Consider the following 55,043-nt stretch of genomic DNA (forward strand, 5'->3'; position numbering starts at 1 on the left):
CTGGGCCGGTTGACTCCGATCGAATTCGAAACCATCATGTCCCCAGCAGCCCGACAGGCTGCCTAACCACTGTCACCCAAACGTGCAGCAGCCCCCTTCGAGTCGGTGGTTGAGGCGTGGGTCGCGGACGAGGTCCCATTGCGAGCAGATCGCGCCGTGATAGGGATCCCAGGATCCGATGACGAGGCGTTGGATTCGGGCCAGGACGAGTGCGCCTGCGGCCATGACGCCGGGTTCGAGGGTGGTGACGACGGTGCAGCCGTCGAGTCGCCAGCCGCCGAGGGTCTGGCTGGCTTGGCGGAGTGCGGTGAGTTCGGCGAAGGCGGTGGGGTCGCCTGTGGCGGGTCGGTCGTGGTAGCCCTCGCCGAGGAGGTGTCCGTCGATGTCGTAGACGAGGGCGCCGACGGGTGGGTCGTCGCTGGGAGGGGTGTGGGTGCGGGAGAGTTCGATGGCTCGCCGCATCCAGGGCTCGTAGTGGTGGTTCGGCGCTCGTCGCTGCACCGGCCTTATTGTTCGGGGCTCGGGTGGGAGCGTCAAAATCCGGTGGCGCGAAGTGGTTGCGTACGCTTATACAGGTCGTGTGGGCAGGTAAGCGGGTGGAGAGGGTTCGACAGTGACGGAAGTGCGGGGTTCGGTGCGTCCTTTGGCGGGCGTGGTGGCCGGTGCGGTATCGCGGGCGATGGATGCCGCGTTGCCTGCCGAGGTTGCGGGAGCCGATCCGCTGGTGCGTCGTTCCGAGCATGCCGATTTCCAGTCGAATGTTGCTCTGTCGCTTGCCAAACGGCTCAAGAGGGCACCGCGTGAGGTCGCGGGTGTGATCACCGAGCAGTTGCGCGACGAGGTGATCGCCGCGACCGAACTGTCGGGGCCGGGGTTCGTGAATATCACGGTGACCGATTCGTCGATCTGGTCGCAGTTGGCGGTGCGGACTACCGCGGACCGGTTGGGGGTGGGGACGCCGCTTGCGGGTGAGCGGGTGGTGATCGACTATTCGTCGCCGAACATCGCCAAGCAGATGCACGTCGGGCATTTGCGGACCACGATCATCGGGGATGCGCTGGCGCGGGTGTTGTCGTTCCTCGGGGCGCAGGTGATCCGTCAAAATCATCTGGGGGACTGGGGAACTCAGTTCGGGATGCTGATCCAGTACATCGATGAGCATCCGGACGCGAAGTGGCATCACGGCGATCTCGCTGGCGGCGCGGACGCTCCGATCGTCGCGTTGGATCGGTTGTATCGGCAGGCGCGGGAGAAGTTCGATTCCGATGCCGGGTTCGCCGACCGGGCGCGGTCGCGGGTGGTCGCGTTGCAGGCGGGCGACCCGGACACGTTGCAGGTGTGGACGGATCTGGTCGCGGAATCACAGCTTTCGTTCCAAGCCTTGTACGACCGGTTGGGGGTGCTGCTCACCCCGGAGGATTCGGCGGGGGAGTCCACCTACAACGAGTACCTCGACGAGGTGACCGACGAGCTGGTCCGCGCGGGGATCGCGGTGGAGAGCAACGGCGCGTTGTGTGTGTTCTTCGAGGAATTCACCGGCCCGGACGGTCAGCCGGTGCCGTTGATCGTGCGCAAGAGCGACGGCGGATACGGTTACGCCGCAACCGATTTGGCGACCCTGCGGTATCGGGTCCGCAAGCTGGGCGCGACGAAGATCCTGTACGTGGTCGACGCGCGCCAGGCGCAGCATTTCCAGATGGTGTTCGCCACCGCGCGGCGCGCGGGCTGGCTGACCGATGACGTGCAGGCCGTGCATGTCCCGTTCGGTACGGTGCTGGGCCCGGACGGCAAGCCGTTCAAAACCCGCTCGGGGTCGACGATCCCGCTGTCGGAGCTGCTGGATTCCGCGGTGAACCGGGCGCAGGAGATCGTGGCGGAGAAGGCACCCGACCTGGATCAGGAGACCCTGGATCAGGTGGTCGAGGCCGCGGGGATCGGATCGGTGAAATACGCGGACCTGTCGGGATCGCGGATCAAGGACTACGTCTTCGACGTCGACCGGATGGTGAACTTCACCGGCAACACCGGGGTGTACCTGCAATACGCCCACGCCCGGATCCGGTCGATCCTGCGCAACGTCCCGCCCGCCGAGGCATCCCCCGTGGTGGACACCACGCTGGTGTTGGAGCCCGCGGAGCGGGCGTTGGTGTTGCAGCTCGACGAGTTCGGCAAGGCCGTCACCGATGTCGCCGACAGCCTCGAGCCGCACCGCCTCGCCGGATACCTGTACACCCTCGCCCACACCTTCACCTCCTTCTACGAGGCATGCCCCGTGCTGAAAGCCGACGATCCGAGGGTGCGCGGCAACCGAATCGCGGTGTGCGCCTTGACCGGTGACACGTTGGCGAAGGGCCTGGAACTGCTGGGTATCGCTGCACCCGAGCGCATTTGATCCCGGAGGTTATTCGCCTGCGCCGATAGCATTGTCCTGCTACGGTTTTCGAGCATGGGCACTCCGATCCCGTTATCGGACGGCGCGTCCGCTCAGCTGGCTCGGCTCGCGGTTGCGGTCGAGGCTCATCGCGGCGAGCTGGCGGCGGCGCTGTGGGAGGTGGAAACCCAGGCCACCACCCGCACGGAGCTGGAATGGCTGACGGCGGGGTTGAATCCCGGCCGTCGAGCCGCTTGGCTGGCGCAGCGGCGTGGGATCGGGACCGTGTTCGCCGCGACACCGGCCACGCTGCCGCTGTATTCGACGCTGCTGTTCGCGCTCGCTCCGACGTTGGCGGGCAATCGCGTTGTCGTCCGGCCCGCCACCGCCTCTCGACGCTGTGTCGCGTTGCTGATCGAGCTGGCGGCCGAGGCCGGGCTGGCGGTGGAACTGGCCGACGAGCCGTGGCATCGGTTCGCCGCGACCGCTGCCGACAACGCTGACGGCATGGTCTACTGCGGCAGTACCGACCACGCCGCCGAGCTGGATCACATTCTGCCGGAACGGGTTCGGTTGATCTGCCAAGGGCCCGGTGTGTGTGCCGCCGTCGTCCCCGACACCGCCGATCTCGCCGTCGCCGCGGAGTCGGTGATCGAGACCAGGATCTTCAACAACGGCCAGGACTGTTTGGCCACCGAACGCGTCTATGTGCACCGCGCTGTGCGCGACGAGTTCGCTGCCACTCTGATCACCGCCGCCGACCGGATCCGGATCGGCGCGAACACCGATCCGGCAACTCGGATCGGGCCACCGCTCGTCCCCGGCTTCGTCGAAAAGTGGGCTTCCGACCTGTCCAGCCACGGCGCCGTGCTGCGGGTACCGGAGCGGGAGGGCTCAGTGTACGGGGTGGCGATCGTTGAGGCCGCCGCGGATGCGCCGATCGTGGTGCAGGAGAAGTACTGTCCGGTCCTGCCGTTGGTCACCTATCGCGACGAGAATGAGCTGGGACAGATGCTCGCCCTGGGTGAGTATGCGTTGGGGCTGACCGTGTTCGGGGCCCGGTTGCCGGTGTTCGGGACGCTGGATTTCTGTCATGTCGCGGTTGGGGGCAGCTTGTACGAGCATGAAGACGCCTGGTCGGCGTTCGGCGGGCATCGCCGCACGACCCTCGTTCGCGGGCCCGGGGTGCGGCGCACCGGGCCGGTCCTGGTTCCCTACGCACTGAGCGACCCGCTATGAGACCGCGGCGCGTGCACACCCTCGTCCGCGACCATCCGAGCCTGAACCCGTACCTGCGCCAGCTACCGCTGCGGGCAGATCTGCCGGTCTACTGGCACGCGGGCGAGACGCTGGTGCAATACACAGGAAGCGGTGTGGCGCAACGGGTTCACGTCCCGACCACAGCGTTGCTGGAATGGGCGACGCGACACGAGCCACAGGAGTTGTGGGAACCGTGGCGCACGCACCTGCGTGGTCAGCGGGTGCTCATCGAGCACACCAGCGTGAATCCTGTCCATCCGCTGCATCTGGGTTCTTTGCGGGGCACGGTGATCGGGTCCACGCTGGCCGAGTTGTTTCGCAGTGGCGGTGCCGACGTGCAGACCCGCTACCTCGTCAACGACCTCGGCCGCCAGCTGCACATCCTCCAACGCGCTGCGGCCGTTGCCCGGTGGGACCGCGTCCCGGCCGGGCGTCGATACGACGACGTCATCGGCGTGCTGTACGCCTTCGCCAACATGGCGCTCGCCGACCGCGCCCACGACCTGGATCGCCTGTGTGCCGCGCATCCCTGGCTGTCCGACATGGTCGACCTGCACCGGCCGCTCCCTCCTGCGGCACCCGCTCCGCAACTGGTGGAGGCGATGGTCGCCGCCGCTGTCGCCGACATGGGCTTGCTCGGCGCGAAAGTCGACCGCTTCGAACGCGAATCGGAGCTCGCCGTCGAACCCGAAGCCCTCATCGCTCACCTCAGTGAGCGGTGCGACGTGGTTCGTATCAACGGCACCACCTGCGTGCGCCTGCCCGGCGGGCTGGTGCCCGCCCAGCGCGCCGACGGCAGCCTGCTGTACTTCGCCCGCGACATCGCCAACACCCGACATCGCCACCCACGCGTCTGGTCGGCGATGCTTCACGTCATCGGCGCCGAGCAAACGCTGCTGCAAACCGCTTTGCGGCAGGCCCTGCCCGATGCCCCTCTCGAACACGTCGCATTCGGGCACGTCAGCGTCGACGGGCGACGGTTCTCCGCCCGCCAGAACCGCCTCATCGCCCTCAGCGATCTCGTCCGCGAGGGTGGGCGCCACCGCGTTCACGAACTTGCCCTCGCCCTGGCCTTGCACCGCCGCACCCGCCCCCTCGACATCGCACACCTGGACACCGTGCGCCCGCTCCGGACCGTCCACACCGCCCTCCGCGCTGAGCCGAGCTCTGGCCGCCCGGATCGTAAGGCGTTGCGTCGCTTGCTCATCGCCGTGCTGGGCACACCTGCCGTCCTCGTCCGCGACGTCGAGCGTCGTACCATCCATGGCACCGCCCGGCATCTCACACTGCTGTCCCAGCACCACCTCGCGGCCACCCGTGCGGGAGCGCTGCCCGACGTAGCGCACGAATGGTCCCACCGAACCCGGACCCGACTCGCCGCCCTGCTCGGCATCTCGCCCTCACCCACCGACGATCTGTCGAACCGGCCGTTCCGAAGGAAAGACGAACAGTCATGAATGAGCCGTTCAACATCGGCTACGCCGACGCCCATGTCTACGAAGACATGCTGCCCCCGCACTACTACCAGGGCCGCGAAGACGTCGACCTCATCCGAGACCACCTCCGCGACATCTATCGAGAACCTCACCAGCACAAGCGGCTTCGCGTCCTCGACCTGGGATGCGGCCCTGGCCGCGTCACCACGGCCCTCGCGCCCTACGCCCGCACCCTCCTGGGCACCGACAAGAGCGCGGGCATGATCGCCCAGTTCCGCGTCCACTTCCCCGACGCGCATGCCGAGCACGCCGACACCGAAACCGTCGTGCACCAACTCGCCGACCAACGCCGACGGTTCGATCTCATCGGCTCGTTCTGGTCGATGAGCTACCCCCTGCTCGAATGCTTCGAAACCACCACTGCCGACGGCGTGACAACCACCCACACCCTCGACACCGGCACCCGCCGCGCACACACCCTCCTCACCCGGCTCCTCGACCTGCTCGCCCCTGACGGCCGACTCGTCATGCTGTTCTTCGACGCCACCACCGCCGAACAACGCCTCGTCACCCGACTCTGGGAACGCGTCCACCCCTTCCCCGGCACCGGCCGCGACTTCACCTGGAACCTCCTGCTGCACCACCTCCAACACGCGGAAGCAGAGGGCCGAGGCCAACTCACCACCCGCCGCCTCCCCGGAGTCGCCGTCGCCGCGAACCGCGAAGCGGCACTCCAATGGTTCCGCATCGGGCACCTCAACAGCTACCCCGCCCTTGTCGACGAGCCTGACATCATCGATGAGATCACCAAATTCGTCCGGTCCCACCAACATCGCGACGGCCGCGTCCTGATCCCCAGCGGCGTCCACCTCATCGACTTCCACACCTCCACCGACCGCTCCGATCATCTGCCCGACGAACTGCGATGAACTCCTCCACCCAGAACCCGGTGCTGCTAGCCGCCGCGACCGCCGCAGTCGAGGACGCATTCGCCGCCCTCCCCGTCTTCTCGTGCCTCACTGGCAGCACCGCCGCTGGCACCGACACCCCTGACAGCGATATCGACCTGCTGGTCGTACTCCCCGACGACCTCCCCCTCGACGAGGCCGTCCGACGACGAGAAGCCTTCACCCGTAACTACATTCACTTCCACGCCATCTTCGGCCGCCCTCCGGACTTGCACTGGCCAGCAGAGGTCTGCTACGCCAGCGACCTCGACGCCGCCATCAACGGTGCCGCGTTCGACCTGACGTCCGAACCCCTACTCCACCTCTGTCCGCCCGAGGATCCGTACCGCTACTGGGTCAGCATGTGCGCCACCGGCATTGGCCTCACCGGGCGGAACGAATACCTCGAATACCGCGCACGGTGTGTCGCGACAGTTCACAGCCACATTGGATTCAACCGACTCGCCGCCGCCGCAACCGGGCCACTCCCCGTGTGCACAGCCGAGGCTCCGGAGCGGAGCGAATGGAATATCGCCGCAGCCCAGATAGATCGAAGCGTTCTTCCTCCAGGCGTACACCAAGATTGGGACTATCGTGCCTGGCGTCAGCGGCTAAGACCGCCACGACAGCCACCTCCGCTCGATCAGTGGGTGGAGCGCTGGCGCGCCGCTGCGAGACAAGCGGAAGCAGCCGTCGGCACTCGTGGTGAAGGTCGCCTCGCTGAGGTTGCGTGGGTGACCGGACGCTCCGATACGACCGGAGGGGTGATGGGGCCGTCGTCAGCCCAGCTGAAGCCGCATCGACGGATCACGAGTGGGCACGAAACCCAATGCCGCATAAAGAGGTTCCCCGAACCGAGAAGCATGCAAATCCACAACCCGAATCTCCCGCCGCCGAAACCACTCCAACAGCGCCACCATGCAGGCCCGTGAATACCCCCGCCGCCGCCACGCCGCATCGGTCGCCACATTGAACACATAACCCTTTGTGCCGCTGGGATTATGCGGCGAAGGCAGCAGCTCCTCCACGACCCCGATCGCACACGCCGCCAGCCCACCCGGCCGATCGACCACGAACGCCACCATGCTCCCCGCGGGATCGGCCAACTCCTTGCGCAACCGCTCGGCCGCGGCCGAGCGCCAGTCGACCGGCCCGTCGGTCGGATCATGCAGCGCCGCGAGCATCACCGCCCGCAACCGCACCAGTTCGGCCACATCCGCGACCACCGCCTGCCGAGCCATCACCATGGCCGGGACCTTAGTGACTCGGATTCGGTTCGGGCGAGGGGTTTTCGGCACGGATGGGAAGCAGAGCCGCCAGACCAGCGGCCAAGACCACCAAGATCCCCACGATCCCCGCACGATCGGCGTCGAACACCCACACAAAAAACCCGAACAACGCGGGCGAGAGGAACGACACCGCCCGCCCCGTGGTCGTGTATAGCCCGAACAGCTGCCCCTCCCGCCCCGGCGGGGCCAACCGAGTCAGAAACGACCGAGCAGCCGACTGCGCAGGCCCCACGAACACCGTCAGCATCAGCCCGAAGACCCAGAACATAACCGGCCCGGACACGAACAACAGCGCCACACCACAAACCAACATCGCAACGAGCGAGAACACGATCACCCGCTTCGGCCCACCACTGTCATCGAACCGACCAGCCACGATCGCCCCAAGCGCCGCAACAACATTCGCCGCCACCCCGAACAACAGCACATCCGAATCCGCGATGCCATACACCCGCACGGCCAGCACCGCCCCGAACGTGAACACCCCAGCCAACCCATCCCGAAACACCGCACTGGCGACCACGAACCCCACCGTCCGCCGATCGGTCCCCCACAACTCCCGCAAATCCCGCCACAACACCCGATACGACCCGAACAACCCAGCGGACGCCGCCCCGGGATCGGCATCGGTGCGCGGCAGCTCAGGCACCGCGAGCAGCACCGGAACAGCGAACATCGCGAACCACACCGCGGTGAACAAAGCGACCAGCCGGATATTCAACCCGCCCTCGGTCGAGACCGACAGCAGCCCGCGATGATCCCCGTCCCCGACGATGAACCCGAAGTAGCAGACCAGCAGCAGAATGATCCCCCCGAAATAGCCCATGGCCCAACCGAATCCGGACACTCGGCCGACCGTCGCGGGCGTGGATACCTGCCGCAGCATCGCGTTGTAGGGCACATTCGCCAACTCGAACGTCGTGGACGCGAAGGCCAGCAGCACCAACCCCACCCACAGATAGCGATAATCGTCCCGCACGAAGAACATCAACAACATGGCCAGCACCGTCAGCCCGGTCAGAACACCAAGGGACCGTTTGCGTTTCGCGCTGGCGTCGAACCGCTGTCCGCTGACCGGCGCGGTCAGCGCGACCAGCAGCCCGGCGATCCCCAACGCCCACCCCAGCCACGCGCTCGCCGAAATCCCGCCGGGCACATCGTCACCCACCTTCTCGGTGAGATACACCGAGAACACGAACGTGAGGATCACCGCGTTGAACGCCGAGGAACCCCAGTCCCACAGCGACCACGCCAGCACCTGCCCGCGCCCGGTCGCCTGTCCCACCACGGCGGAAGCGTGCGTTTCGGTCATGTCGCAGCCTAACCCGCCCTACCACGACCCGGTCAGCATCGCGAGCAACAGCGCCGCCACCAACGCCAGCCCGCACCCGGCCGCCACACTCCGACCGACCGCACGCCCCCCACGCTGCCGCGTGACCACCACCCCCGCCACGGCTCCGAGCACCGCGAGCACCGGCCCCACCCCGACAACCAGGTAGAACACCGCCGCCAGCCCGGCGTTCACGGCCTCACCCCCGCCGCGCGCATAGCCCCCGAACGGGATCGGGAACCGAAACACGCTCGCCACCAACGCCGCCGCGAAGGGCGTCACCAGCACCGCCGCCAGCGCGCCCCACACCGCCGCCGCCCACAACGCGACCGCCCCGGCCCCCGTATTCCGTTCCCACGCCGATCGCCTCACACGATGCACGGTACTGCCGCCCCGGGCGCGACGCCCAGCGCCGGGCGTCGCATTCCATGAGGCCGACCCTGCCGCGCCCGGTTTCGTCGAGCCTCCGTGACGCGAACGATCTGGACCGCGACACTCGGACCGCACGACGCTCAAGGCCGACCGGCATGCACCGCCCACGACGTCCACCGCCCGGCCCCGGCATGCTCGACCCGTACATCGACGAACCCAGCCGCCCGGCACAACTCGGCGTAACTCTCGGCCTGTTCGCGAGTCCACCCATGCCTGGTCGGCCCCTCGGACCCCGCGGGCACATCTCGCTCGACGGTCAGCAATCGCCCACCCGTCACGAGAACCCGCCGAATCTCGGCCAGCCCCCCGGCAACCTCCGGCCAGTGATGAACGGTCGCCACCGCCCACACGACCGTGGCCGAAGCGTCGGGCAGGGGAAGGTCCTCGGCCGTGCCGGGCACCCAACGGACCGAAGGATTCCGAACGAACAGCCGCGCCAACCGGAGCATCAACGGCGCCGGATCCACCCCGACCACATCGGCCGCCCGTCGTGCGGCCAGCCCCGCCGCACCGCCCGACCCACACCCGACGTCCACCACATGATCGTCAGGCCCCACCCCCGCGAGATCGACCACCATCCGATCCCGCCGGCGCCCGGCGACCCGCATGAGCACCCCGAACGCGAGACCCAACGGCCCGCCGAACCCACCCTGTCCCGCATGGTGATTCACCGCAATCGTCATGACCCACACCTTGCCGGTTCAAGCCGGATTGAGGTCAAATGCCGACATGGACCTCATCCCCATCGGGCGCGCCGCCGCCGCGCTCGGCATGGCCCCCTCGGCGCTGCGCTACTACGACGAGCGCGGCCTGGTCACCCCGGCCGCCCGAGCCGGCGGCAAACGCATGTACGACGCCGAACAACTCCGCCGCCTGGCCTTCATCAAACTCGCCCAGAGCCTCGGCCTCCCGCTCGACACCGCGGGCGCGGTCCTCGACGCCCCGGGCCCCGAATGGCGTGAACTCATCCATCGCCAGATCGCCGAGCTCGACGAGGTCATCGCTCAGGCGCGAACGGCCCAGCACTTCCTCTCGCACGCCCTGAAATGCCCCGCCGAACACCCGGCCCGCGAATGCCCCACCATGCTCGCCGGACTCGACCAGCTCATCGCGGGCACCCCGGTGGCCGAACTCCTCTCCGCGCCACGGTGATTCGGGCGATAGAATGACGGCGTGACGTCCGGGCGGAGCCCGGTGCTCGCGCGCCCCACGGCGAAGGGAATCGGGGCGGCGCGGGTGCCGCCGTTCGACTCACCTCGAGGAACGAGAGGGGGTGAGCCACATGGCAGAAGCCCTGATCCGAGCCGGAGACGAGATCGACGCCGTCGTGCAGCTCGTCAAGCCGTTCGGGCTGCTGGTCCGCACCGGCACCGGCGTGCCGGGCCTGGTCCGCGGCGCGAGCGCCGAGACCGGCGCGACGATCCGCGTCCGCGTGCTCGAATTCGACAGCGACGCAGTACGTTTCAGCGCCGCGCTCGCCGGATGATCGGCGGCGGCCCGGTCGGTGTCCGCACCGGCCGGGCCGTTGTCAATGCCGCCGCAGCCCCGCGATCAACAGTTCCACCAGCCGCCGCGCGTCGTAGGGATGATTCGGCCCCGCCCCCGCACACAGACCGCCGATGCCGCGCATGAGTTCGTGCGCGTCCTGCCCGCGGTGAATCTCACCGGAATCGGCAGCGGCCGTGAGCAATTCGGTGCAGACCGGAACCAAGCGGGCCACGAAATAGTCGTGCAGCGGGTCGTAACAGGGATCGTCGGATTGCAGCACCGTCGCCAACCCCTGCTTGGTGGTCACGAAATCGACGAACAGATCGATCCAATTCCGCAGCGCCGCATACGGACTCGGCTCGGCGGCCAGCAGCGCGGGACCGGTCTCCGCCAGCGATTCGACCTGATGCCGATACACCGCCACGATCAGATCCGCCCGCGTCGGGAAGTGCCGATAGATCGTCGCCGTCCCCACCCCCGCCTCGGCCGCGATATCCCGGATCGGCGCCTCCACCCCCGACCGCACGAACACCGCCGCCGCCGCGTCGAGCAGCGCCTCCTGGTTCCGTCGGGCGTCGGCCCGCCGGGGCCGCGTCGCCGCCGTGTCGCTCTCGGCCACCGCACCCTCCCATTGCTAAACGGGACACTGTCCCGTATCTTTCGAAGCGGGACAACGTCCCGTTTCATTCATCATCCCACGAGGGAGCATCATGTCGACATATCTGCTGGTCCACGGCGCGTGGCATACCGGCGAATGCTGGGATCGGGTGGTCGCGCGCCTCACCGCCGCCGGACATCGGGTGCTGGCCCCGACCCTCACCGGCTACGGCGCGACCCGGCATCTGCTCACTCCCGAGGTCGGCCTCGACACCCACACCGACGACATCGCCCGGCTCCTCACCGCCGAGGACCTGACCGAGGTGATCCTCGTGGGCCACAGCTACGCCGGGCTCGTGATCTCCGCGGTCGCCAACCGCCTGCCCGAGCGGATCGCCCACCTCGTCTACCTCGACGCCATGGTCCCCGAGGACGGCGAGACCGCCGCCGACGTCCTGCCCGTGACCAAGGCCATGATCGATCTCGCCCTCGCCTCCGAGAGCGGCTGGCGCGTGCCCCCGCCGCCCGAAATGCCCGCCCCCCACGGCCTTTTCGGCGTCACCGACCCCGACGACATCGCCTGGCTGCGCACCATGATGTCGGACCAGTCCGTGCGCTGCCTGCAACAGCCGGTCCGCCTGGACAACCCGGCCGTGAACCTGTTGCCGCGCACCCATATTCACTGCACGATCACACCCCCAGGTCTCGAGCGCCGCCCGGTGCCGGATCAGCCGCCCGCCCGCGTGCGCGAACTGCCCACCGGCCACGACTGCATGATCACCATGCCCGCCGAACTCACCGAACTCCTGCTCGAGGCCGCCTGACTACCGATTCACCGCGGGCGCCACCCCGCCCGGGAACGCGGCCCGCGCGGCATGCGAATACTCCGCCTGCACCTTGTAATACCGGTCGCTCGGCCCATAGGCGACATACGCCGTGAACCCGTGCGGCCCGTCGCCGGGGAAGGGGGCCTCGGCGACGAAGCGGGCCAGCACCGGATGCAGATCGGTGGGGAAGGTGTCGCGGGTGCGGCGGACCGGGAAGCAGATCCGGCGCATGTGCGGGGAGTCCCAGCCGAAGGTGCGGTACACGTTGTAGGCGCCGCCGAACACGCGGGTCTCCGCCTCGGTCGGGATGACGAAACCCAGTTCGGCCGTGATCGCGGACATGCCCGCGGCGCCGATGGTTCCGGGCTCGAGCACCTGCGAGTACAGATTCACCGTCTCGGCCGCGAAGTCCACCGACAGGATCCCGATCCTGCCGCCGTAGCGGGTGAGATGTCCGACGTGGGCGCGCGCGGAGTCGGGCACGTGCGCGAACGCCAGGGTCCGCTCCACCTCGAGCACCTCGGGAAAGAACAGCCACACCTTCCGCACCCCGCCGCCCAGCGCGACGTCCACGGCCGCGCGCGCCTCGGGCACGGCCGCGATCACCTCGTCGAGCAGCGCCTCGGGCGGCCGACCGGAGAACGACACCAGCCCCGACCGCCGCAGCGTCGCGACCAGTTCGGCGGGCGTGCCCGGATACTGCACGCGCGCATCGACTTCCCGCACGCCGACCGGATGGGTGGTCGTGCGCACCCCGACGATCCCGCTCCACGCGCCCCCGAACGCGTCGAGGGCCGCCTCCACGATCGCCGGTTCGTAGCGGCAGTCCACCGCCTCGGCGTAGCGCCGCAGATCCCGGCGTAGTCGGTCGCGCGTGTCGATCGTCAACGTATCCATGATCTCTTCCCCGATACAGAGTCGCCCGCGGCGCAAGGCCGTGCCCAGGATAGCGGGGGCCCGCTCGGGCTGTTTCGACTTTCGCCCCGGGGTTATGGCACTCCTGTCGACGGGCGGATGCCGTACGGTGACCGTGGCCGGATCCCCGGCCGAACTCTCTGGGGTGATGGGTGATTAGCGATGGAGTGGTCTGATCTGCTGACCCGGATCGTGGCGTGGCTGCGGGCCGGATATCCGCAGGGTGTCCCCGAACAGGACTACCTGCCGCTGCTCGCCGTGCTCGGCCGCCGGTTGAGCGCCGCGGAGATCGAACAGGTCGTGCGCGAACTCGCCGACCAGGGCTCGCTGCCGCCCGACCGGGTCGACGCCGGGGTGGCGATCACCCGGTTCACCGACGAACTGCCGCGCGAGGCCGATCTCGAGCGGGTGCGCGAGCGGTTGCGGGCGGGCGGCTGGCCGGTCGAGGAGGGGTGGCAGACGCCCGTGGCGCCGGACGCCGATCCGGTCCCCGCGCCCGATGGTGTTGAATCGGGTATGCGCATCCAGTACCACGTCGAGTTGCGCCGCCTCGGCGAACTGTTGCGCGAAATGTGCTCGCGGGACAGGGCTTTGGTCGAAACCGCGACCGACGCGCTGGTGAACGCCGACGTCCAGCAGGCCGAGGCCGCCATCGATCTGGGCCGCGAGGTCGACGAGATGCAGGCCGAGGCCGAACGGGAGGCGTTGCGGCTGCTGGCATTACAGGCCCCCGTCGCCACCGAGCTGCGGCTGGTGGTGACCGCCATCCAGCTCACCGGCAATCTGCAACGGATGGCCGCGCTGGCCACCCACATCGCCACCGCCGCCCGTCGTCGTCATCCCGAACACGTTGTGCCCGAATCGATTCGGCCGCTGCTGTCGCGCATGGGCGCGGCCGCGGTCGGCATCGCCGACGCCGCCGCGGACGTGCTCGCGTCCGGCGATCCCGCCGCCGCGGCCGGACTCGACGAACTGGACGACACCATGGACCAGCTGCACCGGGAACTGCTGTCCACCATCCTCGACCCGGCCTGGACCCACGGCGTCACCGCCGCGGTCGACCTGTCGCTGCTCGGCCGCTACTACGAGCGGTTCGCCGACAACGCCGTGGAGGTCGGCCGCCGCACGATCTTCGTCGCCACCGGCGAGACCGCCGACCGGTGGGCCGGCCGCGAACCGGCGGAAAAGGATTGAGACGGCTCGCTCCGTAGTAATGTCCGGACACATGTCCACACCATGTACCGGACCGGTCCTCGCGATGTGGCGGGCATTGTCGCGCCGCGACTGGGACGCCGTGCGGACCCACCTGTCCGAGGACTGCATCTACCTCGACATGCCCGTGGGCCCGACCGCCGCCGCCCGCGGCCCCGACGACATCGTCAAGCGCCTGAAGATCGGCCTGGCCCCGCTGGCCTCCTACGAGAACTTCGACGGCCTGATCCTCGACAACGGCGCCGACGTCATGTACGAGCACCACGAGGAATGGCATTGGGCCACCGGCGAATCCGCCGTCCTGCGCTTCGTGTCGGTGCACCGCGTCGAGGACGGCAAGATCACGCTCTGGAAGGACTACTGGGACATGGGGGCGCTCACCAACCACGCCCCCGCGACCTGGATGGCCGATTTCGCGAACGCCGACATGTCCTGGATCTTCGACGCCACCGGCCTGGTGTGAGGCGTCAGCTCTCCTCGGTCGGTAGCTCGAAGCCCGGCGGGACGAGCGCCGCCCGCCGTGCCGAAAGACGTTCGCGCTCAGCGGGATCCATGGTCGCGAACGCCTCCGCGCGCCGCCGCGCCAGGGCCGCGAACTCCTCCTCGCTCAGCGTGGCGGCGTAGTCGCGGCGGCGGCGCACGAGGCGGACGAACTCCTCCGGGGTCAGGGGCTGGGTCATGGCGAGGGTCTCCTCGGTCAGTCGCAGGAATTCCGAGATCGACGGTTCGACCGCGCGGTCGAGGCCGCCGAGCACGCCGAGCAGGCGGCGGCGCAGGACGAGGGCGCGGGCGATGCGCTCGTCGACCACCTCCAGCTGTTCGCGGATGAGGTCGCGGGGATCGTGGTCGGCGTCGGCGCGCAGGAGGTCCGCGATCTCGCCGAGCCCGAAGCCGAAGTCGCGCAGGGCCACGATGCGATGCAGCCGCCGCACGTCGTCTTCGGTGTAGCAGCGGTGCCCGCCGGGCGTCCGCGACGACGGGGTCAACAGGCCCAGCCGGTCGTAGTGGTGCAGCGCGCGCACCGTCACGCCCGTCTCCCGGGCCAGCTCCCCGATCCGCCACTCTCGTTCGGTCACGGTGCCGTCCTTTCGGTGTGCGGTTCCCACGCTAGGACCTGACGTGGCGTCGGGTTCAAGGGCTGGTTATGTTTTTCGCTGTGCGAAAGATCCTGCGGCCGTTGTGCGTGGCGGTCGGCCTGTGCGCGACCCTTCCCGCGACGGCGCTGGCCGGACCCGTGCCCACCCTGTCGTCGGGCGTGCTCACCTACACCGTCGACGTCAACGAACCCGACGGCAATCCGGACCTGAAGGTGTTCTACTCCGAGGGCCTCAGCGCCGCCGCGGTGCTGCCCAAGGGGTTGGCCGACGCGGCGACCGCACTGCCGGGGCTGCGGGCCGCGAACGTCATCGCGGACAAGGACGGCCACGTGATCTGGCGCTACGAACCGCCCGCGGGTGAGGACGTGAGCAACTTCCGCACCCAGACCTATCAGGGTCGCCGGGTGCTGACGTGGTGGCAGGGCAGCACGGCGGTCGGTCACGGTTCCGGCGCGGACTACATCGCCGACGAGGACCACAACATCATCGCGAAGGTCACCCCGGGCGAGGGCTACACCTCCGACGTGCACGAGTTCCGGCTCACCCCCGACGGCCGCGCGCTGATCACCTCCTACCGCGAGGTGCCCGCCGACCTGACCTCGATCGGCGGCCCGGCCCAGGGCACCGTGCTCGACACCGTCGCCTCCGTCGTCGACGTGGCCACCGGGACCGTGCTGTTCCGCTGGAGCGCCCTCGATCACGTGCCGCTGAGCGACACCCGCGTGCCGAAGCCGCAGTCGGGGTCGGTGCCCGATCCGTATCACATGAACTCGATCGCGCTGGATCCGCAAGGAAACCTGGTGATCTCGCTGCGTGACACCTCCACGGTCTACGACGTCGATATCCACACCGGCGACATCCGCTGGCGGCTCGGCGGCGCGCACTCCACCTTCGACCTCGGGCCCGGGGTCGAATTCGCCTACCAGCACGACGCCGAATTCGACGATCCGACCACGCTGCGGCTGTTCAACAACAACTCCGCGGAGCCGACCAGCTCACTCGGCCCGTCGAGCGTCCGCTGGATCCACCTCGACTTCGACACGCGCCGAGCCACTCTGGTGCGCGACCAGACCCATCCGGCCGGGTTGACCGCCTTCGCCATGGGCAACGCCCAGGAGCTGCCGAACGGGGCCACCTGCGTCGGGTGGGGGATGGCCGCGCACATCTCGGAATTCTCCGCCTCCGGCGACCTGCTCTACGACGCCCGTCTGCCCTCGGGCACCTACCGCGCCTATCTGGACGCCTGGCCCTGACCGAGGTGCTCGCCGAAGAAGGCCAGGATCCGCCGCCAGGCGTCCTCGGCCTCCGGTCGCGAATATTGAAGTCCCGCAACGCGTTCCACCACGCGCAGCGGCGCGGGGGCGCGCCAGTCGTTCATGAAGCTGTGGCCGACGTTCGGGTACTCCTCGACATCGTGGGGCACCTCCCCGAGGGCCGCTTCCAGTCGGTCCGCCGCGCCGCGCAGCCCGCGGTCCTTGCCGCCGTAACTGGCCACCACCGGGCACGAATGGCGCAGCGTCGCAAGGTCTTTCGGCAGGAATCCGTAGTTCGGTGCGGCGGCGTCGAACGTTCCGGTCGGGGCGAGCAGCAGGCAGAACCCGCCGCCCATGCAGAAGCCGACCACGCCGACCTTCCCGGTGCACCGGTCGTCGGCGGCGAGATACGTTCCGGCCGCGCGCAGATCGTCCACGGCCGGGCCCTGATTCGCCGACAGCGTGCGCATGGTCTCCACGACACAGCGAATTCGGTTGCCGCGCCGGAACAACGCGGGCGTCAGCGTGAGATACCCGGCGCCCGCGAAGCGATCGGTGATGCGCCGGATGTCGTCGGTCATGCCGAACGCGTCGTGCACGACGACCACGCCCGGCCACGGGCCGGTACCGTCCGGGACCGCCAGATAGCCCGGCACCGAACCGCTGGGAGCGGGGTAGCTGATCTCCGGCATATCGCTCAAACCTCCTGTGGCGGAACGATTGTCGCGAAATCCACGTCGGCGGAGTCGGCGGCGACCGCGCCCGCGACCACCTCGAGCCGCCGCGCGTCCACCGCCGTGCAGCCGATCTTGGCCAGGCTCGCGAACCGGTACTCGCTCCCGGCCTCGCGCATCGCCCCCGCGAGATCCTCCTCGGTCTCGTAGATGGTGATCGAGAAGACCGTGCCGTCGGTCGGGTCGACGAAGAAGTAGATCTGCCGCGCCCCCGGATCGGCCATGGCGTGCGGCACGATCTCGTGTTGCAGGAACGGCACCGTCGTGGCCATGGTCTCGGGATCGACGGGACACACGGCCTTCATCATGCGGGCGTACAGCTTTTTCGTCACGGAGACCTCCTGGGTGGTGACGATCGGACACCGACGGTCCCAGTGTGCCGGGAATCGTTGTGGCGCGAGCGCATTCGAACCGGCCGCCCTGGTTTGCCCGGTTCGTTGTAGTGAGCGCACATCCCAACCGGCCGCCCTGGTTTGCCCGATTCGTTGTAGTGGGCGCGCATCCGAACCGGCCGCCCTGCTCTGCCCGATTCGTTGTACTGTGCGGACACTGACGTCGAGCGAAACACGGGTAGGGGCAATGTCGAAGATCGTCGTGTTCGGAGCCACCGGCTACACCGGCCGCCTCACCGCCGAGGCCCTGATCGCCCGGGGCGCGACCCCGGTGCTCGCGGGCCGCCACGCCACCGCGGTGGAGAAGCTGGCCGCCGACCTCGGCGGCGCGGACACCGCGGTCGCGGACGTCACCGACCCCGCGTCGGTGCGCGCCCTGCTGAGCCGGGGCGATGTCCTGGTGACGACGGTCGGGCCGTTCCTGCGCCACGGCGAACCCGCCCTCGCGGCGGCGCTCGCGGCCGGGGCGCACTACTTCGACTCCACCGGCGAGGGCCCGTTCATCCGCGGCGTCTTCGAGCGCGACGCCCCCGCGCGGGAGGTCGGGATCGGGCTGCTGACCGCGTTCGGATTCGATTACGTCCCAGGCAATCTCGCCGCCGGGCTGGTGCTGCGCGAGGCGCCCGAGGCGGTGGGCGTGGAGATCGGCTACTTCATGGCCAGCCCCGGCACCAGCGGCGGCACCCGCGCCTCGATGGCCGGAATGCTGTTCGAACAGGGCTTCGCGCATCGCGGCGGCGAACTCGTCACCGAGCGGACGGGAGCGCGGGTGCGCGCCTTCGACGTCGCGGGCCGGACGGGGAGGGGGCTGTCGGTGCCGGGTTCGGAGCACCTCGCCCTCACCCGGGCCTACCCGCAATTGCGCGATGTGGGCGTGTACCTGGGCCTCACCGGTCCGGTGGCGCGCGGCCTGCAAGCCACCTCGCTGCTCGCGGGCGCGATCACGGCCGTGGGCCCCGCACGCCGGGCGACCCAGGGCCTGCTGACCCGAATCGTCAAGGGCTCCACCGGCGGTCCCGACGCGGCGGCCCGCGCCCGCACCCGCAGCTGGGTCGTCGCCGAGGCCGTCGACGCCGCGGGCCGCACCCTCGCGTCGGTGACGCTGAAGGGCGGCGACCCCTACGAGTTCACCGCCGCCATGCTCGCCTGGGGCGCGCACACCGCGCTGGACGGCGGCCTGCGCGGCGTGGGCGCGCTCGGACCGGTCGACGGATTCGGGCTCGACGCGCTCACCGCGGCCGCCGCCGACGCGGGTTTCGCCCGCTGATCAGCGGTAGCGCTCCAGCAACTTCCGTTTGACCAGCTTCCCGGTCGGGGTGCGCGGCAGGTCGTCGACGAAGTCGATGCCGCGCGGCACCTTGTAGTGGGCGATGCGCTCGCGCAGGAACGCGCGCAACTCGTCGGCGAGTTCGGGGGACGGGTCGACGCCCGCGGCGGGCTGGATCACCGCCCGCACCGACTCGCCCATCTCCGCGTCCGGAACGCCGATGACCGCGGCGTCGAACACCTTGGGGTGCAACGCCAAAGCGTCCTCGATCTCCTGCGGGTAGATGTTCACCCCGCCGGAGATGATCATGAACGCCTTGCGGTCGGTGAGGAACAGGAACCCCTCGTCGTCCACATAGCCGACATCGCCGGTGGTCGACCACGTCGGATGCGCCGGATGCACGGCCTCGGCCGTCTTGGCCGGATCGTTGTGGTACGCGAAGGGCACCTCGTCGCGCTCGAAGTAGATCGTGCCGATCTCCCCGACCGGCAGCTCCGCGCCGTCCTCGCCGCACACGTGGATCACCCCGAGCGCTGCCCGGCCGACCGTACCGGGCTTGCGCAGCCACTCGGCGCTGTCGACGAAGGTGATGCCGATGCCCTCGGTGGCCGAGTAGTACTCGTGCAGCACCTGCCCCCACCACTCGATCATGGCCCGCTTCACCTCGGCCGGGCAGGGCGCGGCCGCGTGCACGGCCACCCGCAGGCTCGACAGGTCGTATTTCGCGCGCACCTCCGCGGGCAGTTTGAGCATGCGCACGAACATGGTCGGCACCCACTGGCTGTGCGTCACTCGATGCCGTTCGATGGCCGCCAGCGCCGCCTCCGCGTCGAACCGGTCCATGAGCACCACGGTCCCGCCGTGCGCCTGCACCGCGCCGCAGAACCGCAGCGGCGCCGCGTGATAGATGGGCGCGGGGGACAGGTACACCGTGTCCTCGCCGAAGCCGTACATGGGACCGAACACCGACGCCACCGTCTCGCCCGGCTCGTGCACCTGCCGATCCTGCAACGGCGGCTTGATCCCCTTGGGACGCCCCGTGGTTCCCGAGGAGTACAGCATGTCCCTGCCCGCCGGCTGCGACGGCAGCGGTTCGGGCGAGGACGCGGCGAGCGCGTCCTCATAGGAGGCGTAACCCTCCACCGCCCCGCGATACGACAGCCGCAGCTCCACCCCCGGCGTCTCCGGCACGATCTTCGCCGCCACCTCACCCAGCCGCGCCGACACCACGAGAGCCCTTGCGCCGCAATCGTTCACGATGTAGGCGATCTCCGCGGCGGACAGATGCCGATTCACCGCGGTGAAGTACAGCCCCGAACGCATTGCGGCCCAATAGACTTCGAACGTCCGCGGATCGTTGGCGGTCAGCAGCGCGACATGATCCCCCCGCCGCAACCCCGCCCCGTGCAGATACCGCGCCAGCCGCGCCGACCCCTCCTCCAACTCGCCGTAACTCAACCCCGCCGACCCGTCCGCGAGCAGCACCGCGGCCTTGTCCGGAAACCGCGCGGCATGCACCCCTGGATACATACGAACTCCTGACCGTCGAACCTGACCGCAATGTAGCTTGAACCGATCCCGCTGTAACCCCGTTCGCTATGTACCAACGAGCGGTCGTCCCGGCCGCCTGGGTCAGGGGCCGGTCGTCCGGCCGCCGGAGTCCCGAGCGGTCGTCCGAGCCGCCGGGATCACGAGCGGTCGTCCCGGCCCCCGGAGCCACGAGCGGTCGTCCCGGCCGCGGGAGTCGGAGGACAGCGGGTGATGGCAGGACGGACGGGCGCGCCGTGGGAGGCGGGGGAACCGGACCCGGCCCGGGGGTTGCGGTTGGTGCCCGGCGACGGCTACCCGGACTGGGAGGCGGTGTATCGCGACAATGTGGGCTGGGTGTACGGCTTGATGTTCGGCAAGGTGGGCAATCGGGCCGACGCGGAGGACCTCACCGCCGAGGTGTTCACCACGGCCTTGAAACCGTTGCGGGTCAGCGCCGATGTGCGGGAGGTCCGCGCGTACCTGCGGGCCACCGCGCGCACCGTGCTCGCGGGCCACTGGCGCACGCGGATGGGCCGGGAGATCACCGTGATCGACGACGACTTCCCCGACACCGGACCCGAGCCGCCGCCGGACGGCCGGGCCGCCGAGCGGGCGCGGGCGGTGCTGGCGAATCTGCCCGACCGGTACCGTCGCATCCTGGAACTGCGTTTCCTGCAAGGTCTGTCGGTGCGCGACGCCGCGAACAGCTTGGGTGTGAGCGTGGCGAATGCGAAGGTGTTGCAACACCGCGCCTTACGCATGGCCGCGGGTTCGGACGAGGGAGGTGCGCGATGAGCGAACGCGACACGCGGCGGTTCGTCGAGGATCTGCTCGCCGGGCGCCGCCCCCGCCCGGGACGGCCGGACGAGGCCGAGGCCCGGGAGATGCGCACGGCCATCGAACTGCGGGCCGCCCGGCTCGGCAGCGACGCCCCCAGCGAGGAGTTCCTCGCCGACCTGCACCGGCGGCTGGCCGCCGAGATCGACGACGCCGAGCCGTCGCCGGGCAGACCGCGCCGGCAGTTGCTCATCGGCACCTCGGTGGCGGCGGCCGCCGCCGCGGTCGGGGCCGTGGTCGATCACGCCGTCACCGCGCCGAAAACGCCCGTGCCCCAAGCGGATCTGGAACCGAACGCGGGGGTGTGGCGGCCGGTCGCCGCCAGCGCCGACGTGCCCGAGGGCGCCACGGTCGCCTTCGATCTGGGCGTGGTGAGCGGATTCGTGCGGCGCGCCAACGGAATTCCGGCCGCGGTGACCGGCGTGTGCACCCATCAGGGCTGCAAGCTGTGGCTCGACGGCCCCGCGGATCGGCTGCGCTGCCCGTGCCATTCCACCTCGTTCGCGGTGGACGGCCGGGTGCTCACCCATCAGCTGCCGATCGCGCCCGCGCCGCTGCCCCGCATGCGCGTGCGCGAAAACGACGGCGCCATCGAGGTTTTCGCGCCGACCGAACCCGCGTGAGGTGTAACCCGTCCTCCTATCTGTAGGTGAGCCACGCGTCGAGGGACGCGGCACCGGAACGGAGGCCGGACGATATGAGCAGAATTCCTCACGGGCGGCGAGCGGCGATCGCCCTCGCCCTGGCGGTCGCGGGGGTGACGAGCGCGTGCGGCGGCAACGCCGCGCCCACCGCCGCCCCCACACCCGTATTCCCTTCGGGCGCCGACACTCCCGGCATGACGGCGGGCGGCGCCGCCCCGGGCATGTCGGGGATGCCGGGCATGCCGGGAATGCGTCCGCCGTCGGGCGCCCCCGCCGCGCCCGCCGGGCCCAACGCGGTCACCATCGACAACTTCGCCTTCGCCCCCGCGACCCTGACCGTCCCGGTCGGCACGACCGTCACCTGGACCAATCGCGACGAGGAACCGCACACCGTGGTGGCCACCGACGGCAGCTTCCACTCCCCGGGAATGGGTGCGGGCGCGACGTATTCGTTCACCTTCACCAAACCGGGCACGGTGGCCTACGTGTGCTCGATCCATCCGTTCATGAAGGCGACAGTGCAGGTGACGCCGTGACCGAACCCGGAATGACCCGTCGCCAGCTCATCCGGCACAGCGCCTGGTTCGGGGCCGCGGTCGGCCTGTCCGTGGTCGGGGGCGAGATCATCTCCCAGGTGGCCGGTGGCGCGTCCGCCACCCCGGCCGCCGACCGGCCGACGCTGCGGTTCGCGCAGATCAGCGACAGCCACATCGGTTTCCAGGGCACCGCCAATCCCGATGTGACACAGACGTTCACGCAGGCGATCGACCAGGTCAACGCCCTCGGCTACACCCCCGATTTCGTCATCCACACCGGCGACCTGACCCATCTGGCCACACCGGAGCAGTTCGATCAGGTCAAGCAGATGATGACCGGGCTGAACACTCCGCACGTGTTCACCGTTCCGGGCGAACACGATTCGACCGACGACGCCGGGCAGCGGTATCGCTCGGTGTTCGGGGCGGGCACCCGCGGGGACGGGTGGTACAGCTTCGACATCGCCGGGGTGCACGTGATCGGCCTGGTCAACACGTTGAACCTGCGCACCCTCGGGCATCTGGGCCAGGATCAGCTGGACTTCGTGCGCAAGGACGTCGCCGGGCTCGGCAACGACACCCCGATCATCGTGTTCAGCCACATCCCGCTGTTCGCGATGTACCCGGACTGGGGGTGGGGCACCGACGACGCCGCCGAGGCGCTGAGTTATCTGCGCCGGTTCTCCTCGGTCACCTGCCTCAACGGCCATGTGCACCAACTGTTCACGAAGACCGAGGGCAACATCACCTTCCACAGCGGCACCACCACCGCCTACCCGCTGCCCCGCCCCGGCGACGGCCCCGCGCCCAAACCGGTGACGCTGCCCGCCGGAAAACTGCACGCCGCCTTGGGAATTCGCGAGGTCACCTTCAAACGCGGCGAGCAGCAGCTGGCCGTCAAGGATCAGGAGCTGTCATGACCGTCCGCTGGTTCGATGCGCTGTCGCGCGTGCTGGTCAGCGCGGGCCTGGTGATCACCGGGTACGTCCACGTCGACCTCTACGGGCACGGCTATCGCGTGATCCACGTCATCGGTCCCGGATTCCTGGTCCAGGCGGCCGTGTCGTTCGCGCTCGCCGCGCTGGTACTCGTGGGGCCGTGGACCCTGCGGGTCGCCGCCGCGCTGCTCGGGCTCGGCTCGGTGGCGGCCTTCGTCCTGTCCCGCACGACCGGGCTGTTCGGGTTCAGCGAGACCGGCTGGGAGCCCGTGCCCCAGGCCGCGCTCGCGCTGGCCGCCGAGGTGGTCGTGGTGCTGGCCTGTCTGGCCTCGCTCGCCGTCGAGGGGAGGTGGCGGGCTCGGGGAATATCGGACGGTGTGCGACCGGTTACGTCTTCCGGTGGGTAGACACCCTCGAGATTCCCAGGTCGATGATCGGATAGGCTTTGCACGTCATGAAGTCCCCTTTCCCGGGTCCGGTCGGTGCGGCGCCCCAGGCGGTCTACCTCGATCACGCGGCCACGACACCGATGTATCCGGCCGCGGTCGAGGCGATGACCGCTGTGCTGGCCGAGGCGGGTAACGCCTCGTCGCTGCACGGATCGGGGCGGGCGGCGCGGCGGCTGCTGGAGGAGGCCCGCGAGTCCATCGCGGCCGATCTGGGGGCGCGCCCGTCGGAGGTGATCTTCACCTCCGGGGGGACCGAGAGCGACAATCTGGCCGTCAAGGGGATCTATCGGGCGCGTCGCGACGCCGATCCGAAGCGGAACCGGATCCTGGTCAGCGCGATCGAACACCACGCGGTGCTCGACGCCGTCGACTGGCTCGAACAGCGCGAGGGCGCGCGGGTGACGCTGCTCGCGGTGGACGGCGAGGGCGTGGTGTCGCCGCGCACGCTGCGGGCCGCGCTCGCCGAGCACGCCGACGAGACCGCGCTCGTGTCGATCATGTGGGCCAACAACGAGGTCGGCGTCATCGAGCCGATCGTCGAATTGGCCGCCGTCGCACAGGAATTCGACGTTCCGCTGCACACCGACGCGGTGCAGGCCGCGGCGCAGCTGCCGATCGACTTCGCCGCCAGCGGGGTGGCCGCGGCCAGTTTCGCCGGGCACAAGGTCGGCGGGCCGCACGGGTCGGGCGTGCTGCTGCTGGGCCGCCAGGTGCCGTGCGTGCCGCTGCTGCACGGCGGCGGGCACGAGCGGGACCTGCGCTCGGGCACCTCCGACGTGCCCGCGGCGGTCGGCCTGGCCGCCGCGCTGCGTCAGACCGTCCGCGAATTGCCCACGCGCACACCGGAATTGACGCGGTTGCGCGACGATCTCATCGCCGGTGTGCGGGCCGCGGTGCCCGACGCGGAACTCAACGGGCCCTCCGGCGAGCGGCGGCTGCCGGGCAACGCGCATTTCACCTTCCCCGGCTGCGAGGGTGATTCGCTGCTGATGCTGCTCGACGCCGCCGGTATCGAATGTTCCACGGGCTCGGCCTGCAACGCCGGGGTGGCCGCGCCCAGTCACGTCCTGCTGGCCATGGGGTCCGACCCCGGGCGGGCGCGCGGTTCGCTGCGCTTCTCGCTCGGGCACACCTCGACCCGGGCCGATGTCGAAACGTTGTTGCGGGCGCTGCCGCCGGTGGTCGAACGGGCCAAGGCCGCCGGGCTGGCCGGCGCGAAGGGAGGTACACGATGAGGGTGCTCGCCGCGATGAGCGGCGGAGTCGATTCCGCCGTGGCCGCCGCGCGGGCGGTCGACGCCGGGCACGAGGTGGTCGGGGTGCATCTGGCGCTGTCGGCGAATCCGGGGACGCTGCGGACCGGTTCGCGCGGCTGCTGCTCCAAGGAGGACGCCGGGGACGCCCGCCGCGCCGCCGATGTGCTCGGAATCCCGTTCTACGTCTGGGATTTCGCCGACCGCTTCGCCGAGGACGTGATCGACGACTTCGTCGCGTCCTACGCGGCGGGGGAGACGCCCAACCCGTGCCTGCGCTGCAACGAGAAGATCAAGTTCTCCGCGCTGGCCGATCGCGCGGTCGCGCTCGGCTTCGACGCCGTGGTCACCGGGCACTACGCGCGCCTGGACGACGGCGTGCTGCGCCGCGCGGTCGACGCCGACAAGGATCAGTCCTACGTGCTGGCCGTGCTGACCGCCGAGCAGCTGTCGCGGGCCATGTTCCCGGTCGGCGACACCCCCAAGCCGCGGATCCGCGCCGAGGCCGCCGAGCGCGGGCTCGCGGTCGCGAACAAGCCCGACTCGCACGACATCTGCTTCATCCCCTCCGGCGACACCCGCGCCTTCCTCGGCGCGCGGATCGGGATCCGGCCGGGCGCGATCGTCGACTCCGACGGCAACGCGCTCGCCGAACACGAGGGCGTGCACGGCTTCACCATCGGCCAGCGCAAGGGTCTCGGCCTGCCCGGTCCCGCGCCCGACGGCCGCCCCCGCTATGTCACCGGCATCGATCCCGACACCGGGACCGTGCGGGTGGGTCCCGCCGAGGAGCTCGACGTGTGGACCGTGCGCGCCGACCGGGCGGTGTGGACCTCCGGCGCGACCCCGTCCGGCCCGCTGGAGTGCGTGGCCCAGGTGCGCGCGCACGGCGGCACCGCGCCCGCGGTCGCCGAGGCCGTCGGCGACGGGCTGGTGGTCCGGCTGCGCGAACCGCTCACCGGTGTGGCGCGCGGACAGGCCGTGGTGCTGTACCGCCCGGACCCGGCGGGGGATCAGGTGATCGGCAGCGGCACCATCAACGCGACCAGCGGCGACCGCGCGGGCGAGCTCGTCCGGTGACCGAATCCGTCCTGCGCGGTGGCGTCGCCACCGGCGTCGGCTCCTGGCCGGGCACCGATCCGCGCGAGGCCGCCGCCACCATCGTCGGCGAACTGCCCGAGCTGCCGCACCTGGTCGAATTGCCCGCTCGCGGAACGGGTTCGGACATGCTCGGCCGCGCCTCCGCGCTGCTGGTCGACCTGCGTTTCGACACCACCACCCGCGGCTACCGGCTCGCCGCCCGCCCCGGCTCGGTATCGCGACGCGCCCGGGATCTGCTGCGCGCCGATCTCGACGCGCTCGAAGAGGCTTGGGAGACAGCGGGTCTCACCGGTTCCGACCGCGTCGTCAAGGTGCAGGCGACCGGTCCGCTGACCCTCGCCGCCCAGGTCGAACTGCCCGGCGGGCATCGCATCCTCACCGATTCCGGTGCGGTGCGCGATCTTTCGGAGTCCCTGGCCGAGGGCCTGACCCGGCACGTCGCCGAGGTCGATCGGCGGCTGGGCGCGCGGGTCGTGCTGCAACTGGACGAGCCGTCGCTCACCGAGGTGCTCCGCGGGTCGCTGCCCGGCACCAGCGTGCTGGACAGTGTGCCCGCGGTGCCCGAACCGGAGGCGCTGCACCTGCTCGACACCGTCATCGGCGCGCAGGCGGCCCCGGTGCTGGTGCACAGCTGCGACCGGTCGCCCGCGCTCGGCTTCCTGCGCCGAAGTGCCGCCGCCGCAATCGGTTTCGATCTGGCCGCCATCGCCACCAGGGACCTGGACGCCGTCGGCGAACTCCTGGACGCGCGCAAACTGCTCGCCCTCGGCCTGATCCCGACGACACCCCCGAGCACCCCGCCGACCTGGCGCACGATCGCCGAACCGGCGGTCCGGCTGATCGATCGCCTCGGCTTCCCGCGCCGCACCTTGAGCGACAAGGTCGTCGTCTCCCCGGCCTGCGGCCTGTCCGGCGCGCCGACGGATTGGGCCCGCCGCGCCCTCGCGCTGGCCACGGACACCGCCCGCGCCTTCACCGAGGAACCGGAGAACCTGACCTTCGACTGATCAGGACCCCAGATACGGCCGCGCGCCCGGATGCCCGATCTGCCAGTGCTGCGGTTTGCCCATCGGATACACCACGGTGATGTCCTCGCCCGGCGACGGCCACTGGTTCACGTCCCAGGCGAACCGCCCGTACACCGTCTCCCCGGGCACGGTCGGACCGGTGATGGTCCCCGTGATGGTCACGTACTGCTCGCCCTGGGCGGCGGGCCGCGGGCTCACCCCGGTGACGTGCAAGGTTCCGGTCTCGGCCTGCGCGGGCGTGTTCCCGCCTCCGCGCCCGCGGCGGTACATCGCGAACAGCGCCACCAGCGCCCCACCGATCAGAAGGATGAACGCGAATTCCACCATGCCCCCATGCTAGGCGTCCGGCTCCACACCCAGGATGCGGAGGAAGGCGCTGGCGGCGGGAGTGCGGGCGGCGCGATTCCAGATGACGTACTCGACCCGGGCCGGGGCGTCGGAGACCTCGAGGGTCGCCACGCCCGACAGCTGCGGGGCATAGGCCGAGGGCATCATGGCGACCGCGAGGCCGGGAGCGACCAGGCGGGCGATGTAGTCCGCGGTGGTGACCTCGAAGGCGACGTCGCGATCCAGGCCCGCGGCCGCGAACGCCTGGTCGGTCTGGAGGCGGGCGGCCGTTCCGGCGGGCATGTCCACGAAGGTCTCCGCGGCGAGGCGGCGCAGCTCGACCACGGGTTCGGCGGCGAGCGGGTGATCGGGGGCGACGACGGCGACCAGGCGGTCCCGCGCGAGTTCGCGGGACGCCACCCCGCGCGGGTGGGCCGTGGTCGGCAGGCCGAGGAAGGCCACATCGACGCCGCCCTGTTCGACCCGGGTGATGAGATCGTCGCTCGCACCGACCCGCAGGCCGATCCGGACGTGCGGATAGCGCTCGCGGAATTCGCGCAGGGCGTCGGGCACGTCGACCGCCGCCACGGTCGGGATGAGCCCGACCGCGAGCCGGCCGCGTACCTCGCCCACGGCCGCGGCGACCTCGGCGGCGGCCCGCTCGGCGGCCTCGAGGCACTGCCGGGCCGCCGGGAGGAAGGCCGCGCCCGCGGGCGTCAACCGGACCCGGCGGCTGGTGCGGTCGAACAGCCGCGCGCCCAATTCCCGTTCCAGCCGGGCGATCTGGTGGCTCAGCGCCGACTGCACGACGAGGCAACGTTCGGCCGCCCGGGTGAAGCTGTTGGTCTCGGCGACGGCGAGGACGTAGCGCAGCTGCTGAAGTTCCACCGATCAATCGTGAATCACGATCGAAGCGGTGACAAACATGTGTTGGACTCATTGATCGCCCCCGGGTGACACTGCTGGAGTGAAAACCTCCCTCGCCCAACGGATTTCGCCCGGAGTCGCCCGCGGCGCTCCCGTCTCGACGCTGTCCCGCACCGCGCTCACCGCGCTCGCCCCGCTGTCGTGGGGCACCACCTACATCGTCACCACCGAACTGCTCCCGCCCGGCCATCCGCTGTTCGCCGCCCTGCTGCGCGCCCTGCCCGCGGGCCTGATCACCCTCGCCGTCACCCGCACGCTGCCGCGCGGGGTGTGGTGGGCCAAGGTCGCGGTGCTCGGCGTGCTGAACATCGGCCTGCTCAACGCCCTGCTGTTCGTCGCGGCCGAACGCCTGCCCGGCGGCGTCGCGGCGACGCTGACCGCGGTGCAGCCGCTCATCGTCGCGGTGCTGACCGTGCCGATCCTGCACGAGACGCCCTCGATCCGCCGATTCGCCTGGGGCGCGGTCGGAGTGGTCGGCGTCGGCCTGGTGGTCATCGGACCCGCGGCGGCGGCCGACCCGATCGGCGTCGCGGCGGGACTGGGCAGCGCGGCGTCCATGGCCCTGGGCCTGACCCTCACCAAACGCTGGGGGCGGCCGAGCGCGGCCGGACCCGTCACCTTCGCGAGCTGGCAGCTCGTGGCCGCCGGGGTGTTCCTGCTGCCGTTGACCGCGCTCGTCGAGGGCGCGCCGCCCGCCATCGACGGCCGCGCGGCGCTGGGGTACCTCTGGCTCGGCCTGGTCGGCGGATTGATCGCCTACGTGGTGTGGTTCCGGGGCCTCGGCACGCTGCCGGTCACCTCGGTCGCGGTGCTCGCGCTGCTCTCCCCGCTGGTCGCCGCGAGTCTCGGTGCGGCGCTGCTGGATCAGACGCTCGGTCCGACGCAGCTCGCCGGATTCGCGCTCGCGCTCGCGGCGATCGTCGCGGGCCAGCTCCCCGAAAAGCCGCCCGCCCGAAAGGAATTGGCATGAGCAACACGATCCTGGTCACCGGCGCGACGGGCACGCAGGGCGGCGCGGTCGCCCGCGCGCTGCTCGCCGCGGGATTCCCGGTGCGGGCGTTGGTCCGCGATCCCGGATCGGCCCGGGGGCTGGCCGCGCTCGGCGCGCATCCGGTCGCGGGCGATCTCGACGATCCGGCGTCGCTGCGCGCGGCGGCCCGCGGCTGTCGCGGCGTGTTCAGCGTCCAACCCTCCGATATGGCCGCGCCGGACCCCGAGACCGAGGTGCGCCGGGGTCGCGCCGTCGCCGACGCGGCCGCCGCCGCGGGCGTCGCTCAGCTCGTCTACAGTTCCGTCGGCGGGGCCGAACGTCGTTCCGGGGTCATCCATTTCGAGACCAAGGCCGAGATCGAGGCGCACATCCGGGCCCTCGGTATCCCCGCCACGATCCTGCGCCCGGTGTTCTTCATGGACAACTGGCCGTACCTGCTCGAGGACCGCGACGGTACGCGGGTGGCCGCGGTCGCCCTGCCGCCCCGCACCGGACTCCAGATGATCGCGGCCGACGACATCGGCCGCGTCGCCGCCGAGGTGTTCGCCCACCCTGACGAATTCCTGGGCGCCGCAATCGAACTCGCCGGGGACGAACTTCCGGTGCACCGCATCCTCGCCGCCCTCGCCGAATCCGACCGGATCCCCACCCGCCTCGAACAACCGTCCGTCCTGCCCGAGGAGTTCGCGAGGATGTACGCGTGGATCGCGACCTCGGGATTCCGCGCCGACATCCCGGCCCTGCGCCGCCGGTTCCCGAAACTGCTCACCTTCGCGGACTGGCTGCGCGCTCGCTGACTAACGGGCCGTCAGCACGCTGCCCGCGCCCGCCCGCCGCACCTGCCACACCGCCGCCCGCCGCGTCTGCGAACGCCCGTTGCCGCGATCCACGAGATCGCGCTGCCGCGTGGTGAAGATCAGTTGCGCGCCCCGGGAATTGGTCTCCGGATTCTGGAACAGCTGGATCAGCCGGTCGGCCGTGTCGCCGGTGAGGTGGGCGTCGATATCGTCGACGGCCAGCACGCGGCCGGTGTCCAGGGCGTCCAGGATCGGCGGGAGCAGCCGCAGCAGGGCGAGGGTGGCGGTGGATTCGTCGGCGATGTCGAACGCGGCGTCGACGCCCTCGTGCACCAGGCCCAGGCCGACGCCGCGCCGGGCCACCATGCGGGTGTAGAGGGTGTCGCGGGCGGTGCGCAGATTGGTCAGCTCCCGTTCGAGTTCGATCGGGGTGGGGCCGGACGCGGTCGCCGCCGAGTCGAGTTCCTTTGTCAGCGTGGCGATCTCGCCGTCCACCTCGCGCAGATGGTCGGCGTACAGCGGATCGTCCGCGGCGACCAGCAGGTCCACGATGCCCAGCTCGGCCGAGCGCAGCAACAGCAGCAGCCGCGCGGCGTGCTCGGCCGACCGGGACAGGTGACCGCCGAGCCGGTTCGCGATGGCGCTCGAATCCTGCTGCCCGGCAACGACTTCCAGCCCGTCCGCGAACCAGCGGTAGGCCGGGACCAGCGCCTCGGCGTACAACTGCCCGGACAGGCTGAGCAGCAACGCGTTCGGTCGCACCAGCGGCGCCAGCGCCCCGACGCCGTAGCGCACCGGCTCGAACATCGGGCCGACGCGCACCTGATCGCCCTCCCGCTCGAACACCACGCGCTTGCGGTTGTGCGGATGGCTGTGCAGCCACTCCGCCGTCACCTCCGCGTGGTCGAGCCGGAACCCGTAGCTGTAGGGCACCCCCTCGGCCACGAACGTCGCCGCGAATTCCGAAGGGCGGGAGGCGAATCCGAGATGCGGCGCGCGCACCGGCCCGGCGTAGGGATCCCAGCCCGTGACCGAGTTCAGGACCGCGTCGCGCATGTGGTCCAGCGCGTCGATCAGACTCGACTTCCCGCTGGCCGCGGTCCCGTGCACCGCCGTCACGGGGGCGGGCAGCGCCCCGGGCCGGGATCCGGTCAGCCGCAACTCCTGTGGCTCGGCCAGCGATCTGTGGTTGGTCACCTGAAAACTGCGCAGCACCCGTGCCATCCTGCCGCCCCCGCGCCGGAGTGCCGCATCCGGCCGTCAGTTGCCGTACTGCTCGGTCTCCGGCCGCTCGATCATCAGCGCGTGCGCGGGTTCGTCGGCGACCGGGCGATGCTCGAGCCCGCGCGGCACCACGAACAGCTCGCCGCGTCGCAGCGTGACCGCGTCCCGGCCGCGCAGTTCCAGCCGGAACGTGCCGTCCCAGCACAGGAACAGCTCGTCCTCGTCGTGGTGATGCCAGGGGAACTCGCCGTGCAGCCGGGCGAGGCGGACCACCGCGTCGTTGGCCACCGCCAGCTCGCGCGGCTGCCACGGGCCGGGCAGTTCGGCGCTGACATCGGGAATGGAGATCGTGCTCATGACCTCCATCCTCGAGCCCCGCCGTCCGCGCGCCCAGAGCCAATCGGGCACAATTGGTCCGGAGATGGAACCAATCGAACTCGCCGACCGCCTCGGCCGCTGGTCGGCCGGACGCGGCCCGCTGTATCTGCTGCTCGCGGGCCGGGTGCGGGCGCTCATCGAGGACGGCGAACTCGCTCCGGACACCCCGCTCCCGCCGGATCGGGCCCTCGCGGCGGCGCTGGCCGTGGGGCGCGGCACGGTGGTCGCGGCCTACGACCTGCTCAGCGCGGAGGGCCGGGTGGTCCGGCGGCAGGGCAGCGGCACGCGAGTCGCCGGGTCGCCGGTCGTCGCCCGGCCCGCGACCACGCGGTCCCCGGCCTTCCTGCATCTGCTCGAACCCGACGCCGATGTGATCGCGCTCGCGTGTGCCGCCCCGCAGGCGCCGCCGCCGGAGGTCGTCGACGCCTATCGCGCGGCGCTGCCGCGACTGGCCGAACTCGACGGCGACATCGGCTACCACCCCAGCGGAATTCCGTTGCTGCGCACCGCGATCGCCGAACGCTACCGGGCGCGCGGCGTGCCCACCGGGCCGGAGCGGATCCTCGTGACCGGCGGCGGGCAGCACGCGCTGTCGCTGCTGGCCCGCGCGCTGCTGCGGCCGGGGGACCGGGTGCTGGTGGAGACGCCCACGTATCCCGGTGCGCTGGAGGCGTTTCGGGACGCGGCCGCGATTCCGGTGGCCCGGCCGATCGGACTCGGCGCGATCTCGGGCGCGGCGCTGGCCTATGTGGTGGCGACCCATCACAATCCGACCGGCGCGGTCCTTCCGCCGCTGGCCCGGCGAGCGCTGGTGGAATCCGCCGCCCGCGCCGGGGTGCCGCTGCTCGACGACGAGGTGCTGGCCGAGTTGACCTTCCCCGGAACCGATTCGCCCCCAGCGCCGTTGGCCGCCTTCGGCGACGAGGTCGTCTCGATCGGCTCGCTCAGCAAGATCCTCTGGGGCGGGCTGCGGATCGGCTGGATCCGAGCGCCCGCCGCGCTCATCGCCCGGCTGTCACGCCTGCGGGCGGTGCACGACCTCGGCGGCAATATCCCCGCCCAACTGGCCGCCGCCGCGCTCCTACCCGATCTGGACCGCCTGCGCAACCGAATCACGCGGGACCGCAAGGACTCTCACGATCTCCTGGTGACCGAACTGGCGGCCCGCCTACCGGAATGGGACGTGCCCCGGGTGACCGGCGGCCAGACCCTGTGGATCCGGCTGCCGCACGGCGACGGCACCTCCTTCGCCCAACGCGCCCTCCGACACGGCGTGGCCATCCTCCCCGGCTGCGGCCTAGACCCCTCCGGCGGCCACGCCGATCACATCCGCATCAGCTTCGTCGCCGCCCCGCACACCCTGCGCGAGGCCGCCCGCCGCCTCGCCGAGGCATGGCAAGCCTACGACCCACCCCTCCGCCCCACCCCCGGCCCACCGCCCCTTGCGGTGTGAAAACCGTTGCTGGAACCCCGCTCCCGGCTCGTTGCCGCTCGGGGTGTGGAAGCCCTTGCTGGGAACCGCTCCTGGCGCGCCGCCGCTCGCGGTGTGAAAGCCCTTGCTAGGCTCCCGCTCCCGGCCCGGTGCCGCTGGCGGTGTGGAAGCCCTTGCTAGGTCCCAGTCCTCGGCCCGTCGCTGCTCGCCGTGTGAAACTCCTGCTAGGACGGCGGATTCAGCATGCCGTACGCGCGGGTGGGGCGGATGCGGGCCATGACGCGGCGGTCGGCGACCATCGCGCGGCGGTAGTCGTCCCAATCGGGGTGTTCGCCGCTGAGGGTGCGGTAGTAGCCGACCAGTTCCTCCACCGTCGCGTCGTCGGGGCTCGCGGCGACCGGGGACAGCTCCACATCGCCCTCGATCACCGCGTAGGCCCAGAAGTCGGGTCGGGTGACGTGCAGCGCGGCCCATGGTTCGCGACGCAGATTCGCGTACTTGGCCCGGTCGGCGGTGATCGAGATCCGGATCAGTCCGTCGTCGGCGACCCAGTGCGTCACATTCGACAGCTGTGGGCGTCCGTTCTTCCGGATCGTGGTCAGCACCGAACCCCGGTGGGCGCGAGCGAAATCGAGCGCGGCATCCAATTCCATGCCCGATCCAACCGCGCGGCGGGGGCCGGTGTTCCCGTCCCGTGCTCGCGTACCCGACGGTCCGAAACCCGGGCGACGTGCGCAATTGGGTCTCGGGGTTGTCGGAGGGCTCGGCTAATGTGCCCTTCGTGAGCGAACCCGGGATCGAGATGGAGGCCGCGACGGCCGACGAGCGAGCGGAATGGCAGCGTCTCGCGGAGGAGGTGCGCGAGCACCAGTTCCGCTACTACGTGCGCGACGCGCCGATCATCTCCGACGGCGAGTTCGACGCGCTGTTCCAGCGGTTGCTGGCCCTCGAGGAGCAACACCCCGACCTGCGCACACCCGATTCGCCGACCCAGCAGGTCGGCGGCGGTTTCGCGACCGAATTCGCACCCGTCGACCATCTCGAGCGAATGCTCTCCCTGGACAACGTGTTCAGCGAGGAGGAGATGCGGGTCTGGGCGAGCCGCATCGAGGCCGAGACGGGCCCCGACTTGCACTATGTGTGCGAGGTCAAGATCGACGGCGTCGCGCTCAACCTCGTCTACGAGAACGGGCGGCTGCTGCGCGCGGCCACCCGCGGCGACGGGCGCACCGGCGAGGACGTCACCCTCAACGCCCGCGGCATCGATGACGTCCCCGAACGGCTCACCCCCAACGACGAATTCCCCATCCCGAAACTGCTCGAGGTGCGCGGCGAGGTCTACTTCCGGCTCGAGGACTTCGAGAACCTCAACGCCGCCATCGTCGCGGACGGCAAAGCGCCCTACGCCAATCCGCGCAACACCGCCGCCGGATCGCTGCGGCAGAAGGATCCGGCCGTCACCGCGCGACGGCGGCTGCGCATGATCTGTCACGGTTTCGGCCGCATGGAGGGCTTCACCCCCGCCTCCCAGTACGAGGCGTATCGCGCGCTCGCGGCATGGGGCCTGCCGGTCTCCGACCACACCGTGCGCGTGCAGGGCATCGACGCCGTGCTCGAACGGGTCCGCTACTGGGGCGAGCACCGCCACGACATCGAGCACGAGATCGACGGCCAGGTCGTCAAGGTCGACGAGTTCTCGCTGCAACGCCGCCTCGGGTCCACCTCGCGCGCCCCGCGCTGGGCCATCGCCTACAAGTACCCGCCCGAGGAGGCGACCACCAAACTGCTCGACATCCAGGTCAATGTCGGGCGCACCGGCCGAGTCACCCCGTTCGCGGTGATGGCCCCGGTGACGGTCGCGGGTTCGACGGTCGCCATGGCCACCCTGCACAACGCCTCCGAGGTGCAGCGCAAGGGCGTGCTGATCGGCGACACGGTGACCATCCGCAAGGCCGGCGACGTCATCCCCGAGGTGCTCGGCCCGGTCGTCGACGTCCGCGACGGCACCGAACGCGAATTCGTCATGCCCACCCGCTGCCCCGAATGTCACACCGCGCTGGCGTTCGAGAAGGAGGGCGACGCCGACATCCGCTGCCCGAATCAGCGCAACTGCCCGGCGCAGTTGCGGGAGCGCGTGTTCCACGTGGCCGGGCGCGGTGCCTTCGATATCGAGGCGCTCGGGTACGAGGCCGCGATCGATCTGCTGAAGTCGGGCGTCATCCACGACGAGGGCGACCTGTTCGACCTCACCGAGGACAAGCTGCTCACCACCACATTGTTCGTCAACAAGAACGGCAGTCTGTCCGCCAACGGCCGCCGATTACTCGACAACCTCGCCGCCGCCAAGGACCGCCCGCTGTGGCGGGTGCTCGTCGCGCTGTCCATCCGGCACGTCGGCCCGACGGCCGCGCGCGCCCTGGCCGCCGAATTCGGTGCGATGGAACGCATTCGCGCCGCCTCGGTCGAGGAGCTGGCCGCCGTCGACGGCGTCGGCCCGACCATCGCGGCGGCCGTGGTCGAATGGTTCGACGTGGACTGGCATCGCGCGATCGTCGACAAGTGGGCGGCCGCCGGGGTGCGCATGGTGGACGAGCGGGACGCGTCCATTCCGCGCAATCTCGAGGGCCTGTCGATCGTGGTAACCGGTTCGCTGCAAGGCTTTTCGCGGGACGAGGCGAAGGAGGCCATTCTCGTGCGCGGCGGCAAGGCGGCGGGGTCGGTGTCGAAGAAGACCGCGTACGTCGTCATCGGGGACGCGCCCGGCTCCAAGGCCGCCAAGGCGGAGGAGCTGGGCGTGCCGATCCTCGACGAGGACGGGTTCCGGGCGCTGTTGGAGGGCGGTCCGGAGGCGGTGGGGTGAGCGTGGAGATCCGTCCCGCGCGGGAGAGCGAGTATCCGGACGTCGGTGCCCTCACCCTCGACGTCTACGTGGGCGAGGGCTACATCGATCCCGAAAGTCCTTATGTGACAGAGCTTTCCGACACCGAGACCCGAGCCCGCGCGGCGGAGGTCCTGGTCGCGGTGCGGGACGGTCGCGTCCTGGGCTCGCTGACGGTCGCGCGGCCGGGCAATCCGTACGCGCCCCTCGCCCGGCCCGGCGAACTCGAGTTCCGGATGCTGGCCGTCGACAAGGACGCCCGCGGCCTCGGGGTGGGAACGGCGTTGGTGCGCAAGGTGATCGAGATCGGCCGCGCCGAGGGCTTCGAATCCGTCGTGCTGACCACCATGCCGCCGATGGTCGACGCGCGGCGGATCTACGACCGGCTGGGGTTCACCCATGTGCCGGAAAGGGATTGGTCGGCGCGGCCGGACACCATGATGCTGACGGTTATGCGGCTCCCGCTCAGATGAGCACGGTCGCGACGATGCCCGCGAGATAACCCAGCCGGGCGATCTCCGAGGGCCGGAACTCCGGGCCGCCCGGACGGCCCAGCAGCAGCACCTTGCCGGTGTTGCCCAACGGGGCGGCGGCCAGCTTGGTGTCCATGTCCTTCCAGATCTGCGGCACCCAGTCGGCCTCCGGGTCCAGGGCCGAGGGCTTCTCCAGCGGCATCCACGGGGGCGAACCCGCTTGTGTCACAGGCGCGCTCGGGCTGCCGACCACGCGGTAGGCGCCCTGCGGGCCGATATCGATGATGGTGCTCCAGCCGACGCGCAACACCCGGGGGACGCCGTCGACCAGCACCTGTAATCGGTCGTCGCGCGCGCTCGCCACCTGATCGATCAACTCCAGCTCACGATGGGTGTCGAGGATGCCGGAGTAGGGCCGCAGCGAATCCACCCGCACATCGGTGAGCGATTCGGCCGCGGTGATCAGCGTATCCGGCAGCGCCCCCGACGGGACCTCGACCACCAGGTCGTCGATCGCGAATCCGGCGCCACGTTCGACCACATCCAGCGAGAGGATGTCGGCGCCGACGGAGCCCAGCGCGAGAGCCAGTGAACCGAGACTTCCTGGGCGATCCGGAAGTTGCACGCGAAGCAGAAATGACACGTGCCTTCCTTTCTTTCCGTGCGACCGAGACTCTGGGTCGGATACCCGAGTCCCGCAATACTTACACCCTCGACAACCACTGGCCATTGTCGGATGAATGGGCGGTGTCGTGCCAGTGGAACGAAGCGGACAACGCCCTGTCCCTGTTCCTCGTCCCCTTCTGGTCCCCCCTTCGGTCCTGTTCCCGTCCCCCCTCTGGTCCCCGCGCTTCCGTCTCCCTCTGGTTCCGGTATTCCCGTCCCTCTCTGGTTCCGGCGTTCCCGTCTCCCTCTGGTTCCGGTGTTCCCGTCTCCCTCTGGTTCCGGTGTTCCCGTCCCCTCTGGTTCGGGCGCTTCCGTCCCCCTCTGGTCCCGGCGCTCCCAACCCCCTCTGGTCCCGGCGCTCTCTCCGCCGGGATAGGCTTACCCGGTCTCGCCATCCTGCCGAAAGGGGTTCCCGCGGTGCCCGCCATCTCCCGCGACGAGGTCGCTCACCTCGCCCGGTTGTCCCGGCTCGCCCTGACCGAGGAAGAACTCGACCGTTACGCGGGGCAGCTGGATTCGATCCTCAGCCACGTGCGGGTCATCTCGGAGGTCGCCGCCGACGTCCCGGCCACCGCCTCGCCGAATCCGACCACCAACGTGACCCGCCCCGACGAGGTCGCCGACTGCCTGACGCCCGACCAGGCGCTGTCGGGCGCGCCCGCGGTGGAGGATCAGCGCTTCATGGTTCCGCAGATCTTGGGGGAGGCCGAATGAGCGAGTTGACGAAGCTCTCCGCCGCCGAGCTGGCGGAGAAGATCCACGCGCGTGAGGTCTCCTCGGTGGAGGTCACCGAGGCGCATCTGGCCCGCATCGCGGAAGTCGACGGGGAGTTGCACGCCTTCCTGCACGTGGCGGGGGAGCGGGCCCGCGCGGCGGCGGCCGAGGTCGACAAGGCCATCGCCGCGGGGACGGTCGCCTCGCCGCTGGCCGGAGTTCCCTTGGCGCTCAAGGACGTTTTCACCACCACCGACATGCCGACCACGTGCGCGTCGAAGATCCTCGAGGGCTGGGTCCCGCCCTACGACGCCACGGTGACCGCCAAACTGCGCGCGGCGGGCATCCCGATCCTCGGCAAGACCAATATGGACGAGTTCGCCATGGGCTCGTCCACGGAGAACTCCGCCTACGGCCCCACGCTGAATCCCTGGGATGCCCAACGCATCCCGGGCGGATCGGGCGGCGGTTCCTCGGCCGCGCTGGCCTCGTACCAGGCCCCGCTGGCCATCGGCACCGACACCGGCGGCTCGATCCGCCAGCCCGCCGCCATGACCGGCACCGTCGGCACCAAGCCGACCTACGGCACGGTCTCCCGCTACGGCCTGGTCGCCTGCGCGTCCTCGCTGGATCAGGGCGGCCCCTGCGGGCGCACGGTGCTCGACACCGCGCTGCTGCACGAGGTCATCGCCGGATACGATCCGCGCGACTCGACCTCGCGTGATGTCGAGATCGCGCCGGTGGTGGAGGCGGCTCGCCAGGGCGCGCGCGGCGATCTGACGGGCGTGAAGGTCGGTGTGGTGAAGGAACTCCACTCCGACAGCTACCAGTCCGGCGTGATCGCCTCCTTCGACGCGGCCGTGGCCGTGCTGAAGGATCTCGGCGCGGACGTCATCGAGGTGTCGTGCCCGCACTTCGAATTCGCGCTGCCCGCCTACTATCTGATCCTGCCCAGCGAGGTGTCCTCCAACCTGGCGCGCTTCGACGCCATGCGTTACGGCCTGCGCGTCGGCGACGACGGCTCGCACAGCGCCGAACAGGTCATGGCCGCCACCCGCGCGGCCGGTTTCGGCCCGGAGGTCAAGCGCCGCATCATGATCGGCACCTACGCCCTGTCGGCGGGCTACTACGACGCCTACTACGGCCAGGCCCTCAAGGTCCGCACGCTCATCGCGCAGGACTTCGACAAGGCGTACGAGCAGGTCGACGTCCTGGTCTCCCCGACCAGCCCGTTCACCGCCTGGAAACTCGGTGAGAAGGTCGACGACCCGCTGGCGATGTACCTCTCCGACCTGTGCACCCTGCCCACCAATCTCGCGGGCTACTGCGGCATGTCGGTCCCCTCGGGCCTCAGCGCCGACGACGGCCTCCCCGTCGGCCTCCAGATCATGGCCCCCGCCCTGGCCGACGACCGCCTCTACCGCGTAGGCGCCGCCTACGAATCCGCCCGAGGCCCCCTCGCCTAACCCCCGGCCCGGCAACCCAGCCGCACCCTTTATTCGAATCCGCACCCCTTTCAGAGCCCTGAAGGGGGTGCGGATCGGAATAAAGGGTGCGGCTGGGGTTGGGGCTCGAGGGTTCGTTTCATCTCCGCTAGGCCGTGGTCCATGCGGATGCCGACCTCGGGGGCGTGGGTGTCGGGGAGGAGGTCAGTGGTCCAGATCAGTTGGGTGCCATCGTCTTTCGGGTGGATCTCGAACGCCGCGTGGTGATGCGTGAGCGGCGGGCGGGAGCCCTCGACGACCGCGTAGACGAAGCGGCGCAGGGTGTGGTCGACGGCGACGATCAGTTCGCGGATCACGTGCCCGTCGGGGAAGGTGAGGAAACGGTACTCGCCGTCGAGCCGGGTGTCGGTGACCCGGCCGGGCAGCAGGCGGTGGTGGACCGCGCCGATGTCGGCGATGACGGACCAAACATGGTGCGGCGGTGCGGATATCGTGATCTCGCGGCGAAGCGTGGCCATGGGAACCTTCGTCAGGGGCGGGGCCAGGGCTGGCCGCCGAGGCGTTCGATGTCGGTGTTGAGGCGTTTGAGATAGTTCGCGAAGGTGGCGACGTCGTCGGGGGACCAGTCGGCCATAACCCGTTGCAGCCCTTCGATATTCGCGGCGCGCTCGGTCTCCAGGCGGTGCTCGCCGGTGGGGGTGATGCGGAATTTGCGGGCCATCCCGCCGTCCGGGTCGGGAATGCGCTCGACGAGTTCGGCGCGGAGCAGCGCCGCGGTCTGGCGGTTGAGGGTGGAGGCGTCCAGGCCGAACGCCTCGCTGAGCTGGCCGATGGACATGGGGCCCTCCATCGCCAGGCGGCTCAGCAGGATGTAGGCGCTGCGCTCGAGACGGGTGCCGTCGCCGCGGTAGCGCTGGTGAATGCTGTAGCGACCGAGCAGCATGGTCTCGAACTCGACCAGATGAGTTGGCTTGTCCATGCCGTCCTTTCGGCTCGCGCGTCGCTGCCGTTCGAGTGAACCACATGCGATGTGCGTCACTCCCGCTATGTGCATCATGCACATCGTATGTCCTGTACACATATCCGGCTTCCGATCGAGCACCAGGACGGTGGTGTGCCCGACGCCGGGCAGGGCCGGATGCGACTTCGACGAGCAGGGAGATTCGTGTGGACAGGGCCGCACCCGCGCCGCAGGCGGGGAGAGGGATCGTCGGCGTGCTGGCATTGGCCGGTATCACCGCGGCGATCACCCAGACATTGGTGGTGCCGCTGATCGGTGATCTGCCGCAACTGCTGCACACCTCCGCCGACAACGCCTCGTGGATCATCACGGCGACGCTGCTCGCGGGCGCGGTCACCACGCCGGTGGCCGGGCGGCTGGGCGATCTGTACGGCAAGCGGCGAATGCTGCTGATCTCCGCGATTCCGCTCATCGCGGGTTCGGTGGTGTGCGCGCTGTCGGGGTCGCTGCTGCCGATGATCATCGGGCGGCTGTTGCAGGGCATGGGAATGGGCATCGTGCCGTTGGGCATCAGCGCCCTGCGCGATGTGATCCCGACCGAGCGGCTCGGATCCTCGATCGCGTTGCTGAGCGCGTCGATGGGTATCGGCGGTGCGCTCGGGCTGCCGGTCTCCGCGGCGGTCGCGCAGCACGCGAGTTGGCGGGTGTTGTTCTGGGGGACGACCGCGCTGGCCGTCGCCGTGGCCGTCGCGCTGTATTTCGTTGTGCCCAAGACGGTTCCGGCCGCGAAGGGGAGGTTCGATCCCCTGGGCGCGGTGGGGCTCGGCATCGGACTGGTCTGCCTGTTGCTGGCGGCGTCGAAGGGCGCGGCCTGGGGCTGGGGGAGCGCGACGATCATCGGCCTGTTCGTCGCGACGGTCGTGGTGCTCGGGGTGTGGGGCTGGTGGGAGCTGCGGAGTTCCGATCCGCTGGTCGATCTGCGCGTGACCGCGCGGCCGCAGGTGCTGTTGACCAATGCCGCCTCGCTCACAACGGGTTTCGGCATGTACGCGGCCTCGCTGATCCTGCCGCAGCTGTTGCAACTGCCGACCGCGACGGGTTACGGCCTGGGGCAGACCATGCTGGCGATGGGTCTGTGGATGCTGCCCGGCGGTTTCATGATGATGGCGGTCTCCCCGCTGGGCGCGCGGCTCTCGGCGGCGACGACGCCGAAGGTCACCCTCGCCGTCGGCGGTGTGGTCATCGCCCTCGGGTACGCGGTGTCCACGCTGCTCATGGGTTCGACGTGGGGCCTGATGATCTCGGCGTGCGTGATCAACGGCGGTGTCGGCCTGGCCTACGGTTCCATGCCCGCACTGATCATGGGCGCGGTCCCCCTGTCGGAAACGGCCTCCGCCAACAGCTTCAACACCCTGATGCGCTCCATCGGCACCTCGGTCTCGGCCGCGGTGGTAGGCGCGGTCCTCGCCCAGATGAGCACCTCCCTCGGCGGCCACACCATCCCCACCGAGTCCGGCTTCCGCACGGGCCTCTGGATCGGCGCCGGCGTCGCCCTACTCGCCGCGATCATCGCCTCCACCATCCCGGTCCGCCGCGCGGTCCCGGCCGCGGCACACCAGGATCAAGCCCCCGAACCGGTCCCCGCGGGCCGCTGACCACCGAACGGGGCTGGCTTACTAGACCAGCCCCGCAGGTCTCCGGTACGGCAACCGCGAGGTACAACAGCCCCACCCGCGTGCGGCGATCATCCGGTGCAGCAGCCCACGTGAGGTACGGCAACTCGCCACCGGGCACGGCAGCCCAGCCGCACCCTTTATTCGAATCCGCACCCCTTGCAGGGCCCTACAAAGGGTGCGGATCCCAATAAGGTGTGCGGCTGGGCTGCTTGGCATTTGAGGTGTACTACCCCCAGAGGTGGCCGTTGTTCCCCGGTTCGGCAACCCAGCCGCACCCTCTGTTTGGATCCGCACCCGTTGCAGGGCTATGTAAGGGGTGCGGATTCGGATAAGGGGTGCGGCTGTACTGCCGAACCGGGGGTAGTCAGCAGGTGCCGAGGGCGGTTCCTTGGTCGGGGCCGTAGCGGTGGCCGTGGCCGGGGGTGGGGGAGAGGGCGGAGAGGAGGTCGGCGGTGGTTTGGATGAAGCTGACGAAAGGGAGCCATGGGGGATGGGGGGCGTCTGGGCGAGTAGTGGTGAGATCCGGGGTGTGCCAGAGGAGTTGGGGGGACCATTGGACTACCGGGTCGGAGGAGTTGGCGAGGATGGTGGCTCGGGCGGGGTGGACTCTGTTCGCGGGTGGGCCTGCCCAGAGGGCGGCGCAGACTCGGGCGCGTTGGTCGGCGTCGTCGGCGAAGATGGCGCTGCCGGCGGTGGCGCCGAGGCTTTGGCCGTAGACGTAGAGGCGTGGGGGGTGGGGCATCGTCGATACCCGCTGTTCGACGGCCTCGAACAGGGCGCGGGCCGACTCCACGGCCGCCGTGCGCCCGAAGACGAAGGTGGCCCAGCTGGGGGCCTCGGAGTATTGCAGGCCGACCAAAGTCACGTCGCCGCCGAAGCGTTGGTCGAAGCCTTGCGCCGCGTGCGCGTCGATCCAGCCGGAACCGGTGGGGATCGCGATCACGAGATTCGAGCGGTCGAGCCCGCCGGAGCGCTCCAGCTCGCGAAGGGCCAGGGCCACACGGGATTTCAGGTCGGGCGCCGATTCGAGGCCGACGTACACCCGCACCCCGCGAGCGGGCCGATCGGAGACGAATTTGCGCCCCTCCGCCCCGAGCGACGGCCAGCTCACCACCGACTCCGCGCTCCCGGAGCGGGTGTACGAAACCGGCTGCACCACACCGGGTTCCAGCTCGGCGTTGGCCGCCGCGTAGGCGTCGCGCCGCCAGTCGACGAGCGTGGGCACGAGCGCGAACTGGGTCGCCAGCACCATGACGACCGCCAGGCCCGCACTGCGCGCCGCGCCGAGCCGCCGGGCCAGCCATCGTATGCCGCGCCCCAAGCCGACCAGCAGGCCCGCGATCACCGCGGTCTCCACCAGGCAGCGCGGCCAGTAGCCGGGTCCGAGGGGCGCGAAATCCATGGCGGCCCGGAGATCGTTCTGCCAACGCCACGCGTGCACGATCGCACCCGACACCACGACGGTACCCACCAGCGCGGCGGGCAGCCGGTACCGCGACCACGGCCGATTGATATCGAAGCCTCTGCGCAGCAACAACATTCGAGCGATCCCGGCGAGCGTCATACACACCGCGATCAGCAGCCCGCCCACCACCGCCTGCGCCTCGGCCGTGCGCGGCAGCAGATTCGGTGCCAGCGACGCGGTCAGCCCGAGGGTGACCGCGGCCGTCGTTCCGATGCGCGGTGCCCGCACGCGTTCGCGGCGCGATTCGGGCGCCGGATCGGGCGGAGTGGTTTCGAGGGTGATGGTCGAGGTCACGAAATCCTCCTGAGGGTCGCGCGGCGTCCGAGCAGGGCCGCGACGGCGAGCAGTAGCAGTGCCGCGGGGCCGAGCCACAGCAGTTGCGAGAGCGGATTGGAGCCGGAAAGCTGTGCGCCGAACAGGTATTCGGGCATGGGCGCGGCGTAGTGCTGCCGCCGGGAGTTGAGATCGACGGCGGTCGCGGCGATCGTCGCCAGCGCGTGACAGCCCGTGCGATCCCACGCGTCGGGCCGTGTCGCGCACGCGCTGTGCAGATTCTGTTCCAGCGCGGCGTCGATGCGCTGCCGCGCCCACGGCCCCAACGGCTGCCCGTGCCGCTCGGCGTATCGCAACAGGTCGTATCCGAGATCGTGTGCCTTACAGGGATTCTCGAACTCCGCGGGCAGCGGAATCGGCGCGGAGCAGTCCCCGTCCGGATCCACCAGCAACCCCTGACTCACCACCGGCCGATACCCCGCCCCCACCGCGAAGTCCCCCGGCACGCCCGCAACCTCGGGCCGCTCGCCCACCAACTCCACCACCGCATCCCGCGCGGCCGCGTTCTCCCCAACGCCCACCCCCGCGGCCGAGGCCGACCCAGCGGGAGCGAACCCCACGGTGAACCCGGCGATCAACGCCGCCACCGCCGCGGCCCCACCGAACCGCCGCAACACCCGCCCCTCGGCCCGCTCGGAAACACCGTCCCCACGCGACCATTCGTGGCCCCGATGGAACCAACCCCCACCCGGCAACCCCTCCGCCCGCTGACGAACCCCTCCGGTTCCCACCCCCGGAAACCTTCGCCCCATGCCTGCTTCGCTCATGCCAAGGACGCTAGGAATCGACCGCCGAACCGGGCCTCACGCTGGAGGACGGTTTGGATACGGGAACGCTGGGGGTAGGTGGGGACGGGGGTGGTACCGGGGTAGGGGGTGGCAATTCACCCGGAGGTATGAGGACACCGGCGAGCAGGGGTTTCTAGTCTCGACGGCATGGCTCGGATTGCGCAGACCGCGCGGCAGGTGGCTCGGACGACCCGGAATCCGGGGCGGCTGCGGCTGTGGCTCGACGTGTTCACGGTGGTGTTGGCGGGAACCTTCTTCGCGGTGGCGTGGCCGACGCTGCATCTGACCCATCAGGTGCCCGGCGCGGCGCAGCCGTTCATCGCGGGGCTGGCGGCGCTGCCGGTGGTGCTGGTCCGGGTGAATCCCGCTCTGGGATGGGCGATTTCGGCGGGGTCGGCGCTGTTGATCGCGCTGGCCATACCACATCAGCCGAACAATCACCTGCCGTTCCAGGTGGTGCACATCCTGTCGTTGTTCGTGTTGCTGTTCGCCGTCGCGGTGCGGGAGCGGATGCAGACCGTGCTGATCGCGTGGGCCGCCACCGCCCTGCTCATGGCGACCACCATGGCCGGATCGCAGGACTCGTTCGCGCAGGCCGCCTTCGGCTGGCCGATCGCCATGACCGGTCTGGTGGCGTTCGGGCTGCTGGTGCGTTGGCTGGTGCTCTCGCGCCGCGCCCTCGTGGAGCAGGAGGAGGTCAACGAGCTCGAGCGGGCCCGCCGGGCCATCCTCGAGGAGAAGGCGCGCATCGCCCGCGACCTGCACGACGTGGTCGCCCACCACATGTCGATGGTGGTGGTGCAGGCCCAGACCGCCCCGTACCGCGTGCCCGGCGTATCCCCGGACGCCCGAGCCGAATTCGAGTCCATCGGCGCCTCGGCCCGCGAGGCGCTCAACGAGATCCGGTCCATGCTCGGCGTCCTGCGCAGCGACGGCCAACTCCCCGAACACGCCCCGCAACCCGCCGCCGCCGACGTCCTGGCCCTGTTCGACGGCGCCCGCCGCGCCGGAGTCGCCATCGACTGGACGGTGGACGGCCCCCTCGACGCGGTCCCCGACACCGTCGGCCTGGCCCTCTACCGAATCGTCCAGGAGTCCCTCTCCAACGCGACCCGCCACGCCCCGCACGCGCCCGTCCACGTGAACCTCCTGGTGCTCCCGTCCGCGGTCGACGCCGTCGTGCGCAACGAGCGCGGCGACCTGTCGACCATCGAAACCCCGGCCACCCTCGTCGGAACCGGCAGCGGCATCGCGGGAATGCGGACCCGCGCCGAGACCCTCGGCGGCACGGTCGCGGCCGAGCCGACCGCGGACGGGGGCTTCGAGGTACGGGTGCGGCTGCCGCTCGGGGTGAGCGTGGGGTAAGCGGGTGGGACGCGGGTGACGTGCCCGTGGGAGACTCGTGGACGATGCTCACCTATCTCCAAGCGATCGTGATCGGGGCGCTCCAGGGCGTCACCGAGTTGTTCCCCATCTCGAGCCTCGGCCATTCGGTGCTGGTGCCCGCGTGGATCGGCGGTTCGTGGGGGACGCTGGTCACCCAGGGCGACTCCGACAACGGGACCCCGTACCTGGCGTTCGTGGTGGCCCTGCACGTGGCCACCGCGCTCGCGTTGCTCGGCTACTACTGGCGGGACTGGGTCGATATCGTCACCGGCTTCGTCACCACCCTGCGCACCCGGCGCGTCGAGACCCCCGCGCAGCGGCTGGCCTGGCTGATCGTGCTGGCCACCATTCCGGTGGGCGCGCTCGGTTTGGTGCTGGAACACCCCTTGCGGATCCTGTTCGCGACACCGCTGTTCGCGGGAATCTTCCTCGCGCTCAACGGCGTCGTGCTCGTCATCGGCGAGGGCCTCAAGCGCCGCAACGGCCCCACCCTCGCCGACTACGGCCGCCGCTTCGCCGAACAGGAGCAGGGCGCGACGACCACGACCGAGCACACCCGCCTGGCCGCGGACGAACGCCTCGCCGCGCTGAGCGTCAAGGACGCGCTCGGCATCGGCCTGGCCCAATCCGGTGCGCTGCTGGCCGGATTCAGCCGCTCGGGCCTGACCATGGTCGGCGGTCTGCTGCGCGGACTCGATCACGAGGACACCGCGAAATTCGCCTTCCTGCTCGCCACCCCGGTGATCCTCGCGGCCGGTGTGCTGAAACTGCCCGAGCTGTTCGGCCCGGCGGGCGCGCACATCCACGGCCAGGCCCTCGTCGGCGCGATCGTCGCGGGAGTGTGCGCGTGGCTCGCGGTGCGCTTCCTGGAGCGGTTCTTCCGGACCCGCACACTGCTGCCGTTCGCCCTGTACTGCCTGGTCGCCGGGCTCGTCTCCGTCATCCGGTTCGCCTAGGGGTTCGCCGTGCCCATCACCGTTCTGATCGCCGACGACCAGGCGATGGTCCGGCAGGGTTTCGGGGCCCTGCTCGCCGCGCAGCCCGACATCAGCGTGGTCGGCGACGCCGCCAACGGGAAGATCGCCGTGGCCGAGGCGAAGCGGCTGCGTCCCGATGTGGTCCTGATGGATGTGCGCATGCCGGAGCTGAACGGACTCGACGCCGCCCGCGCCATCCTCGCCGCCGGATTCGATCCGCCCGTGCGGGTGCTGATGCTCACCACCTTCGACATCGACGACTACGTCTACGAGGCATTGAGCCTGGGCGCCAGCGGTTTTCTGCTCAAGGACGCGCCCGCCGACGAACTCGTGCGCGCCGTGCGCGTGGTCGCCGAGGGGCAGGCCCTGCTCGCGCCGACCGTGACCCGCCGCCTCATCGCCGATGTGATGAGCCGCCGCACCCGCCCCAAACCCACCGCGGCCCTGGACGCGCTCACCCCGCGCGAACGCGAGGTGCTCGAACTCGTCGCGCGCGGCATGTCCAACACCGAGATCGCCGAGGCGCTGTTCGTCGCCGAACAGACCGTGAAAACCCATGTCTCCAAGGTGTTCTCGAAACTGGATCTGCGCGATCGCGCGCAGGCGGTGGTGCTGGCCTACGAATCCGGACTGGTCACCCCGGGATGATCGAACAGCTCGGGTAGGATCGCGGAACTCGGCTCGAGAAAGGGGAACGCAGGGTGTTGAACACCGGTGACGTGTTCGCCGGCTTCACCATCGAGCGGCTGCTCGGCCAGGGTGGCATGGGCTCGGTGTACCTGGCGCGCCACCCGCGACTGCCCCGGCTGACGGCCTTGAAGCTGCTGAACCGGGAATTGTTCGCCGACCCCGAGATTCGGGCCCGCTTCGAACGCGAGGCCGACCTGGCCGCCCGCCTCGACCACCCCAATATCGTGGCCGTCTACGACCGCGGCGTCGAGGACGACCAGCTGTGGATCAGCATGCAGTACGTCGACGGCGTGGACGCGGCGAGCGTGAATCCGTACACGATGCCCCCCGAACGCGCCGTGCAGATCGTCGAAGGTGTCGCCGCCGCACTGGATTACGCGCACAGCAACGGTGTGCTGCACCGCGATGTGAAACCCGCCAACATCCTGCTGGCCCGCTCCGGCGCGGGCAAGGGCGAACGGGTGTTCCTGTCCGACTTCGGAATCGCCCGGCTGCGTGAGGATTCCACGCATCTGACCCAGGCGGGCATGTTCACCGCGACCCTGGCCTACGCCTCGCCGGAACAGATGACCGGCGCGGCCCTGGACCAACGCTCGGACCAGTACTCGCTCGGCTGTGCGCTGTACTGGATGCTCACCGGCGTGGGAGTGTTCGATTCGGACAATCCGGAGGAGGTCATCCACGGCCACCTCCAGTTACCGGTGCCGCCCGCGAGCGCGCGACGGCCCGGCTTGTCACCCGCCGTGGACGCGGTCGTCGCCCGCGCGATGGCCAAGCGGCCGATCGACCGCTTCGCCACCTGTTCGGATTTCGCGGCGGCGGCCAAACGCGCGTTGGCGGCCCCGGCCGTGCCCCTACCCCAGCCCGCCCCGCTCCCGCCGCAGGGGCTGCCGCCCATCGTGGCGCCCGGCCCGCCGCCGGTGCACACCGCGTTGTTCTCCCCTGGCGCGCAATCGTTTTCGCCGTCCTCGGAGGCGACGGTCAACCTCCGCCCGCCGGTGCCACCCATGCCGATGAACCCGGTCGCCCCGGCGGGTTTCGCCTCCGGCCCCATGCCCGCCCCGCCGCCCATGGGCGCGCCCCAGCCCACGCCCGGCTATTCCCCCGGCTTCACCCCCGCGCCGCCCCAGCGTCGCTCGGGTCCGCCGCTCGGATTGATCGTCGCGGTCGCGGTGCTCGCGGTGGTGGTTCTGGTGGTGCTCGCGGTGGCGGTGCTGGGCGCTACGGCCTGAGTCGCGGACCTCACCCGAAGAACGCCGCCGCCTCCCCATATCGGTTGTTGGGCACCAACTTCAGCTGTTTCGTCGCCTCCGACAACGGCACCAGATCGATCTCGGTCCCGTGCAGCGCCACCATCTGGCCGAACTGTCCGTCGTGCACCGCCTCCGCCGCGTGCACGCCGAACCGGGTGGCCAGCACGCGGTCGAAGGCCGTGGGTTTGCCGCCGCGCTGGACGTGGCCGAGGACCGTGGTGCGGACCTCCTTGCCGATGCGGCGTTCGATCTCCACGCCGAGTTGGTGGGCGACGCCGGTGAAGCGTTCGTGGCCGTATTCGTCGACGCCGCCCTCGCGCAGGGTGAACGAGCCCGCGGCGGGTTTGGCGCCCTCGGCGACCACGCAGATGAAGTGCGAATCACCACGCTGGAAGCGACGTTTGATCATCGTGCAGACCTCGTCGACGTCGAACGGGACCTCCGGGACCAGGGTGAGGTGCGCGCCCGAGGCGATGCCGCAGTTGATCGCGATCCAGCCCGCGTGGCGGCCCATCACCTCGACCAGCATGACGCGCTGATGCGACTCCGCGGTGGTGTGCAGGCGGTCGATGGCGTCGGTGGCGATGCTGACCGCGGTGTCGTGGCCGAAGGTGGTGTCGGTGCGGTCGATGTCGTTGTCGATGGTCTTGGGCACCCCGACCACGGGGACGCCCTCGTCGGCCAGCCAGCTCGCGGCCGTCAGCGTGCCCTCGCCGCCGATCGGGATCAACGCGTCGATGCCGTTGTCGTCGAGGGTCTGCTTGATCCGAGGGAGTCCGTCGCGCAGCACGTCGGGATTGGTGCGCGCGGTGCCGAGCATGGTGCCGCCCTTGGTGAGCAGCCGGTCGGTGCGATCGTCGTTGTGGATGTGGACCTTGCGGTCCTCGAGTAGGCCGCGCCAGCCGTCCTGGAAACCGACGATCGCGTCGCCGTAGCGGCCGTTCGCGGTGCGAACGACGGCCCGGATGACCGCGTTCAAGCCTGGGCAGTCCCCGCCTCCGGTCAAGACTCCGATGCGCATACGCCCAATCTTGCCGGGCGCGCGCCGGAACCGCAGCCCCACCCCCTGTGAACCTTCGGTAACCTCACCTGCTCGTCGGGCAGTGCCCGCCCGGCAGCTCGTCCAGATGCTTGTCGATCAAGGTCGCGAGCTTGTTCAGAATCGTGGTGCCGTCCTCGAACGTGCCCGAATTCGCCTGCGCCGCGAGCGCGATGGCGACCTTCCCGGCGGGCACCGTCACGACCCCGAACTGCCGCACGACATAGTTGCCGCTGGCGTCGGGACCCCAGCCGCCCTTGTACTCGGCGTCCTCCAGCTTGCCCAGGCCCCACTGCTGGCCCCAGACCACCTTGCCCATCAGGTCGGTGACCGAGTCGGCGTCGGGCAGGCAGGGCAGATGCGAGGCGAAGCGGGCCTGATCGGCGAGGGACCATTCGGCCTGGCCGAACGACGAGTAGTCCGAGCGCACCCGGTTCGGCGGCACCTTCGTGCTGGTGTCCCCGCCCTCGCGCAGCACCGCCTCGAGGGCCTTGGCCGCGGTGTCGGGGGTGCCCAGGCCCTGCCACAGCCCGTCGGCGGCGGAGTTGTCGGACTCGGTGATGGCCGCCGACATCTGATAGGTGCTGGTGTTGCCGTTGGAGCGCAGCACGGCCAGGGTCAGCGGCACCTTCATCGTCGACCAGGCCGGACCGGTGGTCCAATCGCCCATCGACGACACCCGCTCGCCGCCGACCGCGGCGATCGCCAGCCCGACCCGCCCACCGAGCGTGGGCGCGGTCTCGGCGAACTCGGCGGCCAGCGAACCCGGGAGCGCGACCACCGCGCCCGTGACCACCGCCGAGGGCCGCGAAATCGTCTCGGCGGGACCGGCATCCGACGGCGAGGAGCAGGCCGAGGTCCCGGCCGCGAGCGCCAGGCCGCCGAGGGCGGCGACCAGCCACATCCGAAACAGCTTCGCACTCCGGCTGTTCGGCCACCGTCGCGGTGCCTTCACCCGCTCACCTCCAAATCCCGGGGTGGCGCGTATCGTGCCATCCACTGGTCGGGAAATTCTTCGCCTCACCCAGCGTAGGGTCAAATACCGTGACCTGGGGTGTCACATATGTGACGGAATCGGTGTCACCGCTTGCACTCTCCGCCGCCCAGTTCGTAGACGTGTTTGGCCAGCAGCGCGGCCAGCTGGTCGAGCATGGCGGTGGCGTCGTCGTAGCTGCCCGAATCCGGTTGCGCCGCAAGGGCGACCGCGATCTGCCCGGTCCAGGTGGGGACGAGCCCGAACTGGCGCACGAGGTACGCGCCGGTGTCGTCGTCGGGGCCCCAGCCGCCCTTGAACTCCGCGCCGACGAACGCGCCGAGACCCCAGCTCTGGCTCGAGGTGATCTCGCCCATCAGGTTGACCACGCGCGCCGCGTTCTTCAGGCACGGCAGCCGCGAGGCGAATCGCACCTGATCGACCAGCGGCCACACGGTCGCGCCGAAGGCCAGCGGGTCGTCGAGCGTCTCGCGCGCCTCGGGGTTGGTGCGGTCCGCGACCACGGTTGTGGTGTCACCGCCTTCGCGCAGAATCGCCTCCACGGCCTCGGCCGCGCGGTCGCCGCCGCCGAGCGCGTCCCAGAGCTGTTGTGCCGCATCGTTGTCCGAGGCGGTGATCGCGGCCTCGGCGGTCTGGGCCAGCCCGACCGGGTCCTGGCGCAGCGCCGCCAGCGCCAACGGCACCTTGATCGTGGACCAGGCGATGCCGGTGGTCCAGTTGCCGAGCGTGATCGCGCGATCGCCGCCGACCGGCATGACCGCCAGGCCCACCGAACCGTGCAGATCCTGCTGCAACGCGGCGAAGTCGGCGGCCAGGGTCGCCGAGGGGGTCAGGCTCCCGGCGGCGGGTTTGAGCGTCGCGTTACCGGCGGCGATGGGTGAGACCAGTACGTTCTCATCGGAGGAGGGAACTCCGGCGTAGGCGGTGCAGCCCGTGACGGCGAGTGCGGTGACCAGCGAAAGCGACCATCGAAAACCCTTGCGGCGGAGCGGCTTCACGTCAATAGACATACACCACCGCGTTTTCGCCACCCGTACAGGTGACCACCTGTCCGGTACCCGTGCAGGTCATCGTGTACGAGCGCCCGGTGACGGGGCTGATCGCCACCACCGAGGTGGACCCCGTCGACCCCGCGGCCTGGGTGGTGGCCGACTGCGGTTCCAGCGCCTGCACGTACGCCTTGCGGACCGCCTCGGCGAAGCCGCACGAGGTGACCGCGGTTCCGGTGGCGGACTTGCCGAATCGGCCCGTGGTCGAACCCGCCGGGCACGCGGTCGCGCCGACGGGCAGCGCGGCCGTGCTCGGGGTGGTGGTGGCCGCGCCGGTGGTGCCGCTCGGCCGCGGCGCCGGGGCGGTGCTCGCGACGCCGGGGAGCGATTCGGTCGCGGCGGTCGTGCCTCCCGCGACGGTGGGGGTGTTGTCCGGCTGCCGCGCCAGCTCCCAGCCCACGGCGGCGACGACCGCCGCCAGGACCACGCCCGTCACACCGAGCGCGATCGGGATCGCGATGGAGTGTTTGCGGTCCTCGGGCTCGGGCTCGGCGTATGCCGGTGCGGGCGGGTCGTATTCGTAGTCGTCGGCCTCGCGTCGGTCGTCGTAGTAGTAGTAGTCGTCCGGCCGGTCCTCCCACGAATCGTCCGTGCTGCCCGGCGCGTACTGGTGCAGCGGGGTGAACTGGAAATCGTCCTCCCGCGCCCGCGTGGCGTCGTCCTCCCGGATCGGCGGCAGATCACTCGTGGTGTCGGCATTGGGATCCACGGGCGGAACGGCCCGGAAGGCCCCCGACGGCAGGAACGCCGTCTCCGAATCCGCCGTCGACGGCCGCCCCGTCCCCAACCCTGTTCCCATCACCACGGTCGGCGACCCCCCGGCGAAACCCGGCTCCGGCGAAGGACTTTCGTCCACCGGGTAGCCCTCGGCCGCCGGAGCCAGGAAGGGGACGTCCGGCTCTCGAGGTGGGGTGACCGCCGGGGGGAATCCACCTTCCGGATCCCCGGGCGGGGTGGCCACTGCCGGGAACCGCATGGCCGGGTCGCCGGGCGGGGTGGCCGCTGACGGGAATCGATCTTCCGGGTCGCCGGGCGCGGAGGACGCTCCCGGGAACGGGGCGTCCGTTGCGGGGAACGGGGTGTCCGGCTCCGGGGGTGGCGGCATCGGGGCGCGCGGGGGTATCTGGGCCGGGATCGTCGGGCCTTCGGGGCCGAAGGGCTGGAAGGTGGTCGGTTCGGCTGGCCGGAACGCCGGGGGGTTGTCGTCGACGGGGTAGCGCGTGGTCGGATCGGCTCCGACCGTCTCGTGCGGGGCCGGATCCTCGGAATGGCTTGGGGCCGAGGCGGTTTCGTCGCGGTACCGCTCGGACTCGGGTGCCTGGGGTGCGGGGTCGGGCTCCGGGTCGGTGGCGAACCGGGCGAAACTCGGCTCCGGATCGGGGACGGATATGGCGATCGGGGGCGCGCCGAGCAGGGATTTGGCCCAGCGCGGGCGGGATTCGGGGTCGGCGGCCGAGGCGGCGACGGCGGTCTCGGAGGGCGTGCGGTCACCGGGCAGGCCCAGCGCGCCCCGGGCGGCCCCGGCGAACTCGCCCGCGCTGCCGAATCGGTCCGCGGGGGATTTGGCCATGGCGTGCGCGATGACGGCGTCCAGCGCCGCGGGCACGTCGGCGCGGTTCAGGCTCGCGCGCGGCGGCGGTTCGGACAGGTGCGAGCGGACCAGCCCGCTGACGCTCTGCACCGGGAACGGCGTTGCCCCCGTGAGACATTCGTGCAGCACACAGGCCAGCGAGTAGAGATCGGCGCGACCGGTGACGGGTCCGGCGTCGAACCGCTCCGGGGCCATGTAGGTGTAGGACCCGATGGCCGTGCCCACCAACGTGATCCCGGTGTCGCCCTCGCTGCGGGCGATGCCGAAGTCGACGAGATAGGCGAAATCGTCGTCGGTGACGATGATGTTGGCGGGCTTCACGTCCCGATGCACCAGCCCCGCGGCGTGCGCGGCGTCCAGCGCCGAGGCCACCTGCTCGATGATCGACACCGCGCGCACCGGATCCAGCGGACCCTCCTCGCGCAGCAGCGTGCGCAGATTGCGCCCCCGCACCAACTCCATGTCGAGGAAGAGCATCCCGCGGATCTCGCCCGAGTCGTGGATGCGCACCACGTGCGGATCACGCAACGCGGCCGCGGCGCGCGACTCGCGGCGGAAGCGCTCCTGATACGTCGGATCCTGCGCGAGCAGCTCCGACAGCAGCTTCAGGGCGACCACCCGGTCCTTGGTCGTGTCGTACGCCTCGTAGACCTCGCCCATGCCGCCTCTGCCCAGCAGCGAGCGCAGCTCGTAAGGCCCGAATCTGCTACCGACCCGGGATCGCGGTGCGTCCACCCGTGAAACCTCCATCACTGGGCAGGGTGCGAAACCCGTGCCCGGCGACGCACCGGGGTTTCCTGCCCCTCTTAGAGTGCCGATTCTCCCGGCGCGACCACGCCGTGGTCAAACGCGAACACGATCGCCGCGGCCCGATCTCGTAACCCCAGCTTCCCGAAAATGTGTCCTACGTGGCTCTTTACGGTCACTTCGGAGATTCCGAGTTCCGCGGCGATTTCCGCGTTGACACGCCCGCGACCGATCAGTTTCAGCACCTCGAACTCCCGCGCGGTCAGCTCGTCCAGTCGGGACGGGGCGCGGACGGGAGCGGGACGGACCGAGCGATAGGCCGACAGCACCCGCCCGGTTACCGACGGATCGAGCCAGGATCCGCCACCGGCCACTGTGCGCACCGCGCGGATGAGATCCTCGGCGGGGGAGTCCTTCAGGATGAATCCCGCGGCCCCCGCCCGCAGCGCCCCCGACAGCAGCTGATCGTCGTCGAAGGTGGTGAGCACCAGCACCGGCGGCGCGTCCGCGCGGGCGCGCAGGGCCCGGGTCGCGTCGATGCCGCCCACCCGTTTCATCCGCAGATCCATCAGCACCACATCGGGCGGCTGGGCGGCGACGGCCGCGGCCACCTCGTCGCCGTCGGCGCATTCGGTCACCACGAATCCGTCCCGGCGGCGCAGGATTCGGCGCAGCCCGCC

The 55,043-nt window shown here is 70.4% G+C and carries 57 protein-coding genes and 1 pseudogene (1 of these 58 running past the window's edge); 32 read left to right on the plus strand and 26 right to left on the minus strand.

Annotated features, from left to right (window positions below; genetic code table 11):
• Positions 1-72: 72 nt before the first annotated feature.
• On the minus strand, positions 73-501 hold the full coding sequence (locus ACFYTQ_RS00005; protein WP_387355641.1) for a nucleoside deaminase: 429 nt from the start codon (positions 499-501) through the stop codon (positions 73-75).
• Positions 502-679: 178 nt separating this feature from the next.
• Between ACFYTQ_RS00005 and argS (ACFYTQ_RS00010) the strand changes: the two genes are divergently transcribed.
• The 5 genes and pseudogenes from argS (ACFYTQ_RS00010) to ACFYTQ_RS00030 form a co-directional block, all read left to right on the plus strand.
• Complete coding sequence (gene argS / locus ACFYTQ_RS00010; RefSeq protein ID WP_387356936.1) at positions 680-2,392, plus strand: arginine--tRNA ligase; 1,713 nt, start codon at positions 680-682, stop codon at positions 2,390-2,392.
• Between the two features lie 54 nt (positions 2,393-2,446).
• Positions 2,447-3,610 (plus strand): aldehyde dehydrogenase family protein, encoded by a 1,164-nt coding sequence (locus ACFYTQ_RS00015; RefSeq protein WP_387355643.1) that lies wholly within the window; start codon positions 2,447-2,449, stop codon positions 3,608-3,610.
• A complete protein-coding gene (gene argS, locus ACFYTQ_RS00020; protein WP_387355645.1) occupies positions 3,607-5,088 on the plus strand; it encodes an arginine--tRNA ligase in 1,482 nt (493 codons plus the stop codon). Before ACFYTQ_RS00015 ends, argS (ACFYTQ_RS00020) begins: the two co-directional genes overlap by 4 nt.
• Positions 5,085-5,996: a methyltransferase domain-containing protein gene (locus ACFYTQ_RS00025; RefSeq protein WP_387355646.1), complete on the plus strand. Its 912-nt coding sequence runs from the start codon at positions 5,085-5,087 to the stop codon at positions 5,994-5,996. The genes argS (ACFYTQ_RS00020) and ACFYTQ_RS00025 overlap by 4 nt, the downstream gene beginning before the upstream one ends.
• Positions 5,993-6,184, plus strand: a pseudogene (locus tag ACFYTQ_RS00030) (nucleotidyltransferase domain-containing protein); the annotation flags it as partial. The gene ACFYTQ_RS00025 and the pseudogene ACFYTQ_RS00030, both read left to right, overlap by 4 nt.
• A gap of 609 nt (positions 6,185-6,793) precedes the next feature.
• Here ACFYTQ_RS00030 and ACFYTQ_RS00035 read toward each other — a convergent pair.
• From ACFYTQ_RS00035 to ACFYTQ_RS00050, 4 genes are all read right to left on the minus strand, one after another.
• On the minus strand, positions 6,794-7,261 hold the full coding sequence (locus ACFYTQ_RS00035) for a GNAT family N-acetyltransferase (RefSeq protein ID WP_387355647.1): 468 nt from the start codon (positions 7,259-7,261) through the stop codon (positions 6,794-6,796).
• Positions 7,262-7,271: 10 nt separating this feature from the next.
• Positions 7,272-8,615 (minus strand): MFS transporter, encoded by a 1,344-nt coding sequence (locus ACFYTQ_RS00040; protein ID WP_387355648.1) that lies wholly within the window; start codon positions 8,613-8,615, stop codon positions 7,272-7,274.
• 18 nt (positions 8,616-8,633) lie between these two features.
• On the minus strand, positions 8,634-9,005 hold the full coding sequence (locus ACFYTQ_RS00045) for a hypothetical protein (protein WP_387355649.1): 372 nt from the start codon (positions 9,003-9,005) through the stop codon (positions 8,634-8,636).
• Between the two features lie 140 nt (positions 9,006-9,145).
• Positions 9,146-9,748: a class I SAM-dependent methyltransferase gene (locus ACFYTQ_RS00050; RefSeq protein WP_387355650.1), complete on the minus strand. Its 603-nt coding sequence runs from the start codon at positions 9,746-9,748 to the stop codon at positions 9,146-9,148.
• Between the two features lie 46 nt (positions 9,749-9,794).
• Here ACFYTQ_RS00050 and ACFYTQ_RS00055 point away from each other — a divergent pair, with 46 nt between their 5' ends.
• Positions 9,795-10,217, plus strand: coding sequence for a MerR family transcriptional regulator (locus ACFYTQ_RS00055; RefSeq protein WP_387355651.1), 423 nt, complete (start codon positions 9,795-9,797; stop codon positions 10,215-10,217).
• Positions 10,218-10,347: 130 nt separating this feature from the next.
• Positions 10,348-10,551, plus strand: coding sequence for a hypothetical protein (locus ACFYTQ_RS00060; RefSeq protein ID WP_387355652.1), 204 nt, complete (start codon positions 10,348-10,350; stop codon positions 10,549-10,551).
• A gap of 42 nt (positions 10,552-10,593) precedes the next feature.
• On the opposite strand, the gene ACFYTQ_RS00065 is transcribed toward ACFYTQ_RS00060, so the two are convergent.
• Positions 10,594-11,172: a TetR/AcrR family transcriptional regulator gene (locus tag ACFYTQ_RS00065; protein ID WP_387355654.1), complete on the minus strand. Its 579-nt coding sequence runs from the start codon at positions 11,170-11,172 to the stop codon at positions 10,594-10,596.
• Between the two features lie 91 nt (positions 11,173-11,263).
• On the opposite strand from ACFYTQ_RS00065, the gene ACFYTQ_RS00070 reads away from it, so the two are divergent.
• On the plus strand, positions 11,264-11,974 hold the full coding sequence (locus ACFYTQ_RS00070) for an alpha/beta fold hydrolase (RefSeq protein WP_387355655.1): 711 nt from the start codon (positions 11,264-11,266) through the stop codon (positions 11,972-11,974).
• On the opposite strand, the gene ACFYTQ_RS00075 is transcribed toward ACFYTQ_RS00070, so the two are convergent.
• Entirely contained in the window at positions 11,975-12,874 is a 900-nt protein-coding gene (locus tag ACFYTQ_RS00075; protein WP_387355656.1) for an aromatic prenyltransferase, read from the minus strand.
• 180 nt (positions 12,875-13,054) lie between these two features.
• Here ACFYTQ_RS00075 and phoU point away from each other — a divergent pair, with 180 nt between their 5' ends.
• On the plus strand, positions 13,055-14,086 hold the full coding sequence (gene phoU / locus ACFYTQ_RS00080) for a phosphate signaling complex protein PhoU (RefSeq protein WP_387355658.1): 1,032 nt from the start codon (positions 13,055-13,057) through the stop codon (positions 14,084-14,086).
• Positions 14,087-14,117: 31 nt separating this feature from the next.
• Positions 14,118-14,567 carry a nuclear transport factor 2 family protein gene (locus ACFYTQ_RS00085; protein ID WP_387355659.1) on the plus strand — a complete coding sequence of 150 codons (450 nt, stop codon included), beginning with the start codon at positions 14,118-14,120 and terminating at the stop codon, positions 14,565-14,567.
• 4 nt (positions 14,568-14,571) lie between these two features.
• Here the strand turns inward: ACFYTQ_RS00085 and ACFYTQ_RS00090 are convergent, their stop codons facing one another.
• Complete coding sequence (locus tag ACFYTQ_RS00090) at positions 14,572-15,180, minus strand: MerR family transcriptional regulator (RefSeq protein ID WP_387355661.1); 609 nt, start codon at positions 15,178-15,180, stop codon at positions 14,572-14,574.
• An 80-nt stretch (positions 15,181-15,260) separates the two neighbouring features.
• Between ACFYTQ_RS00090 and ACFYTQ_RS00095 the strand changes: the two genes are divergently transcribed.
• Positions 15,261-16,454, plus strand: coding sequence for an arylsulfotransferase family protein (locus ACFYTQ_RS00095; protein ID WP_387355663.1), 1,194 nt, complete (start codon positions 15,261-15,263; stop codon positions 16,452-16,454).
• Here the strand turns inward: ACFYTQ_RS00095 and ACFYTQ_RS00100 are convergent.
• Both ACFYTQ_RS00100 and ACFYTQ_RS00105 read right to left on the minus strand, forming a co-directional pair.
• On the minus strand, positions 16,433-17,146 hold the full coding sequence (locus ACFYTQ_RS00100) for a dienelactone hydrolase family protein (protein WP_387355664.1): 714 nt from the start codon (positions 17,144-17,146) through the stop codon (positions 16,433-16,435). The two genes, ACFYTQ_RS00095 and ACFYTQ_RS00100, sit on opposite strands and share 22 nt — an antisense overlap.
• 5 nt (positions 17,147-17,151) lie before the next feature.
• The gene (locus tag ACFYTQ_RS00105) at positions 17,152-17,520 is read right to left on the minus strand and encodes a hypothetical protein (protein WP_387355666.1); all 369 of its coding nucleotides are present in this window, start codon (positions 17,518-17,520) and stop codon (positions 17,152-17,154) included.
• 247 nt (positions 17,521-17,767) lie between these two features.
• On the opposite strand from ACFYTQ_RS00105, the gene ACFYTQ_RS00110 reads away from it, so the two are divergent.
• Positions 17,768-18,847: a saccharopine dehydrogenase family protein gene (locus ACFYTQ_RS00110; protein WP_387355668.1), complete on the plus strand. Its 1,080-nt coding sequence runs from the start codon at positions 17,768-17,770 to the stop codon at positions 18,845-18,847.
• Here ACFYTQ_RS00110 and ACFYTQ_RS00115 read toward each other — a convergent pair whose 3' ends face one another.
• Entirely contained in the window at positions 18,848-20,377 is a 1,530-nt protein-coding gene (locus tag ACFYTQ_RS00115; protein ID WP_387355670.1) for an acyl-CoA synthetase, read from the minus strand.
• 231 nt (positions 20,378-20,608) lie between these two features.
• Between ACFYTQ_RS00115 and ACFYTQ_RS00120 the strand changes: the two genes are divergently transcribed.
• The 8 genes from ACFYTQ_RS00120 (at position 20,609) to ACFYTQ_RS00155 (ending at position 27,141) form a co-directional block, all read left to right on the plus strand.
• Entirely contained in the window at positions 20,609-21,172 is a 564-nt protein-coding gene (locus ACFYTQ_RS00120) for an RNA polymerase sigma factor (protein ID WP_387355672.1), read from the plus strand.
• Positions 21,169-21,837, plus strand: a complete 669-nt coding sequence (locus ACFYTQ_RS00125) for a Rieske 2Fe-2S domain-containing protein (RefSeq protein WP_387355673.1) — start codon at positions 21,169-21,171, stop codon at positions 21,835-21,837. Before ACFYTQ_RS00120 ends, ACFYTQ_RS00125 begins: the two co-directional genes overlap by 4 nt.
• A 74-nt stretch (positions 21,838-21,911) precedes the next feature.
• Complete coding sequence (locus tag ACFYTQ_RS00130) at positions 21,912-22,394, plus strand: cupredoxin family copper-binding protein (protein WP_387355675.1); 483 nt, start codon at positions 21,912-21,914, stop codon at positions 22,392-22,394.
• An 11-nt stretch (positions 22,395-22,405) separates the two neighbouring features.
• Positions 22,406-23,314, plus strand: coding sequence for a metallophosphoesterase family protein (locus ACFYTQ_RS00135; protein WP_387356938.1), 909 nt, complete (start codon positions 22,406-22,408; stop codon positions 23,312-23,314).
• Positions 23,311-23,739 (plus strand): hypothetical protein, encoded by a 429-nt coding sequence (locus ACFYTQ_RS00140; protein WP_387355676.1) that lies wholly within the window; start codon positions 23,311-23,313, stop codon positions 23,737-23,739. Before ACFYTQ_RS00135 ends, ACFYTQ_RS00140 begins: the two co-directional genes overlap by 4 nt.
• Before the next feature lie 47 nt (positions 23,740-23,786).
• Positions 23,787-25,016: a cysteine desulfurase family protein gene (locus ACFYTQ_RS00145; protein ID WP_387355678.1), complete on the plus strand. Its 1,230-nt coding sequence runs from the start codon at positions 23,787-23,789 to the stop codon at positions 25,014-25,016.
• Positions 25,013-26,113: a tRNA 2-thiouridine(34) synthase MnmA gene (gene mnmA / locus ACFYTQ_RS00150; protein ID WP_387355680.1), complete on the plus strand. Its 1,101-nt coding sequence runs from the start codon at positions 25,013-25,015 to the stop codon at positions 26,111-26,113. The genes ACFYTQ_RS00145 and mnmA overlap by 4 nt, the downstream gene beginning before the upstream one ends.
• The gene (locus ACFYTQ_RS00155) at positions 26,110-27,141 is read left to right on the plus strand and encodes a methionine synthase (RefSeq protein WP_387355682.1); all 1,032 of its coding nucleotides are present in this window, start codon (positions 26,110-26,112) and stop codon (positions 27,139-27,141) included. The genes mnmA and ACFYTQ_RS00155 overlap by 4 nt, the downstream gene beginning before the upstream one ends.
• Here ACFYTQ_RS00155 and ACFYTQ_RS00160 read toward each other — a convergent pair whose 3' ends face one another.
• Positions 27,142-27,489, minus strand: coding sequence for a hypothetical protein (locus tag ACFYTQ_RS00160; protein ID WP_387355684.1), 348 nt, complete (start codon positions 27,487-27,489; stop codon positions 27,142-27,144). It abuts the gene before it with no gap.
• A gap of 9 nt (positions 27,490-27,498) precedes the next feature.
• Positions 27,499-28,377, minus strand: a complete 879-nt coding sequence (locus ACFYTQ_RS00165) for a LysR family transcriptional regulator (protein ID WP_387355686.1) — start codon at positions 28,375-28,377, stop codon at positions 27,499-27,501.
• Positions 28,378-28,456: 79 nt separating this feature from the next.
• Between ACFYTQ_RS00165 and ACFYTQ_RS00170 the strand changes: the two genes are divergently transcribed.
• Together ACFYTQ_RS00170 and ACFYTQ_RS00175 are read left to right on the plus strand one after the other, a co-directional pair.
• On the plus strand, positions 28,457-29,386 hold the full coding sequence (locus ACFYTQ_RS00170) for an EamA family transporter (protein WP_387355688.1): 930 nt from the start codon (positions 28,457-28,459) through the stop codon (positions 29,384-29,386).
• Positions 29,383-30,204 (plus strand): NmrA/HSCARG family protein, encoded by an 822-nt coding sequence (locus tag ACFYTQ_RS00175; RefSeq protein WP_387355690.1) that lies wholly within the window; start codon positions 29,383-29,385, stop codon positions 30,202-30,204. The genes ACFYTQ_RS00170 and ACFYTQ_RS00175 overlap by 4 nt, the downstream gene beginning before the upstream one ends.
• Here the strand turns inward: ACFYTQ_RS00175 and ACFYTQ_RS00180 are convergent, their stop codons facing one another.
• Positions 30,205-31,428, minus strand: coding sequence for an ATP/GTP-binding protein (locus ACFYTQ_RS00180; RefSeq protein ID WP_387355692.1), 1,224 nt, complete (start codon positions 31,426-31,428; stop codon positions 30,205-30,207).
• Between the two features lie 36 nt (positions 31,429-31,464).
• Positions 31,465-31,785 (minus strand): cupin domain-containing protein, encoded by a 321-nt coding sequence (locus ACFYTQ_RS00185; RefSeq protein ID WP_387355694.1) that lies wholly within the window; start codon positions 31,783-31,785, stop codon positions 31,465-31,467.
• Positions 31,786-31,849: 64 nt separating this feature from the next.
• On the opposite strand from ACFYTQ_RS00185, the gene ACFYTQ_RS00190 reads away from it, so the two are divergent.
• Positions 31,850-33,259: a PLP-dependent aminotransferase family protein gene (locus ACFYTQ_RS00190; RefSeq protein WP_387355696.1), complete on the plus strand. Its 1,410-nt coding sequence runs from the start codon at positions 31,850-31,852 to the stop codon at positions 33,257-33,259.
• A 203-nt stretch (positions 33,260-33,462) separates the two neighbouring features.
• Here ACFYTQ_RS00190 and ACFYTQ_RS00195 read toward each other — a convergent pair whose 3' ends face one another.
• Complete coding sequence (locus tag ACFYTQ_RS00195) at positions 33,463-33,891, minus strand: PPOX class F420-dependent oxidoreductase (RefSeq protein WP_387355698.1); 429 nt, start codon at positions 33,889-33,891, stop codon at positions 33,463-33,465.
• A 149-nt stretch (positions 33,892-34,040) separates the two neighbouring features.
• Here ACFYTQ_RS00195 and ligA point away from each other — a divergent pair, with 149 nt between their 5' ends.
• Together ligA and ACFYTQ_RS00205 are read left to right on the plus strand one after the other, a co-directional pair.
• Entirely contained in the window at positions 34,041-36,098 is a 2,058-nt protein-coding gene (gene ligA, locus ACFYTQ_RS00200) for an NAD-dependent DNA ligase LigA (RefSeq protein WP_387356940.1), read from the plus strand.
• On the plus strand, positions 36,095-36,589 hold the full coding sequence (locus tag ACFYTQ_RS00205; protein WP_387355700.1) for a GNAT family N-acetyltransferase: 495 nt from the start codon (positions 36,095-36,097) through the stop codon (positions 36,587-36,589). Before ligA ends, ACFYTQ_RS00205 begins: the two co-directional genes overlap by 4 nt.
• On the opposite strand, the gene ACFYTQ_RS00210 is transcribed toward ACFYTQ_RS00205, so the two are convergent.
• Positions 36,582-37,232, minus strand: a complete 651-nt coding sequence (locus ACFYTQ_RS00210) for an amino acid-binding protein (protein ID WP_387355702.1) — start codon at positions 37,230-37,232, stop codon at positions 36,582-36,584. The genes ACFYTQ_RS00205 and ACFYTQ_RS00210 overlap by 8 nt on opposite strands.
• Before the next feature lie 440 nt (positions 37,233-37,672).
• Between ACFYTQ_RS00210 and gatC the strand changes: the two genes are divergently transcribed.
• A complete protein-coding gene (gene gatC / locus ACFYTQ_RS00215) occupies positions 37,673-37,969 on the plus strand; it encodes an Asp-tRNA(Asn)/Glu-tRNA(Gln) amidotransferase subunit GatC (RefSeq protein WP_387355704.1) in 297 nt (98 codons plus the stop codon).
• Positions 37,966-39,435 carry an Asp-tRNA(Asn)/Glu-tRNA(Gln) amidotransferase subunit GatA gene (gene gatA / locus ACFYTQ_RS00220; protein WP_387355706.1) on the plus strand — a complete coding sequence of 490 codons (1,470 nt, stop codon included), beginning with the start codon at positions 37,966-37,968 and terminating at the stop codon, positions 39,433-39,435. The genes gatC and gatA overlap by 4 nt, the downstream gene beginning before the upstream one ends.
• Before the next feature lie 50 nt (positions 39,436-39,485).
• Here the strand turns inward: gatA and ACFYTQ_RS00225 are convergent, their stop codons facing one another.
• Together ACFYTQ_RS00225 and ACFYTQ_RS00230 are read right to left on the minus strand one after the other, a co-directional pair.
• Complete coding sequence (locus tag ACFYTQ_RS00225; RefSeq protein WP_387355708.1) at positions 39,486-39,932, minus strand: SRPBCC family protein; 447 nt, start codon at positions 39,930-39,932, stop codon at positions 39,486-39,488.
• An 11-nt stretch (positions 39,933-39,943) separates the two neighbouring features.
• Positions 39,944-40,393 carry a MarR family winged helix-turn-helix transcriptional regulator gene (locus tag ACFYTQ_RS00230; RefSeq protein WP_387355710.1) on the minus strand — a complete coding sequence of 150 codons (450 nt, stop codon included), beginning with the start codon at positions 40,391-40,393 and terminating at the stop codon, positions 39,944-39,946.
• A 188-nt stretch (positions 40,394-40,581) separates the two neighbouring features.
• Between ACFYTQ_RS00230 and ACFYTQ_RS00235 the strand changes: the two genes are divergently transcribed.
• Positions 40,582-42,030, plus strand: a complete 1,449-nt coding sequence (locus tag ACFYTQ_RS00235) for an MFS transporter (protein ID WP_387355712.1) — start codon at positions 40,582-40,584, stop codon at positions 42,028-42,030.
• Between the two features lie 385 nt (positions 42,031-42,415).
• Here the strand turns inward: ACFYTQ_RS00235 and ACFYTQ_RS00240 are convergent, their stop codons facing one another.
• Positions 42,416-43,810 (minus strand): alpha/beta-hydrolase family protein, encoded by a 1,395-nt coding sequence (locus ACFYTQ_RS00240; protein ID WP_387355714.1) that lies wholly within the window; start codon positions 43,808-43,810, stop codon positions 42,416-42,418.
• Positions 43,807-44,580: a hypothetical protein gene (locus ACFYTQ_RS00245; protein ID WP_387355716.1), complete on the minus strand. Its 774-nt coding sequence runs from the start codon at positions 44,578-44,580 to the stop codon at positions 43,807-43,809. Before ACFYTQ_RS00245 ends, ACFYTQ_RS00240 begins: the two co-directional genes overlap by 4 nt.
• Positions 44,581-44,784: 204 nt before the next feature.
• On the opposite strand from ACFYTQ_RS00245, the gene ACFYTQ_RS00250 reads away from it, so the two are divergent.
• From ACFYTQ_RS00250 to ACFYTQ_RS00265, 4 genes are read left to right on the plus strand one after another with little or no spacing between them, the layout of a single operon-like run.
• Entirely contained in the window at positions 44,785-46,002 is a 1,218-nt protein-coding gene (locus tag ACFYTQ_RS00250; RefSeq protein ID WP_387355718.1) for a sensor histidine kinase, read from the plus strand.
• Between the two features lie 44 nt (positions 46,003-46,046).
• Positions 46,047-46,979, plus strand: a complete 933-nt coding sequence (locus ACFYTQ_RS00255) for an undecaprenyl-diphosphate phosphatase (protein ID WP_387355720.1) — start codon at positions 46,047-46,049, stop codon at positions 46,977-46,979.
• A 9-nt stretch (positions 46,980-46,988) separates the two neighbouring features.
• Positions 46,989-47,648, plus strand: a complete 660-nt coding sequence (locus tag ACFYTQ_RS00260; RefSeq protein ID WP_387355722.1) for a response regulator — start codon at positions 46,989-46,991, stop codon at positions 47,646-47,648.
• A 53-nt stretch (positions 47,649-47,701) separates the two neighbouring features.
• Positions 47,702-48,922, plus strand: coding sequence for a serine/threonine-protein kinase (locus tag ACFYTQ_RS00265; protein WP_387355724.1), 1,221 nt, complete (start codon positions 47,702-47,704; stop codon positions 48,920-48,922).
• 10 nt (positions 48,923-48,932) lie between these two features.
• On the opposite strand, the gene ACFYTQ_RS00270 is transcribed toward ACFYTQ_RS00265, so the two are convergent.
• The 5 genes from ACFYTQ_RS00270 to ACFYTQ_RS00290 form a co-directional block, all read right to left on the minus strand.
• The gene (locus tag ACFYTQ_RS00270) at positions 48,933-49,964 is read right to left on the minus strand and encodes an ATP-dependent 6-phosphofructokinase (RefSeq protein WP_387355726.1); all 1,032 of its coding nucleotides are present in this window, start codon (positions 49,962-49,964) and stop codon (positions 48,933-48,935) included.
• Positions 49,965-50,028: 64 nt separating this feature from the next.
• Positions 50,029-50,937: a hypothetical protein gene (locus ACFYTQ_RS00275; protein ID WP_387355728.1), complete on the minus strand. Its 909-nt coding sequence runs from the start codon at positions 50,935-50,937 to the stop codon at positions 50,029-50,031.
• A 125-nt stretch (positions 50,938-51,062) separates the two neighbouring features.
• Positions 51,063-51,986, minus strand: a complete 924-nt coding sequence (locus ACFYTQ_RS00280) for a hypothetical protein (RefSeq protein ID WP_387355730.1) — start codon at positions 51,984-51,986, stop codon at positions 51,063-51,065.
• Entirely contained in the window at positions 51,976-54,351 is a 2,376-nt protein-coding gene (locus tag ACFYTQ_RS00285) for a protein kinase (RefSeq protein ID WP_387355732.1), read from the minus strand. Before ACFYTQ_RS00285 ends, ACFYTQ_RS00280 begins: the two co-directional genes overlap by 11 nt.
• A 71-nt stretch (positions 54,352-54,422) precedes the next feature.
• Positions 54,423-55,043, minus strand: the 3' portion of a protein-coding gene (locus ACFYTQ_RS00290) for a response regulator (RefSeq protein ID WP_387356942.1). It continues 33 nt past the right edge of the window; 621 of the gene's 654 nt are visible here — the last part of the coding sequence; its start codon lies off the right edge, out of view; it ends in the stop codon at positions 54,423-54,425.

The sequence above is a fragment of the Nocardia sp. NPDC004068 genome (assembly GCF_042874315.1).
Classification (GTDB): domain Bacteria; phylum Actinomycetota; class Actinomycetes; order Mycobacteriales; family Mycobacteriaceae; genus Nocardia.

Coding starts and splice junctions, on each gene's coding strand:
- argS (WP_387356936.1), top strand. CDS start 680: ATGGATGCCGCGTTGCCTGCCGAGGTTGCGGGAGCCGATCCGCTGGTG.
- ACFYTQ_RS00015 (WP_387355643.1), top strand. CDS start 2,447: ATGGGCACTCCGATCCCGTTATCGGACGGCGCGTCCGCTCAGCTGGCT.
- argS (WP_387355645.1), top strand. CDS start 3,607: ATGAGACCGCGGCGCGTGCACACCCTCGTCCGCGACCATCCGAGCCTG.
- ACFYTQ_RS00025 (WP_387355646.1), top strand. CDS start 5,085: ATGAATGAGCCGTTCAACATCGGCTACGCCGACGCCCATGTCTACGAA.
- ACFYTQ_RS00035 (WP_387355647.1), bottom strand. CDS start 7,261: ATGGTGATGGCTCGGCAGGCGGTGGTCGCGGATGTGGCCGAACTGGTG.
- ACFYTQ_RS00040 (WP_387355648.1), bottom strand. CDS start 8,615: ATGACCGAAACGCACGCTTCCGCCGTGGTGGGACAGGCGACCGGGCGC.
- ACFYTQ_RS00050 (WP_387355650.1), bottom strand. CDS start 9,748: ATGACGATTGCGGTGAATCACCATGCGGGACAGGGTGGGTTCGGCGGG.
- ACFYTQ_RS00055 (WP_387355651.1), top strand. CDS start 9,795: ATGGACCTCATCCCCATCGGGCGCGCCGCCGCCGCGCTCGGCATGGCC.
- ACFYTQ_RS00060 (WP_387355652.1), top strand. CDS start 10,348: ATGGCAGAAGCCCTGATCCGAGCCGGAGACGAGATCGACGCCGTCGTG.
- ACFYTQ_RS00070 (WP_387355655.1), top strand. CDS start 11,264: ATGTCGACATATCTGCTGGTCCACGGCGCGTGGCATACCGGCGAATGC.
- ACFYTQ_RS00075 (WP_387355656.1), bottom strand. CDS start 12,874: ATGGATACGTTGACGATCGACACGCGCGACCGACTACGCCGGGATCTG.
- phoU (WP_387355658.1), top strand. CDS start 13,055: ATGGAGTGGTCTGATCTGCTGACCCGGATCGTGGCGTGGCTGCGGGCC.
- ACFYTQ_RS00085 (WP_387355659.1), top strand. CDS start 14,118: ATGTCCACACCATGTACCGGACCGGTCCTCGCGATGTGGCGGGCATTG.
- ACFYTQ_RS00100 (WP_387355664.1), bottom strand. CDS start 17,146: ATGCCGGAGATCAGCTACCCCGCTCCCAGCGGTTCGGTGCCGGGCTAT.
- ACFYTQ_RS00110 (WP_387355668.1), top strand. CDS start 17,768: ATGTCGAAGATCGTCGTGTTCGGAGCCACCGGCTACACCGGCCGCCTC.
- ACFYTQ_RS00115 (WP_387355670.1), bottom strand. CDS start 20,377: ATGTATCCAGGGGTGCATGCCGCGCGGTTTCCGGACAAGGCCGCGGTG.
- ACFYTQ_RS00120 (WP_387355672.1), top strand. CDS start 20,609: ATGGCAGGACGGACGGGCGCGCCGTGGGAGGCGGGGGAACCGGACCCG.
- ACFYTQ_RS00125 (WP_387355673.1), top strand. CDS start 21,169: ATGAGCGAACGCGACACGCGGCGGTTCGTCGAGGATCTGCTCGCCGGG.
- ACFYTQ_RS00130 (WP_387355675.1), top strand. CDS start 21,912: ATGAGCAGAATTCCTCACGGGCGGCGAGCGGCGATCGCCCTCGCCCTG.
- ACFYTQ_RS00135 (WP_387356938.1), top strand. CDS start 22,406: ATGACCCGTCGCCAGCTCATCCGGCACAGCGCCTGGTTCGGGGCCGCG.
- ACFYTQ_RS00140 (WP_387355676.1), top strand. CDS start 23,311: ATGACCGTCCGCTGGTTCGATGCGCTGTCGCGCGTGCTGGTCAGCGCG.
- ACFYTQ_RS00145 (WP_387355678.1), top strand. CDS start 23,787: ATGAAGTCCCCTTTCCCGGGTCCGGTCGGTGCGGCGCCCCAGGCGGTC.
- mnmA (WP_387355680.1), top strand. CDS start 25,013: ATGAGGGTGCTCGCCGCGATGAGCGGCGGAGTCGATTCCGCCGTGGCC.
- ACFYTQ_RS00160 (WP_387355684.1), bottom strand. CDS start 27,489: ATGGTGGAATTCGCGTTCATCCTTCTGATCGGTGGGGCGCTGGTGGCG.
- ACFYTQ_RS00175 (WP_387355690.1), top strand. CDS start 29,383: ATGAGCAACACGATCCTGGTCACCGGCGCGACGGGCACGCAGGGCGGC.
- ACFYTQ_RS00180 (WP_387355692.1), bottom strand. CDS start 31,428: ATGGCACGGGTGCTGCGCAGTTTTCAGGTGACCAACCACAGATCGCTG.
- ACFYTQ_RS00185 (WP_387355694.1), bottom strand. CDS start 31,785: ATGAGCACGATCTCCATTCCCGATGTCAGCGCCGAACTGCCCGGCCCG.
- ACFYTQ_RS00190 (WP_387355696.1), top strand. CDS start 31,850: ATGGAACCAATCGAACTCGCCGACCGCCTCGGCCGCTGGTCGGCCGGA.
- ACFYTQ_RS00195 (WP_387355698.1), bottom strand. CDS start 33,891: ATGGAATTGGATGCCGCGCTCGATTTCGCTCGCGCCCACCGGGGTTCG.
- ligA (WP_387356940.1), top strand. CDS start 34,041: ATGGAGGCCGCGACGGCCGACGAGCGAGCGGAATGGCAGCGTCTCGCG.
- gatA (WP_387355706.1), top strand. CDS start 37,966: ATGAGCGAGTTGACGAAGCTCTCCGCCGCCGAGCTGGCGGAGAAGATC.
- ACFYTQ_RS00225 (WP_387355708.1), bottom strand. CDS start 39,932: ATGGCCACGCTTCGCCGCGAGATCACGATATCCGCACCGCCGCACCAT.
- ACFYTQ_RS00230 (WP_387355710.1), bottom strand. CDS start 40,393: ATGGACAAGCCAACTCATCTGGTCGAGTTCGAGACCATGCTGCTCGGT.
- ACFYTQ_RS00250 (WP_387355718.1), top strand. CDS start 44,785: ATGGCTCGGATTGCGCAGACCGCGCGGCAGGTGGCTCGGACGACCCGG.
- ACFYTQ_RS00255 (WP_387355720.1), top strand. CDS start 46,047: ATGCTCACCTATCTCCAAGCGATCGTGATCGGGGCGCTCCAGGGCGTC.
- ACFYTQ_RS00270 (WP_387355726.1), bottom strand. CDS start 49,964: ATGCGCATCGGAGTCTTGACCGGAGGCGGGGACTGCCCAGGCTTGAAC.
- ACFYTQ_RS00280 (WP_387355730.1), bottom strand. CDS start 51,986: ATGTCTATTGACGTGAAGCCGCTCCGCCGCAAGGGTTTTCGATGGTCG.